Below are 56,399 nucleotides of genomic sequence, written 5' to 3'. Positions count from 1 at the left end.
ACGTCCACGGGACATCGCCCTGGCCGACGTCGAGGTCGGTGGCACCGAGGGCCCGCAGCCGGGCCACCTCCGCCGCTTTGTCGTCACCGGGGTACGGCAGCAGGTCGAGATGGACGCGGTCCGGCACGGTCTTCACACCGGGCGTGCGGAGGAACTCGAGATACGGGCCGACACCCTTGGCGGAGCGCATCACCGCACGTTCGCCGGTCACCTCGTGCAGGGTCCAGTCCATCGCCTCACCCCAGAACCGGGCCATCGCCCGCGGATCCACGCAGTCGACCACCACCGCGGCGATCGGCCCGGTGTCCCGGTAGATCTCCCGGGGCTCCAGCACGCAGAACTCATTGCCCTCCGGGTCGGCGAGGACCGTCCACGGCACATTGCCCTGGCCCACGTCGGCGGGCGTCGCACCGAGCGCCTTCAGGCGCGCGACCAACTCCGCCTGGTGGGCCGCGGAGGTGGTGGCGAGATCGAGGTGCAATCGGTTCTTTGTCGTCGTCTTGGGTTCCGGGACGGGAACGACGTCGATGCAGACGGCGACCGGGTCCGGCCAGACGGGGCCGCCGGCGGGCCCCACGTAGGTGGTCACGCCGGGGCTGTAAGCACTCCAGCCGAGCGCCTGCGCCCAGAACCGGCCGACCGCCGAGCCGTCAACAGCCTTGATGTTCACCTGAACAGGTCGCAGTGCCATGCCGGCGATCCTATGCACCCGCTCTGTACCTCGCGCACGCGATTTTCGAACGTCGCTGGTCGGCGAGCTCATGTCGGTGTCGATGCGGCTCCGCGCGTGTACACCACGGCTGCCGCCGGCCAAGCGCAAGCGCCCCCCACAGGACACACGAGGCACCCCCTTGCCTGAACGCCCAGCCGACCGGCATAGTGAGTTTGAAATTCCAACTCAGCGGGGAGGGGCAGGATGACCGAGCAGGACACCGCCGGGAAAGCGGCAGGCCATACGCTGCCCGCCAAGCTCGCCGCCCACCCGTCCGTGCGGGCCGTGCTGGCCGCTCGGTCGTCCGGTGCCCGGCCCGCGCCGCCACCGGTGATCGACGCGGCGTGGCTGCGCGCGCTGTGCCTGGCGGCCGGCGCGGACGACGCGGCGGCGGTGAGCCTGGACCATCCCGGCCTCGCCGGAGAACGCGAACACGTACTCGCCGCGCTGCCGGGAACGCGCTCGCTGGTCTCGCTGATGGTCCGCATGCACCGCGACAACACGCGCTCACCCGCGCGCAGCGTGGCCAACCAGGAGTTCCACCAGACCGACGAACAGGTCAACGCCGCGGCCCGTAGCGTGGCGCGGGCACTGGAGGACGCCGGCCATCGCGCGCTCAGTCCGTCGGCCGGGTTTCCCCAGGAGATGGAGCGCTTTCCCGGCCGTATCTGGGTGGTGGCCCACAAGACGGTCGCCGTGGCCGCCGGCCTGGGCGTGATGGGCCTCCACCGCAACGTCATCCATCCCCGGTTCGGCAACTTCGTGCTGCTCGCCACGGTGCTCGTGGACGCTCCGGTCAGCGCGTACGGGCAGGAGCTGGACTACAGCCCCTGTGTGGACTGCAAGTTGTGCGTGGCCGCCTGCCCGGTGGGCGCGATCGGCAAGGACGGCTCGTTCGACGCCCTGGCCTGCACGACCCACAACTACCGCGAGTTCATGAGCGGGTTCACCGACTGGGCGCAGACCGTGGCCGACAGCGAGGACGCCGCCGACTTCCGCTCCCGGGTCACCGACCCGGAGAACGCGTCGATGTGGCAGAGCCTCGCCTTCAAGCCCAGCTACAAGTCCGGCTACTGCGTGGCCGTCTGTCCCGCGGGCGAGGACGTGCTCGGCCCGTACCTCGACGACCGCAGAGCCTACCTGGACACAGTCCTGCGCCCCCTGCAGGACAAGACCGAGACCCTGTACGTCCTGCCCGGCTCGCAGGCACAGCGATACGCCGAACGCCGCTTCCCGCACAAACCGACCAAGGAGGTCTCGGGCGGCTGGCGCGCTCCCGGCAAGCAGCACCCGGACCCGCCCGACGGGCACTGAGCGCCGGGGCGCTGCTCTGCCGGCCGTGGCCGCACGGAAGGGGCCGGCCAGGGCGCATCCGGCCGGAGCCGGGACGGGAAACATCCGGCTGGCACGGGGACGGGAAACTTCCGACCGGAGCCGCGGCGAGGCGTTTCGAGCACAGCCGGAGCGGGACGGTGCGCACCGGACCTGAGCCGGGACGAAAGCACGCCGACGCCGCGGAGTCGCGACGGGGGAAGCAACCGACCTGAACCGCTACCGGGGGCGCAACCGCCCTGGGCCCGGATCGGGACGGGCCGGACGCGAGCGGGACGGTGCGCACCGGGCCTGAGCCGGGAGGGAGGGGCGGGGAACGACCCGAGCGCATGGATTTACCGTTCCCCGCCCCGGCGTCGGCCCGCCTCGTCACAACACGGGGCGGACGACTCTGCGACCGGTCGGACGAAGCTTCGACTCGCCGATCTTGTTACCGACCCTCCGATGCCGGCCGCCCACGGGCCAGCGGAGCCGGTCCGGCCGGGTGACGCGCGCACATCGCACACACGGATGCCATGGCCCGCCCCGCCTGAGCACCGGCATCCGCTTCCCCGGCTCGCGCGCCGCCGGCGTCGCTCCCACCGCCGCCGCCTCAGGTCGCCTGGACGTCGACGGCGGCGGAACGGACCGCCCGGGGCCACGGCGGCAGAGCCGCACCGCATTCGCCGGCCCGAGCGGCTCAACCATGCCTGGCGTGAACGGCACTTGCTCCAGAGCCCCGGCATGACCACCGGGCCGGGGATCCGCCCGGGAACCTTGCCGGTGTCGATGTGCACGGCCTGGACGCCGTCCTGTGGCACGCTGCGCTCCTCCGGGCGACCGTCGCGCTTCTCCTGTCAACTACCGGGCACAAGTGGCAAGTACTCGTGGCGAACCGCGCCTTCCCGCACCGCGCCGTCCGGTACGTCGTCGCCGCGGCGGGGCGCGGCAGGTCCTGGACATCGGCACCGGCCTGCCCACCTCGCCGAACGTGCAAGAGGTCGCCCAGAAGACGGCCCCGGACGTCTACGTCGCCCACGTCGACAACGACCCGATCGTCACCGCACACGGCAACGCGCCGCTCGGACTTCTGGGGTGGCGCGGCCCACATGAACACCTGAAGCCGGGTCCACGGCACAGGCGCCCGGTCGGTACCCGCACCCGCCGCCCCCTTGACCGACCCCCCACCGGCGGCTCCATACTGACGGCCAAATCGATGTGGCCAAATCGATTTGGCCGCCGTCCACGGCCGGATCGTCGAGGCCTGAGCCGAGCGAGCCGAACGGAGCCCGCGCGTGTCCAGTCCCGTACATCCCGTCGACGAGTCCCGCCCCCTGGGGCGGATCCTGCTCTTCGGTGTGCAGCACGTCCTCGTCATGGCGGCGACACCGATCTCTGCGATCTTCCTGATGAGCGCCACCCTCCGGCTCAGCCCGGACACCACCGTCGACCTGCTCTCGGCGGCCCTGCTGCTGTCCGGGATCGGCTCGCTGGTGCAGTCCCTGGGCCCCTGGAAGTTCGGGCCACGGCTGCCGTTCGTGATGCTGCCGGGCGGAGCGCCACTGATCCTCTTCCTGTCGATCGCGCAGCAGCACGGGCTGCGCACGGCGACCGGTGCGGTGCTCCTCACCGCCGCGTTCACCTTCCTGGTGCTGCCGCTGTTCGCGCGCCTGCTGAGATTCTTCCCGCCGCTGGTCATCGGCACGATGATCGTGATCGTCGGGGTCAACCTGGTGAAGGTCGGCGCGCTGCTGGTCACCGGGCAGCCCGGCACGCCGGGCTTCGCCGATCCGGCCCGCCTCGGGCTGGCCTTCACCACCATCGGCCTCATCGTCGTCTTCACCCGGCTGCTGCGCGGGGTGCTGCGGCAACTCGCCGTACTGCTCGGCCTCGCGGCCGGCACGGCCCTCGCCTGCGCCCTCGGGCAGGCCCACCCGGGCGCCGCCCTGTCGGGCCAACTGGTGGGCGTGCCCAGGCCGTTGCCGTTCGGTGCACCCGTCTTCGACCTGCTCGCCGCGCTGCCACTGCTGCTCTACAGCCTCGCGTCCATGGCGGAGGCGACCGGGCAGACCGTCATCAACGCGGAGGCGGTCGGCAAGGACATCGACGTGCGGACCGACGTGCCGCGCACGGTCCGCGGGGACGCCCTGACCTCACTGCTCGGCGGCTGTTTCGGGCTGCCGCTGATGGTGACCAGCGGGGAGAACATCGGCATCGTCCGGGTCACCGGCGTGCGCAGCCGGTATGTCACGGCCGCCGCGGGCGTCGTTCTCGTCGTCCTCGGCTTTGTGACCCCCGTCGCGCGGGCGATCAGCGTGATGCCGTCGGCAGTGGTCGGGGGCGCCGCGATGGTCGTCTTCGCGGTGATCACCGTACTGGGTGTGCAGATGCTCGGCCGCGCCCGGCTGGAGGACCACACGGCCACGCTGACCTGCGCGGTCGCGCTCGCCCTGGGGCTGCTGCCGATCCTGGTCCCCGGCGTCTACGCCGGGTTCCCGTCCGACGTGCGGATCCTGCTGGAGAGCGGGGTCGCCGTGGGCGCCCTCGTCGCCGCCGTCCTCAATGCCGTCTTCCACCACCAGGGACGGCACTCCGCGGACACCGCTGCCGCCGCGCCGGCCGAGGCGCCGGGCCCGGCCGCCCGTGTCTGACCTCCCGCACAGCCCTCTCTCCCTCCCCCTCTCCTCTCCCCCCACTCCGCCCTCTCCCCCGTCTCGAACAACGGAGAAGCATGACCGACCTGACCCCCGACCGGCTCCGCCAGGACGCGCTGCTGCTGGTCCCGGACGTGACGCTCACCCCCGACGGCCCGCTGGAACTGCACGCGGTGGTCGTGCGGGACGGCGTGTTCCGCGCCGTCGGCCCGGTCGAGCGGATAGTCCGTACGCACCCGTCGCTGACCCCCGTCCGGCTGCCCGGGCAGGTGCTGATGCCGGGCTTCGTCGACGCCCACCACCACCTGACGCAGAGCTTCGGCGGTGCGCTCGCCTTCGGGGAGCCGTCGGAGATCTTCCGCCGGGTATGGGTGCCGCTGGAGCAGGCCCTGGACGAGGAGTCGGCGTACGTCGCCGCGAAACTGGCCGCGCTGGAGTCCCTGCGGGGCGGTTTCACGACGGTCGCCGAGGCGGGGACCCGGGCCACGGTGGACGTGGAGGTGGTGGCCTCGGCCGCACGCGACGCCGGCATCCGCTGCGTGCTGGGGCTGGTCTGCAACGACGCCTCGGACGGCACTGGCGACGACGCTGATCCACGGGCCGTGCTCGCCGCCGCCGAGCGGCACCTCGCGCGCTACGGCGCCGACGGCCTGGTCCATCCCTCGCTCGCCGTCTCCGTACCGGAGGCCGCGACCGCACGCACACTGGCGGCGACGGCGCGGCTCGCCGCCGACGCTGGGACGGTCGTACAGATCCACGTGAACGAACACCTCGTCGCCGTCGAGCGCTCCCTGGTCCGGCACGGGCTGCGGCCCCTGGAGTATCTGCTCCATGTGGGCGCGCTGGGCCCGCAGTTGCTGGCCGCGCATGCGACGCTGCTCACCCCGGCCGAGGTCTCGCTGCTCGCGGACAGCGGCACGGCGGTGAGCTACAACCCGGTCGCCAGCGCGTGGAAGGGCAATGCCGTCGCCCCCGCCACCACCTTCGCCGAGCGCGGCATCCGGTTCGGCCTGGGCACCGACGGGACACGCGGGGACGGCTTCCGGCTGGCGGACGCGGCGGAGTTCGCTCAGCGGCTCACCTACGGCCTGGCCAGCGGCGATTCCTCCTGCGGCGCCGGCTGGACGTGGTGGGAGCGGGCCACGGCGGGCGGCGCGGACGCGGTCGGACTCGGCGGGCGCACGGGACGCGTCGTGCCCGGTGCCGCCGCGGACTTCCTTCTGGTGGATGTCGGGGGGCCTGAGATGCAGCCGTCCTGGGACCTGCCGTGGGAGCTGGTCCGGCGGGGCAACCGGGACCAGCTCACCGCCGTGTTCGTCGCCGGCCGGCTCCGCCTGTGGCACGGCTGGCCGCCGGACTGGGACGGACCGGCACTGGTCCGACGGGCCGCCGAACTGGGTCCGCTCGTGGTGCGGCGCGCCGGGGTGACACGGGCCCATCCGACATCGGCGACCGCGCGGCAGCGAGCGACGACGCCGGACGGCGCCGCGTCCCCGCACACCACGCTCGCCACCGGGGACACTCCCGCCGTCCCACCGCCCCCTGGGCACCCGTACGGCTCCGTCCTCCCCACACCCTGTCCCGGTGGGCGGCGATGAGCGCCGGCACCCTGGCGGTACTGGCGGTGACCGTCGCGGCGGCGGCGTTCGTGCAGGGGACCAGCGGCCTCGGGTTCGCGCTGATCGTCGCGCCGGTCGCGGGCCTCGTCGATCCGGCACTGCTGCCGGTGTTCGTGCTGACCGCGATGATCCCGCTCAACCTGTACGTCGCCTGGCGCGAGCGGCACAGTCTCGATCTGCGTGGCGCCCGGTGGATCACGGCGGCGCGGCTGACGGCGACACCGGCGGGTCTGGCGCTGCTGTGGGCGATCCCGCAGGACGCGCTCGGAGCCGTCGTCGGCGCGGCCACGGTACTGGCGGCCGTGGTGAGCCTCGTCGTGCCGTCGTTCGTGCCCGGGCGCGGAGCCTATGTGGGCGCCGGCGTCGTCACCGGGCTGACCGAGACGGCGACCGGGGTGGGCGGCCCGCCCCTCGCCCTCGTCTACCAGCACCGGCCGCCGGGCGAGCTGCGGGCGACGGTCGCCGCCTGCTTCCTGGTGGGCGAAGTCGCCTCACTCCTCCTGCTGTTCGTCACCGGGCGGGGAAGGCCGGCGGACATGGGCTGGGCACTCCTGCTGCTGCCGGCCCTCGCCGCGGGGGCCTGGCTGAGCCGGCTCGTGCACCGGCGTGTCGACGCGCAGCGGATGCGGGCCTTCGTCCTCGTCTTCGCCCTGGTGTCGGGGGTGGTACTGATGGCGGGGACGTGACACTCCCCGACCGGTCGGACCGCGTTGTCCCCGCTGCCGGACGGGCCCTGTTCCACGCCCTCGCCGGACGGAGCCCGTTCCACCCCGCCGCCGGATGCGCCCTGTTCCGCTCCGGTGCCGGACGGGCCCCCGGCTACGCCGTCCCCGTGCTCGTCCCGCCGGTCTCGGGTGGTGGGCGGCGCAGCGACGAGGCGCGCAGCACGAGCCGGGGTGCGGCGGTGGGCGGCTCGCCGTCGGTCGCCGCGGGCCCGGCCGTGCCGGTGGCCGGTCGCGCGCCCAGCAGGGCGAGCAGCAGTTCCACCGCGTCCGCGGCGGCCCGGTCCAGCCGCAGGTCGACCGCGGTGAGCGGCGGTTCACAGGTGCGGGCGCGCAGCCCGTCGTACCGGGTGACGACCATGACGTCGTCGGGCACACGGCGTCCCGCCTCCCGCAGCGCCCGTACGGCGCCGACGGCGAAGGCGTCGACCAGCACGCACAGCGCGTCGATGCCGGGGTGCTGCGCGAGCAGCTCGGCGCATCGGTCGTACCCCGCCTGCTCGCCGCCGTCCTCCGGGGCGGTCGCGACGATCGGCGGCCAGCCGTGTGCGGCGGCGGTCCGTTCGTAGGCCGCGCGGGCGTCGACCGAGGAGTGGCGGGTGCCCGCGCCGACGATGAGTGCCGGGCTGCGGGCACCCTGGTCGCGCAGATGGTCCAGGAGCAGGTCGACCACCCTGCCGCCGTGCAGGTCCACGTAGGGGGCGTCGTCGTCGGGCGCGGTGGGCCGGCCCAGGGCGACGTACGGCAGTCCGCGCTCGCGCAGTTGGGCCACGGCCGCGTCGTCCGCCTCGGGCTCGACCACGATCGCGCCGTCGATGTCGACGGAGTACAGCGCGGATGCGGACTGCACCGGCGGGATCAGCACCAGGGCGTAGTCGTGGACGAGGGCCCGCTCGGCCGCTGCGGCGGCCACCTCCATGTAGAAGCCGAGCCGTGAGGGGCCGCCGGCCACCGCGAACGGCATCGAGGACGCCAGCGCGATGGCCTTGGCCTGGCCCCGGCGCAGCCGCTGGGCACGCAGGTTGGGCCGGTACCCCAGCTCGGCGGCGATCTTCTTGATGCGTTCGCGGGTCCGCGGGTCGACCTTGCCGATGCCGTTGAGGGCGTGGGACACCGTGGTCCGCGACACCGACGCCGCGGCGGCGACGTCGGCGATCGTGGGCCGGCGAGCGCCGTGGGACGTGGTCATGGGCCCATCTTCGCAATCTCCGCCGCGCGGAGCCACCACGACCCCGTACCGGCAGCCGGCCGCCTTGAGAACGGCCTCCGCAGGTACGGGCGTTCACACGCCGTCGGAACCAGGGCCGAGTCCCTGTCGGATACCCGCGCCGTCGCCGATGTCATGGTTCTCGGCGTCCGAGCTGCCGGCCACGCTCGCCTTCGCCCGGGCCCGGGAGCTGGGTCTGCTGAGCCCGGACGTCCTCGTGCGGGACCATCTGCCGGAGTCCGCCGGGGGCGGCCGGGACACGATCACCGTACGGCCTCTGTGTGAGATGCGGACGCGGGGGTGACGATCGCCGCCCATATCAACGGCACCGCACCGCTCACCGACCGCATCCGCTGCGACCACTCACTGCGCACGGCCGTGTACCCCGTCGCCGAGCGCGTCGGGGCGGACCAGGGCAGGGGGCTGCCGCGCAGGTGCGGGCCACGCTTGGTGAGGCTCGCGTGATGGTGCGACTCTGGGTGGAGAGGTCTGCGACGAGGGGAATCCTGGAGGGCCGATGGGACGCGACGTCCCGGCGCTCGTCTTCACCCGCGAGGACCGCCGCCGGTACCGGATCAAGATGCACGAGTGTCTCGACGCGCTGGCGCAGATGCTGCGCGAGTCACGGTTCGAGGCCGAGCGGCCGCAGGTCGGCCTGGAGATAGAGCTGAACCTGGTGGGCGAGGACGCCGAGCCGGCGATGCGCAACGCCGATGCGCTGAAGGCGATCTCCGACCCGGCCTGGTCCACCGAGCTGGGCCGGTTCAATCTGGAGATCAACGTCCCACCCCGGCGGCTGACCGCGGGCGGTCCCGACGCCTGGGAGTCGGAGATCCGCGCCGCGCTGAACCACGCCGACGAGCGGGCCGGGTCGATCGGCACCCGGCTGATCATCATCGGGATCCTGCCCACCCTGCGCCAGGAGGACATCGGCGAGGAGACCCTGTCGGAGAATCCGCGCTACCAGCTGCTCAACGACCAGATCTTCGCGGCCCGGGGCGAGGACCTGCGCATCGAGGTGGACGGCGTGGACCGGCTGCGCACCTACGCGGACACCATCACCCCGGAAGCCGCGTGCACGAGCACGCAGTTCCATCTCCAGGTGTCTCCCGAGGAGTTCGCCGGTTACTGGAACGCGGCACAGGCCATCGCCGGGGTCCAGGTGGCGCTGGCGGCGAACTCGCCGTTCCTGTTCGGCAAGGAGCTGTGGCACGAGACCCGCATCCCGCTGTTCGAGCAGGCCACGGACACCCGCCCGGAGGAGATCAAGGTGCAGGGCGTACGGCCCCGGGTGTGGTTCGGGGAACGCTGGATCACCAGCGTCTTCGACCTCTTCGAGGAGAACCTGCGCTACTTCCCGGCGCTCCTCCCGCTGTGCGACGAGCAGGACCCGGTGGAGACGCTGGACCGCGGCGACACCCCCGAACTCGGCGAACTGACCCTGCACAACGGCACGATCTACCGCTGGAACCGCCCGGTGTACGCCGTCTCGCACGACGTACCGCACATCCGGGTGGAGAACCGGGTGCTGCCCGCCGGACCGACCGTCGCCGACACCCTCGCCAACGGTGCCTTCTACTACGGGCTCACCCGGGCGCTGGTGGAGGAGGACCGGCCGGTGTGGTCGCGGATGTCGTTCGCGGCCGCCGAGGACAATCTGCACACCGCCGCCCGGCACGGCATCGACGCCCTGCTGTACTGGCCCGGGATGGGCGAGGTACCGGTGCCGGAACTGGTCCTGCGGCGGCTGCTGCCGCTTGCACACCGGGGCCTGGAGCACTCCGGCATGGACGAGGCGTGGCGGGAGCCGCTGCTCGGCATCATCGAGCAGCGCTGTGTGACGGCGCGCAACGGCGCCGTGTGGCAGAAGGAGATGTTCCACCACCTCGACGCCACCGAGCACGCGGGCCGGCACGAGGCGCTGCGCCGGATGACCCAGCTGTACATCGACTACATGCACCTCAACGCGCCCGTCCACACCTGGCCGGTGGACTGAGCCGGCTCAGCCGCGCCCGCTCAGCGGGTTCACCGCCCGGTCGCAGCCCGAGTCGCGGTTCTCGCAGGCCGGCCCGTGACCCGGTCGCCGTCAAGGATGTACGGTGCAACGACCTGCGTGACGCCTCACGTGCACGCAGGAACACCCGTGAGGAGAGGCACGCGTTGACCGCCAGCTACTTCGAGCGCATCGACCGGCACCGCTACAAGCCCACCCCGCACGCGAGCGGCGCATGGGCCCCCGACGAGCAGCACTTCAGCCCGCTTGCCGGGCTCGTGGTCCACGCGATCGACGGATACCGCGCCGAGCGTCCGCCGAGCGGACTGCTCCTGTCCCGGATCAGCTTCGACATCCTGGGGCGGCTCGCGCTGGACGAGTGCGAGATCCGGGTGGAGTCGATCCGGCCGGGTCGCACCATCGAACTGCTCGAAGCGGTCGTGCTCATCGCGGACCGGCCGGTGGTGCGGGCCCGCGCCTGGCTGCTCACCGAGGTGGACACCAGCGCCGTGGCCGGCGGCGCCGACGCCCGCCTGCCCCTGCCGGACGGCCTCGCCGGCCAGTCCCTGGGCTCCGTCTGGCCCGGCGGCCACTGCGCGTCGGTCGACGTCCGGCCGGTCCATGCCGCGGAGCCGGGCCGCGCCACGGCCTGGATCACCACGGACCTCGGCCTCGTCGCCGGGGAGCCGAGCAGCCCGGTCGCGTCGTACGTCGCACTCGTCGACACCGCCAACGGCATCGCCGTACGCCGGCCGCCGACGGAGTGGATGTTCCCCAACGTCGACCTGACGATCCATCTGCACCGGCAGCCGGAGGGCCGTTGGGTCGGTCTGGACACCAGGGTCGTCTTCGGCCCCACCGGCCTGGGCCTCACCAGCAGCGTCCTGCACGACCTCCACGGCCCGGTCGGACAGGCCGAGCAGACCCTCACGGTGCGCCCGCTGCCCGGCCGGTGACCCCGGTGGCGGCCTCAGGGCTCGATGTTCCACCGCTCGGGCAGGTCGGCGTCGCAGAAGACGCAGACGAAGTGGCCGTCCCGCACGATGTTGTGCTGCCCGCAGACGCCGCAGCGGCGGAAGATCACCTCATGGGTGAAGGAACCTGGGTGCCCGAGCCCGGCCCGGTCGAGCGCCTGGCCCACGGCGGGCCACGAGTCGGTGTCCGGGCAGTAGCCGGTCGACTGGTTGCTCACCTCCTGTGCTGTCCAGCGGCCGGCGTCCTCACGAAAGCTGATCTCGCCCGCGCTCAGCACCGGCTCGCCGCCCGCGCAGGCGACGTGTTCGGACCGGCGCGGGGCCAGCCGCAGCACGCCGTCCGTGCCGATGACGAAGGTGAAGGGCTCGGCCAGTTCCTCACGGGTGCGGGCCGCGGCCCAGACCACGAACTCGCCCGCCGTGCGGATGCCGGTGCCGGTGTCCCCCGGCCGGGCCGCAGCCCTCACGTCCGCGGGGCCGACATACCGGTAGCTCCTACGGCTCCCTCCCGACAGGCTCATGCCGGTCACGGTAGGGCATGGACGGGCCGGGATGACCGGCGCCGCCCGGAAGCGGCAGGCGGGCGAGCCTGACGGGGCAGGCCCGTCCTAACTCTCCCGAGTGGCGGCCTCGGTCCGGGTGGCGGTCGCGGCTTCTTCGTCAGTGGCGCGCACCCCTCCTGCCCGTCCCTCCGCACGCGTCGCCCCCACCGAAGCAAGCCCCACTGCCGCCACCCCCGCCCACTGGGCCGCGGCCAGGTGCTGGCCGAGGAAGAGCAGGCCGATCAGGGCGCCGATCGCCGGTTCCAGGCTGGTCAGGACACCGAAGGCACGCGGCGTGAGGCGGCGCAGGGCTTCCAGTTGGAACGTGTAGGGCACGACGCTGGAGAGGACGGCGACCGCCGCGGCCACGGCGAGCGTGCCCGGGTCCAGCAGGCGGGTGCCCGCCTGCGTGATGCCGTAGGGAAGGCTGAGCAGCGCACCCCAGGTGACGGCGAGCGCCAGGCCGTTGCCGTCGGTGTCGCGTTCGGCCAGCCGGTTGCCGACCAGGATGTATCCGCCCCAGCAGCAGCCGGCCGTGGTGGCGCAGGCGATGCCGACGGCGTCCAGGGTCGTACCGGAGCGGCTGAGCAGGAGGACGCCGGTGGCGGCGAGGCCTGCCCACAGCAGGTCGGGGGCGCGGCGCGAGCCGCACAGGGCGACGGTGAAGGGGCCGAGGAACTCCAGGGTGGTGGCGGCACCCAGCGGCAGTCGGGCGACCGCCTCGTAGTACGCGAGATGGTGCACGGCGAGCAGTGTGCCGGCCATGGCCGCGATACCGAGGCCGGTCCGGTCGCCGCGGATCCGGGGCCGCCCCAGGCCGGTGAGAACGACCGCGGCGATCGCCAGCCGCAGGGTCACCACGCCGGCCGGTCCGACAGCGGGGTAGAGACGGGTGGTCAGCGCGGCTCCGCCCTGCAGGCCGAGGATGCCGCCGAGGACGAGTCCTGGCGCGGGTACGGCGCCGAGTCCCCGGCCGAGAGCGAGTGCGGCGCGTGCGCGAGGGGTGGGCTGGGGGCTGATGGGTACCGGGCTCCTTGTGCGACTGCCCTCGCAGCCTAGGTCGGTGTCCCGCCGGCGATCAACAGTGCAACGGCCCTTGAATCCACCCCTGGACCACGGGGCTCTCCTGCGTGGGCGGCTGTTGATCCGGCCCGTCACCCGGGTCAGTCTGCGTCTCCGGGTTTGTGTGCGGGTCCGTGCCCGGTGTGGTCTCCGTATCGGCTGTTGCGGTGGCGGGTACGCCGCCGCCCTCCCCGCTCGTCACGCCTGGCCCCCTCTTCCGTCCAGTTGTGGGCAGCTGCCAACGTAGCGGGGCACGGTTGGTCTGGCCAGGTCAGGGCGCCGTAGAGCACCAGCAGGAGGGGCACGGCCGGCGAGTCTGTGAGCCGGCCTGCGTACCGTACCGGGAACGGAGGCGCGACTGAGCCCTCGGCGAGTCCGCGAGCTGGTCCGCCTGCCGCACCGGGACCGGGAGCGTGGCCCCGCTCCTCAGGCGAGCACCAGCACGAGGGGCACGCCCCGGCACGGCACCAGGCGCAGGTCGCCGTACGTGCCGGGCCGTGCCGCGCTGAGGAGTTCGGCGAAGTCGGGGCCCCTGGTGAGGGAGCCTGCCAGATGGGCGGGGTCGGCGGAGGCGGCGACCCGGCCCCGGGCGTTGACCAGATGGGCGGGACGGGGCAGGCGCCGCAGGAGGGGGAGGACGGCCGCCTCGAAGTGGCGGAGGTACACGTCTGCGGCGGCCACCCCGGCGAACCGGCCCTGCAGCACGACCGGTTCGGACAGGGTCAGGCTGTACTCGTCGGAGCAGAGGTAGTCGACGTACGGTCCGGCCACCGCCCGGAGCCCGGTGTCGCGGGGCAGCGCGAACCAGTCCCAGTGCGTGTAGTCGGAGTACGCCGACTGACCGGGATCGAGGTCGAGGAGGAGCGGGCGTACGTCACCGTCGGCGCCCGACTGCCACCACTCCAGCCAGGCGGGCACGTCGGACAGCAGGCCGGGGGCCGCGACGAAACCGACGCCGGAGACCAGTTCCTCGCGGGTCAGGTGCAGATGCAGTCCGGGGCGGAGGGCGGCGAGGTCGGCGCTGGCGGGCCGCCGGCCCTGCGCGGCCGCCCGGTGGAGCAGGGCCTCGGTGTCGGCGCGGGTGGCGGCCACGGTCTCGAAGACGGCCTCCAGCGCACCGCCGACCTGCGCGGCCACCCAGGCATCCGTCTCCGTGTCGACGGTGGCGGGCCCGGGGCTCCAGCCCATGGTGTCCTCCAGCGCACGGGAACCGGACGCGGCGCGGTCAGAGGGTGAGACGTACGGCGACGAGCCGCGCCGTCGACTCCCTGACGCACCGCTCGGCCAGCGTGCCGGCCGTTTCGTGGGCCCCATCCTGCACGGCGGAGATGACGGAGCGGTGACGGTCCGCAACTTCTTCACGATATGCGTCGCCGGCGAGGACGAGGCACAGCAGTGCGCCGATCTCGCTCTGCAGGGCGACCTGTTCGCGGGTCAGCCGGGCGGACTGGGCGGCTGCCGCGAGTTCGACGTGGAAGCGGCCGTACAGCCGGCTGCGCGCCGCCGCGTCCTGGGACCGGGTCAACTCCTCGGCTGTCCGGCGGAGTTGGTGGAGGTCCTCGGGTTCGGTGCGCTGCGCGGCGAGGCGGGCGGCGGCACCGGACAGGGCGGCCCAGTGGTCGCCCAGGTCGCGCAGCTCCTCGGTGCTCCAGCCGCGCAGCCGGGCCCTCAGCCGGTCGTCGGCGGGGACTTCGGGGAGAGACACGAAGCTGCCGCCGCCACGGCCCCGGCGGGTGGTGACCAGGCCCTGTTGCCGCAGGGCCATGAGCGCCTCGCGCAGCGTGACGGTGGAGACACCGAGCTGTGCGGCGAGCTCGCTCTCGCCGGGGAGCTGCTCACCGTCGGTGAGGAGGCCCAGTTCTATGGCGTCACCGAGGCGGCGGACGACCGTGTCCACGCGGGCCCTGTTGTCCACCGGGCTGAAGACGGCCTTGCGGGCCGGGCCGTCCATCTCCTGCTGTCTCACGGCCACCACCTTGTGCATTGACTCAAGCTTTACCTTAAGGGGACCTTGAGCTTAGAACTATGACTTCATATGTTTGCGCTCAAGCGGTTCAACGTACAGCGCGCCAGAAAGGTTCCCCCATGGAGGGAATTGCGATCCGGCTGCAGGACCTGCGGAAGTCGTTCGGTGGGACGACCGCCGTGGCCGGGGTCGACCTGGAGATCCGGGACGGGGAGTTCTTCTCGATGCTGGGCCCCTCCGGCTCCGGGAAGACCACGGTCCTCCGGCTCGTCGCCGGGTTCGAGACGCCGGACCGGGGCCGGATCGAGCTCGCCGGCCAGGAGGTCACCGGCCTCGCCCCGTTCGAGCGGGACGTGCACACGGTCTTCCAGGACTACGCCCTGTTCCCGCACATGACGGTCGAGCAGAACGTCGCGTACGGGCTGAAGGTCCGCAGGGTGCCGAAGGCCGAACGTCTCGTACGCGCCCGCAAGGCCCTCGCCGAGGTCCGCCTGGAGGGGTACGGCCAGCGGCGCCCGGCCCAGCTCTCCGGCGGGCAGCGGCAGCGCGTCGCCCTCGCCCGCGCGCTCGTCGGCCGGCCCCGGGTGCTGCTGCTGGACGAGCCCCTCGGCGCCCTCGACCTGAAGCTGCGCGAGCAGATGCAGGTCGAACTGAAGGAGATCCAGCGGGAGGTCGGCATCACCTTCGTCTTCGTCACCCACGACCAGGAGGAGGCCCTGACGATGAGCGACCGCATCGCCGTCTTCGACCAGGGCCGTATCGCCCAGGTCGGCACGCCCGCGGAGATCTACGAGCGCCCGGCGACCCCCTTCGTCGCCTCCTTCGTCGGGACCTCGAACCTCCTCGACGGCGAGGCGGCCCACCGGATCACCGGCTCCCCTGGCACGTACAACATCCGGCCGGAGAAGATCCGCGTCCTGAAGGAGTCCGCCGAGGCGGACGAGCCGGAGCACGCCACCGTGACCGGAACCGTCGCCGAGGTCGTCTACCTCGGTGACGCCACCCGCTTCCTGGTCGACCTCGACGGCGGCGGCCGGCTCACCGCGCTCCAGCAGAACCTGGAGACGTCCTCCGAGGACGTCGCCGCCTACCGCGGCACCCGGGTCCGCCTGACATGGCACCGCCGGCACTCCGTCCGGCTGCCTTCCTGACCTCTCCCCCGCCGCCACGTCCCCTTGGAGAACGCCGTGCGTCCCACCCCTGCCCTGCGCACCGCGGCCTGTGCCGCCGCACTGCTGCTCGCCGCCGCCTGCGACTCCTCCGGCTCGGGCAGCTCGTCCGCCACCGGGCTCAACCCGCCCGACCTCAAGGCCCCGACGAAGCTCGGCAAGACAGAGGGCCAGGTCAATCTGATCGCCTGGGCCGGCTATGTCGAGGACGGCTCCGACAACCCGAAGGTGAACTGGGTCAGCGACTTCGAGCACCAGACCGGCTGCCAGGTCCACTCCAGGGTCGCCGCCAGCTCGGACGAGATGGTCAAGCTGATGAAGACCGGCGAGTACGACGCCGTCTCCGCCTCCGGCGACGCCTCCCTGCGCCTGATCGCCTCCGGCGACGCGGCCCCCGTGAACACCGCTCTCGTCCCCCACTACAAGGACATCTTCGCCGGACTGAAGAACGGCGCCTGGAACTCGGTCAAGGGCCGGATGTACGGCATCCCGCACGGCCGGGGCGCCAACCTCCTGATGTACAACACCGAGAAGGTCAAGCCCGCACCCACCTCCTGGTCCGCCGTCTTCGACGACGCCGCGCGGTACAAGGGGCACGTCACCGCGTACGACTCGCCGATCTACATCGCCGACGCGGCCCTCTATCTCAAGGCCGCCAAGCCGGAGTTGAAGATCAAGGACCCGTACGCGCTCGACCAGAAGCAGTTCGACGCGGCCGTGGCCCTGCTCAAGCAGCAGAACAGGAACGTCGGGGAGTACTGGGGCGACTACCTCAAGGAGGTCTCCGCCTTCAAGAGCGGCGACTCGGTGGTCGGCACCACCTGGCAGGTCATCGCCAACCTCGCCGCCTCCGAGGGCGCGAAGGTCAGGGCACTGGTGCCGAAGGAGGGTTCGACCGGCTGGTCCGACACCTGGATGGTGTACAGCAAGGCCAGGCACCCCAACTGCGCCTACAAGTGGCTGAACTGGATCGTGTCGCCCAAGGTCAACGCCCAGGTCGCCGAGTACTTCGGCGAGGCACCGGCCAACTCCAGGGCCTGCGCCGAGACCAGTGACAAGAACTTCTGCACGGTCTACCACGCGGCCGACGAGAACTACTGGAAGAGGATCGCCTTCTGGAACACGCCCATCGAGCAGTGCCTCGACGGCCGCAAGGACGTGACGTGTGTGCCGTACGCGAAGTGGGTGCAGGCCTGGACCGAGATCAAGGGCTGAGGCATGGCCCTGCTGACCCGGACCGCGGGGGCGCTGCACCGCAGACCCCGGCTGCGGCTGGCCCTGCTGCTCACCGCCCCGCTGCTGTGGCTCGCCGTCCTCTACCTCGGCTCGCTGGCGGTCCTGTTCGTCTCCGCGTTCTGGACCACGAACTCCTTCACCTCGCAGGTGGTGAACGTGTGGTCGACGGACAATTTCCGCGAGCTGTTCACCACGCCCGTCTTCCGCCAGGTCATCCTGCGCAGTGTCGGCGTGGCGCTCGCGGTGACCGTGCTGTGCGCGCTGATCGCCTTCCCGGTGGCCTTCTACACCGCGCGCGTGGCGCGGCCCCGGTGGCGCCCGCTGCTCGTGGTGGCCATCCTCACCCCGCTGTGGGCGAGTTACCTGGTCAAGGTGTACGCCTGGCGGCTCATCCTGTCCCAGGGCGGTCTCGCGGACTGGATGCTCGCGCCGTTCGGGCTGACCGGCCCCGGCTTCGGCCTGCCGGCCACCGTTCTCACCCTGACGTACCTGTGGCTGCCGTACATGATCCTGCCGATCCACACGGCGCTCGAACAACTTCCGGCCAGCCTGCTCGACGCCTCGGCCGACCTCGGGGCGCGGGCCGGGCGGACTTTCCGCTCGGTGGTGCTGCCGATGGTGCTGCCGTCGGTCGCGGCCGGCTCGGTGTTCACCTTCTCGCTCAGCCTCGGCGACTACATCACCGTGCAGATCGTCGGCGGGAAGACGCAGCTGATCGGCAACCTCGTGTACTCCAACATCGAGCTGAACCTGCCCATGGCCGCCGCGCTCGGCACCGTCCCCGTCGCCGTGATCGTCCTGTACCTGCTGGCGATCCGCCGTACGGGCGCCCTCAACAGCCTGTAGGACCCGGAGGAGAGAAGCGCCATGCATCTCAGCCGCACCGCGCGCATCGCCCTGCGCACCGGCGCCGGGCTCGGTTTCACGGTGATCTACGTCCCGCTGCTGCTCGTCCTCGTCAACTCCCTCAACCCGGACCGCAGCGCGAGCTGGCCACCGCCGGGGCTGACCTGGCACTGGTGGTCGGTGGCCGGGCACGACTCCGGTGCCCGGCAGGCGCTGTGGGTCTCGGTGAAGGCAGGTCTCGGGGCCACTTCGATCGCGCTGGTCCTCGGTACGCTCATCGCGTTCGCCGTGGCCCGGCACCGCTTCTTCGGCCGCGACACCGTGTCGTTCATCGTGGTCCTGCCGATCGCGCTGCCCGGCATCGTCACCGGCATCGCCCTCAATTCGGCCTTCAGCACGGTGCTGGAGCCGCTCGGCGTGGGTCTCGGGCTGTTCACGGTGATCGTCGGCCATGCCACGTTCTGCATCGTGGTGGTCTTCAACAACGTGGTCGCGCGGCTGCGCCGCACGGCCTCCTCGTACGAGGAGGCGGCCATGGACCTCGGGGCGACGACCTTCCGTGCCTTCGCCGACGTCACCTTCCCGCTCGTCCGCTCCGCGCTGCTGGCGGGCGCTCTGCTCGCCTTCGCCCTCTCCTTCGACGAGATCGTGGTCACCACGTTCACCGCGGGACCCGGCATCGAGACCCTTCCGATCTGGATCTTCGACAACATGACGCGGCCTCAACAGGCGCCGGTGGTGAACGTCGTGGCCGCCGTACTCGTGCTGCTGTCGGTGATTCCGATCTACGTCGCCCAGCGACTGTCCGCGGACACGGCGACGTCGAGCCGGGTGTGAAACCCCGTACGGCGGACGAACAGGGGGTCGCATGAGTACAGGGAGTCCCGTCGGTCCGGCGCGGGCGGTGCGTGCGGCGTACGAGGCCGCCTCGGCGGTCGTCGCGGGCCTGGGTGACGAGGAGTCGTGGCTGCCGACCGGCTGCACCGGCTGGGCGGTCCGCGACCTCGTCTTCCACTGCGTGACGGACGCCCAGCGCGCACTCGTGGCTCTGCACACGCCGGCGCGCGGGCCGGTGGACCGGGATGCGGTGTCCTATTGGCAGGACTGGCGGCCGGACACTGTCGGAGCGGCGAACGGCCGTCGCTGGGTGCGGGTGAACGCCAGCATGTTCCTGGACTTCCGTCAGCTCCAGGGCCTGTACCGGGAGACTGTGTCGGCGGCCGTACACGCGGCGGAGGCGGCCGACCCCGCCCAGCATGTCGCCACACAGGGGCACGTCCTGACGGCCGGGGACCTGCTGACCACCCTCGCGGTGGAGGCGACCGTCCACCACCTGGACCTGACCGTCCGTCTCCCGGACGCGCCGGGACCGGTCCCGGAGGGCCTGGCGGCGGTGCGCGCCACGCTCGACGGTCTGCTCGGGCGACCGGGCCTGCCGGACTGGACCGACGAGCACTACGCGCGCGTGGGCACCGGGCGGGCCGTGCTCACCGAGGCCGAACGGGCCGCTCTGGGCGCGGCGGCGGACCGGTTCCCGCTGTTCGGCTGAGACCGGGCCGGCGCCCCAGGCGCACGCCCGACGACGGGGACACGCGCCGACGCCGCCCGGGCCGGGCGAGCGGCGTGGACGTGGTCCGGGCAGCCGCGGGCGGCGGCCGGCTCCGGGGAGAGCCCGCGCTGTCCCGAACAGGCCCGGACGGCGCACTGGTCCGTCCGGCGCTGAGCCGCACCGGCCGGCTCCCGGTTTCGGCACGGGCCCCGGGGGCAGTCGGTGCACATGGTCTCGTACGGACCGGAGCAGCGTGTGTACGTCCCCGAGCTCTGTGCCCGATGGGAGACGCAGACGTTCCTGCACTGGGCCTATCCCCCGGAGGAGGTGCAGCGCCTGCTTCCTGACGGGCTCGTCGTGGACACGTACGAGGGGTCGGCGTGGGTGAGTCTCACGCCGTTCGTCATGGCCGGCGTGCGCCCGCCGGGATTCCCGGCCACGCTGCCCGCCTTCGAGGAGACCAATCTGCGGACGTATGTGCGCGGGCCGGACGGACGCGACGGGCTGTGGTTCCTGTCCATCGAGGTGTCCTGCCCGGTCATGCTGGCCGCCCGCGCGATAGGGGCGCCGTACCACCTCGGCCGTCTGGCGCTGTCCCACCGCGAGGACGTCCAGGCGTACACAGGCACCCGGCGGGGCGGTGGTCCCCGGTACCGGGTGGCCGTCCGTCCCGGCGAGCCGATCCGGCCCACCCACCGGGACGTGTGGCTGACCTCCCGCTGGCGGTCCTTCTCGCGGCGGCTCGGGATGCTGTGGGAGACGCCCGTCGAGCACGAGCCCTGGCCGCTGCGCGAGGCGCACCTCATCGACGTCGAGGAGACCCTCGTCCGTGCCGCCGGGCTGCCCCCACCCACCGCGCAGCCGCTGCTGCACTTCTCGGAGGGGGTGCACCGGGTGCGCTTCGGCCTCTCCCGTCCGGTCCGGCCCGCACGCCGGGGAGCGGGCGACGCCCCGGCGGATCCGCCTCGTACCGAAGGGGCCGGGCACGCGTGAAGCCGGTGTGCCCGACCGGGCCCCGGTGGCCGGCCGACCCGGCGGACGACGGGTGGCAGCCGCCGGCGAACCCGCGCCGTCGCGCGCGGGTCACGGGGCGTTCGGCAGGCTCGCCGGACACCACGGCACAGACCGAACGGCGCCCGGCATGCCGGGGCCGGGGCCGGTTCCGCCCTCGCGCGGCCCGGCGCGCATGAACCGGTCCGCGCCAGGTCCCGGTCGATCCGCCAGGCTGCGCTTCGACGGCTGGATCGCCGGTATCGGCACGGCGTCCGGTACCCGCCTGGTCCTCGGTCACTGGCCGCGCTCGCCCTTCGGTCCGTTCAGCGACGTGATGGTCGAGCGCGCCGACGGCCACCGCCTGCTGCTGGCTCCCACCCGGCACACGGCGGAGTTCATCGCCGGAGCATATGCCTTCGACGAGGTGCGGATCGTACCCGTGGGGGTCCGCGTCACCGGTAACGAGTGGGCGGTCACGGCGGATCCGCTGCTCGACCTGCGGCTCACCGTCGGGCGCAGAAGCCTGCCGGGACTCCTGCTCAGGGCGGTTCCGGGTGCGCTGGCCACGCGGACGGGCTGGACCGCGCTGACGGACCCGATCGCCCGCTTGCTGCTCGGCGTGCGGACCCGCGGGAGCGCCGGCGGCGGCCGGCACGAGTGGTACGGCGCCCGCGATGTGCGTCTCATCAGGGCGGCGACCGCGGTGCAGGAGGGACGGGACCTCGGTTCCCTCGCACCCGTGGAGCCCGCCGTGCGCTTCGGCTTCGGCTCCACGCCCCGCCGACCGTGCCTGGTGCGTGTGACGACGACGCTGAGCGTGCCGGGCGCCCCGATGCGCTGACGCTCCGGCCGCTCCAACTCCCTGGGACCGCAGGCCGGTTGACTCCCATGAACGGGCAAAAGGCGGCTCACGCATCTTGACCCCGGTTTGGTCCAGACCAATCATGGCCTAGACCAATAGGCCCGGCCGGCCCGTACAGCGCGCCATCTCCGCTCGACCCGCGCACGCTCACCCGTCGTCCGCCATCCGGGAGTACCGATGACACGTCCGAGACCCGTACGCGCCCTGCTCGCAGGCCTGACCACCCTGGCCGCCTCCGCGGGGCTCGCCCTGGGAGCCCAGGGCACCGCGCACGCGGCGACCCCGCTGCCCGCACATGTCTTCGCGCCCTACTTCGAAACCTACAACGGCGACAGCCCCGCCGCGCTCACCCAGGCCTCCGGGGCCAAGTACCTGACCATGGCCTTCCTGCAGACCGACAAGAAGGGCTCCTGCACCCCGTACTGGAACGGCGACACCTCCACGCCGGTCGGCTCCTCCGTCTTCGGCGCCGACGTCACCACCATCCGCTCGCGCGGCGGCGACGTGATCCCCTCCCTCGGCGGCTACGCGGCCGACAACGGCGGCACCGAGATCGCCGACAGCTGCACCAACACCGACTCCATCGCCGCCGCCTACGAGAAGATCATCACCACCTACGACGTCTCCCGGCTCGACATGGACGTCGAGGACAACTCCCTGACGAACACCGCCGGCGTCGACCGCCGCAACCAGGCCATCAAGAAGGTCCAGGACTGGGCCGCCGCGAACGGCCGGTCGGTGCAGTTCTCCTACACCCTGCCGACCACGACGACCGGACTCGCCGACAGCGGCCTCGCCGTACTGCGCAGCGCGAAGAGCGCGGGTGCCAGGATCGACGTCGTCAACATCATGACGTTCGACTACTACGACGGCGCCACCCACCACATGGCCACCGACACCGAGACGGCCGCCAGCGGCCTGCACGACCAACTGGCCGGGCTGTACCCGAATCTGTCCGACAGTCAGCTCTGGAACATGGTCGGCGTCACCGAGATGCCCGGGGTGGACGACTACGGCCCGGCGGAGACCTTCACCACGGCCGACGCCCCCACGGTGTACGACTGGGCGGTCGCCAAGGGCGTCAGCACCCTCTCCTTCTGGGCCCTCCAGCGTGACAATGGCGGCTGCCCCGGCTCCGGCGCCTCCGACACCTGCTCCGGCATCTCCCAGGACACCTGGTACTTCACCCACACCTTCGCGCCCTTCACCGGCGGCACGACGACCCCGCCGGCGAACGACTTCTCCGTCGCCCTCTCCCCCGCCACCGCCTCGGTCGACCCCGGCGGAACCGCGACGGCGACGGTGCGGACCTCAGTGACCTCGGGCAGCGCACAGCCCGTCGACCTGGCCGTGAGCGGTGCGCCGAGCGGGGCGACCGCCTCCCTGAGCCCGTCCTCGGTCACCGCCGGCGGCAGCTCCACCCTCACGGTGAAGACCGGTGCCGCCACGACACCCGGCACCTACACCCTGACCGTCACCGGCACGGCGGGCCCGGCCCGGCACAGCTCCACGCTCACCCTGACGGTCAAGGGCGCCGGCGGCACGGCCGTGCTCGGCAACGGGGACTTCGAGAGCGGCTCGCTCACACCCTGGGCGTGTGACACCGGGGCCACCGTGGTCTCCTCCCCGGTGCACGGCGGCTCCCACGCCCTGAAGACCGCGCCCTCGGCCTCCCGGACCGGCCAGTGCGCGCAGACCCTCACCCTGAAGCCCGACACGGCTTACACCCTGAGTGGCTGGGTGCAGGGTCCGTACGCCTATCTCGGCGTCAGCGGTGGCGCGACGGCCGGCACCTGGGCCTCGTCCTCGTCGTGGTCGAAGCTCACGGTCCCGTTCACGACCGGCGCCTCCGGAACGGTCACGGTGTACGTCCACGGCTGGTACGGCCAGGGCGCGGTCTACGCCGACGACCTGACCCTGGGCTGACGTACGCCCCGTGGGGGAGCCGCCGACCTCACCCGCTCCGGTCGAGCGCCGGACGCCGTCTTCATAGGCTGAAGGGACCCTGAAGCTCCTCCGGGAGGCCTCGCGACGGCAGGAGACGGTCGTGATCGAACTGGCCGCGGCGTTCGCCGTCGCGGGAGCCGCGAGCAACGCCGTGGGCACCGCCTTCCAGCGCAAGGCGGCGTCCGCGAGCAGCCGTGGCGGGCTGCGGCTGCTCGCGGAGCTGGTGCGCCGGCCCTTCTGGGTGATCGGCATGTGCGGGGTGGTGTGCGCCGCCCTGTTCCAGAGCCTGGCCCTGGTCAACGGCCCACTCGCGCTGGTCCAGCCGCTCTTCGTCCTGGAGCTGCCCTTCGCGCTGCTCGTCGCCGCCCCGCTGATGCACAAGCGGCTGCCCCGCTCCGGCTGGTGGGGGGTGGGCGGCTGCGTGCTGGGCCTCGCCGTCCTGCTCGTCGCCGCCGCCCCGCACGGCGCCATCGACCACGCGCCGCTCACCCGCTGGAGCCCGGCCCTGGGCCTGTGCCTCGGCGGAATGGCCGCGGCCGTTCTGCTCTCCCGCCGCGGTCACTCGCCGGCCCGCCGCGCCGCGCTCCTCGCGATGGCCTCCGCCACGGGCAACGCGCTGACCGCCGCCCTGCTGAAGTCGGCCGCCGGCACCTTCGCCGACCATGGCTTCGCGGCGTTCCTGAAGTCCTGGCAGACGTACGGCTTCGCGCTCACCGGTGCCGCCGCCGTGATCCTGCTGGAGAACGCGCTCCAGGCCGGGCCGCTGGCGGCGGCGCAGCCCGCGCTGACCATCGGCGACGCGGTGATCAGCCTGACGCTCGGCATGACCCTGTTCGGCGAGCGGATCCGCACGGGCTGGTGGCTCGTAGCGGCAGCGTGCGGCGCCGTGCTGATCGTCGTGGGCGTGGTGGTGCTCAGCCGGGCCGTCCAGCACATCACCGTGGTGCCCGTCACGGCCGGACGACGGCACCCGGCGGCATGAGCCGGGAAAGGTGAGCCGGGCGGTCGCGCCGCCCCGTGGCTTCCGCCGTCCTACCGGCCCGCGATCCCGTCGATCCAGGCCTGGAGCCGTTCACCCTGGGCGGCCATCAGACCGGGGTCGCGCAAGGTGTGGGTGAGGACGGACAGGCCCTGGTGGGCGGCGACGAGTTCGACGGCGAGGGCGGCGGCATCGGCGCGGCCGAGCTGGGTGAACTGGGACTCCACCCAGTCGAGCTGGGCCCGCATGACCTTCGCGGCGACCTGGTCCAGGCCGTCGTCGCGCTTGACGAGCTCGGTGGCGAGGGTGCCGAACGGGCAGCCGAAGCGGGCCGCTGTCGCGCGCTGATCGACCCAGCCGGCGACGAGCTCCCTCAGCCGGGCGGCCGGGTCCGGGAGGGCGTCCAGGCGGGCGGTGAGCGCGTCGAGGTGCGCGCAGTGGGCGTCCACCGCGGCTTCGACCAGCAGGTCCTTGGTCTTGAAGTAGTAGTAGACGTTGCCGAGCGGCACCTCGGCCGTGCGGGCGATGTCGCCGAGGGTGGTCTTCTCCATGCCCTGCTCATGGAAGACCTGGACGGCCGCCCGCACCAGGCGCTCACGCTTGCCGCCCCGGCCGGAACGGCTCGACCGGGCGGCCTGGGCCGTGGCGGCGGATTCCGAGTCAGTCACCTGACTGAGGATAGACGGGTTCCTGCCGGTGGCGGGCGAGGATCGGGCGCCCGCGGGTGGGCCGGTCTGATCCTGCGCGAGTGGCCCCCGTCCTGGTCGTACGGTGTTCGTCGCCGTGGGGCCGGCCGGGTGAGGCGAGGGATGCCGGGCCGGCCCTTTGCACGCCACGCCGTATGCAATTAGCAGGTTTATCCACTTATCAGCTCTATGGTGCGATCTGTCGGAGGTGTCGGCTGAGGTGGCGCGCAAGGCGTCGCGGCGCGGCGCGGGTTGGGATGGCGATGAGTGGAATCAGCCGCCGGAGTGTGGCTCGCCTCGGTCTCGGCGCCGGTATCGGTGTGGCTGCCGCCTCGTTGGCCAGGTGCGGAGGCGGCTCGGACGAGGACACGGCGCCCCTGCAGGGGCCGCCCCGGCTGATCGGGGACGGCTCCACGTCGTACACCGGACGGCAACCCCACCAGCCGGCCCCGCCCGAGCCCCTCGAACCCGGCCAGACCCCGCCGCAGTTCGTGGTGTTCTCCTGGGACGGCGCCGGCGAGCTCGGCACCGGACTGTTCCCGCGCTTCCTGGAGCTGGCCCGCACCCACGGTGCGCACATGACGTTCTTCCTGTCCGGCCTCTACCTCCTGCCGGAGGAGAGGAAACGGCTCTACGATCCGCCGAACAACCCGGTCGGCGCCTCCGACATCGGCTACCTCACCGGCGAACACCTCAAGGCGACGCTGAAGTACGTCCGCCAGGCCTGGCTCGACGGCCACGAGATCGGTACCCACTTCAACGGTCACTTCTGTGTCGGCCCGGGGTCGGTGGCCAACTGGACTCCGGAACAGTGGCGTTCGGAAGTGGAGCAGGCTCGGACCTTCGTCAAGTGCTGGCGGTCGCACACCGGCTGGCACGACGATCCGCCGCTCCCCTTCGACTACGACAAGGAACTCGTGGGCGGCCGCACCCCGTGCCTGCTCGGACAGAGGAACCTGCTGCCGGTCGTGCGGGAACTGGGCTGGCGCTACGACGCCTCCTCGCCCGGCGGGCTGCAGTGCTGGCCGAGGAAGCGGGGCGGCGTGTGGGACCTGCCGCTGCAGAGCATCCCGTTTCCCGGGCACAGGTTCGAGGTGCTGTCCATGGACTACAACATGATGGCGAACCAGTCGAAGAACTCGACGCGGGCGCCCTCCTACAACTACCCCTACTGGCGGGCCCAGGCCGCACAGGCGTATGTGGCCGGGTTTCAGCGGGCGTACGAGACGAACCGGGCGCCGCTGTTCATCGGCAACCACTTCGAACAGTGGAACGGCGGCATCTACATGGACGCGGCCGAGGAGGCCCTCAGGCAGATCGCCGGCTGGAACGACGTGCGCCTGGTCTCCTTCCGGCAGTTCGTCGACTGGCTCGACGCCCAGGACCCCCGGATCCTCGCCAAACTGCGCACCCTCGAGGTCGGCCAGAAACCGCACGGCGGCTGGTCCGCCTTCCTGCGCCCCGGGACATGAACGCCCCCGAAAAGAAGGCCAGTTTCCATCGATTGGACTTTGCCGAAGCGTATTGGCCTTCCTAGCGTGGGGTCATGGCATCACACGGAACGACCGGTCGCGGAGCGGCCGGGGATGTCGTCGTCGGGGTGAGCGACTCGCTCGCCGGCCTGGCCGCGTTGCGCCGCGGCATTCTGGAGGCCCGCAGAACCGGCCGCACACTGGTGGCCGTCCGGGCCTGGGAGCCGCCGGAGGGCGATGCCGTCTTCCGGCGCTGGCCCGAGCCGTCGTGGGGCCGGCTGTGGTCCGACAGGGCGTGGCAGCTGCTGGACCGGGCCTTCGAGCTGGCGGCCGGCGGGCCTCCGGGCGACCTGCGGATCGTACGGCGAGTGGTCAGGGGCCCGGCGGGGCCGGCGCTGTGCTCGATCGCGTCGTCCCCGGACGACCTGCTGGTCATAGGTAAGGCCAGGCCCCGGGGTCCGCTGGCCCGGCTGCACCACAGACCGGTGCACCGGCACATCCCGGCCCGGGCCGAGTGCGAGGTCCTGGTCGTGGCCGGCCCGCGGCTGCTGCCCCGCGAGGCACGGATCCTGCGACGCGGCGACACGGTGGAGCGGCGGAGCCGGGCGGCGGGCCTGGCGCCGTGACCCCGCACACGCCGCGCCGGGATCATCGGAGGTCAGCTTGCGCCGCGGCGGGCGTACACCTCGATCTCGATCTTCATGCGAGGGTCGGCGAGGCCGCACACCAGCATGGTGGCGGCCGGCCGGACCTCACCGAAGCAGCGGCGCAGCACCGGCCAGCAGGGCTCGAAGTCCGCGCGGTCCGGGAGCAGATAGCGCACCCGCACCACGTCGGCGAAGCCGCACCCGGCCTCCGAGAGGGCGGCCTCGATGTTGCGCAGGCACTGCTCGGCCTGTTCCACGACGTCGTCCGAGATCGTCATGGTGGTGTAGTCGAACCCGGTGGTCCCGGACACATGGATCCAGTCGCCGTCGACCACGGCACGGGCGTAGCCGATCTGCTCCTCGAAGGTCGAGCCGCTGAGGATCACACGTCGCTCTGTCATGCGCGGAAAGCTAGGTGACCGGCGCCGATACGTCCAACGCGGGCTTCGCCAGGGCAGGAGGCGCAGCACCGGCGCCCGTCCGGCCGTGCCGCGACCGCCTGGCGACATCTCTCACATCTCTCTTATGTTCGGTCGCCAGAGTCCCCGGCTGTGAAGGCGAGGAAGCTCAAGAAGACAAAGACACAGACGAAGATCATCGCGGTGGGCGGTGCGCTCCTGATGGTCGGTGTGATCGGTACGGCCGCCGCGTTCGGCACCGCCACGCATCAGGCCCGGAGCATCGAAGCGCACGGCAACCAGCTCTCCGTACCGGTCGACGGTGGCCGCGCCACGGTGGACATCAGGTCTCTGGCGGTGCGGGCCCGAGCGGACGACGGCCGCACCTGGCAGCTGTCCGCACCGGCGCCCGGTGATCTGGGCGCGCCCGGAAAGGTCACCGTCCGCGGCGGACAGGCCAGTTGGCGCTACGGCGACAGAGGGCTGACCGTCACCGCGTCCGCGCGGGACGGGCGCCTGGCCATCACCGTGCACTCGGCACGGCGGTCCCGTCTGACCTGGCCGGTCTCCGGCACGGACCGAACCACAGAGGAGTTGCAGGTCCCGCGGGGTGAGGGCTTGGCCGTGCCGGTCACCGACCGGTGGTGGAACTCCCCCTCGGCAGGCCTGGCGGGCACCGAGGCCGATATGGCCGGCGGCCTGACCATGCCGTTCTGGGGCACCAGTCAGTCCGGACGGCACGGCGCGAGCTACATCGTCGAGTCAGACATCGGCACGACGCTCAGGTTCGTGTCCGCCGGCGGCCGGCTGCACACCGAGGCCGAGCACGCCTTCTCGGCGCAACAGGCCACGGGGACGTACGCGGTGACGTTCGCACTCACCGACGGGTCGCCGGTAGCGGCGGCGCGCGACTACCGCGCCTGGCTCCAGGGCCACGGCGGCATCACGACGCTGCGACAGAAGATCGCGCGCAACCCCGAAGTGGCCAAGCTGGTGGGCGCGTTCCACGCGTACACCTGGGGCCGGGCACGTACCGCCGAGGGCGTCCGCCGGCTGCGGGAGCTGGGGATCGACCGGATGTGGCTGGGGTACGACGCCGACGGCACCCCCATGGACGGGAAGGCCACGCGCCTTGCCCGGCAGGCCGGTTACCTCGTCGGGCCCTACGACTCCTGGGCCAACGCACAGGACCCGGCGTCGGCCGACACCCCCGTGTCCGACTGGCCCGCCCCGGTGTGGCAGGACGCCTGTGTGCGCAAGGCGGACGGCACGCTCGTCACCGGTTTCGGCGGCCGCGGCTGCTATGTGAGCTCCGAAGCGCTCCGCCGCGCCGAGCCCACCCGGCACTACCTGGCCGACCGCGCCAGGAAGATGACCGCGGACGGCGCCACCAGCTACTTCCTGGACGTCGACGCCGCAGGTGAACTGTTCGCCGATCACTCTCCGGCGCATCCGATGACCAAGGCCCAGGACCGCAGGAACCGGCTCGCGCGCATGGCGTGGCTGTCCGGCGACCGCCGCCTGGTGCTCGGTTCGGAGGCTGCGGGCTCCTGGGCGAACGGAGTGCTGTCCTTCAGCCATGGCTCGGGCACACCGGTCGACGACCGGCTGTGGAAGCTGGAGCGGGACCGCCCGACCTGGGGCCGTTACGCCCCCGCCAGTGCGCCGGGGGTCTTCTTCAAGCCCGTCCATCTGCCGGCCGACCTCGCGAAGGCGATGTACGACCCGAGGTACCGGGTGCCGCTCTACCAGACGGTCCTGCACGACTCGGTGATCAGTACCGAGCGCTGGGAGCTGTCGTGGTCGAAACTCCCGGACCAGAGCCGCACCCGCGCGCTGCTCGCGATGCTGTACAACGTGCCCCTCAACCTGGTCCTGGACCAGTCCGAACTGGACCGCCACGGCGAGCGGATCGCCCAGGTGCAACGGTACTTCGAGCCCCTGCACAAGGCGGCGGCCACACAGCCGATGACCGACTTCCGCCGGCTGGCGGACGACGGTCTCGTGCAGCGCACCACGTTCGGCAGCGGGGTGCTGACCATGACGGCCAACTTCTCCACCACGTCCCATGACGGGCTGCCCGCCGGATGCGTCGACGCGGTGCTCAAGGGTGGTGAGAAGCAGCGGTTGTGCCCCGCGGGTCTGTGAGACACGGCCTGGGTGGCTAACAGGAGGAAGACGCGAAGCGCGCCAGCTGGTCCTTGATCCACGGGTCGTACACTGCCAGGCGATGCCGAGCGCCGGGGACGAACCACGCCAGCTGGCCGGCGACCCACGGATCGATCCGCTGGTCGGGGCCGCGCCGGCAGGGCGTGCGCTGGCCGGCGTGCACCGCCGCGGTACCGGCGGCGTGTCCCTCCGGCCCCGGGGTGGCCGCCGCCGCGGAGCCGCCGGTGGCGAGGAGAGCACCTGCGACCACCGCGGTGACGACGCCGGCCGCGCCCGCTTTCCGTATCAGCTTCTTCATGGCCTTCTCCTTCTGGTGGGGCCCATGACCGTGCGTGTGCGGTCCATGGCTGACGGTTCCGTCCCACCTGTGGTGGCGGACCGCGGAACCGCCTCCCATGGCTGGTAGGGGCGTCTACCCAGGGAGTCGCGTCCCACTCGTCGCGGGCCGCGCCCGAGACGGGACCGGGTCGGGCACCCCCGCCGCGCCCCACGACCTGAGCGAACGCACAGGGCTGCGGGAGCGCCTGCTGCCGCCGTTCACGAATGGCGGCAGCAGGCGCTGTGCTGCCCGCTGCCGCGGCCTTATGGTGGGCCGTCAATTGCGTCCGCTCCGAGGGGAATTCATGAGACCCGGGACCAGGATCGTGCGATACGCCGCCGTCGGTGCGGCCGCCCTGCTGCTCTGTGCCGGCCTCACCGCCACGGCATCCGCCGACGGGGCCACCGCCGCCCGGAATCCGCTCGCCGACCGGCTCGACGCCTACTGGACCCCGGCCCGTATGGCGGCCGCGCTGCCGGCCGACACCGTGAAGGGGAGCAAGCCGGGCGCGACGGCCGCCGGTGCGTCCCCCGCGGTGGACGGGCCCCGGCCGGGCGAGTACATCCCGCCGAGCCGGAGCTTCGACGGCATCCCCCAGGCCGGTACCTTCTTCTGGACGGACGCCGGAGGCACCGGCCGCACCTGCAGTGGCTCGGTCGTCCGCAGCCCCGGCCACGACCTGGTGATCAGCGCCGGCCACTGTCTGAAGGGCTATGCCGGCACCTCGCCCGAGCGTCATCTGGCCTTCGTCCCGCAGTACCACGACACCCGCAAACCCTTCGGGATCTTCCCGGTGCGCACCGACGGCGTCTACGTCCCCCAGCAGTACTACGACCTGGGCGAACACGCCGGAGCCGCCTACGACTTCGCCTTCGCGGCCACCGAACCCAACCAGGACGGCACACGCCTGGAGGACGCGGTGGGCGGGGTGCGGCTGCTCACCGGGACGGGCTACTACCACGCCCCGGTACGGATGATCGGCTACCCGGCGGGCGCGGAGAAGCCGCTGGAGTGCTGGAGCTGGACCACCAGGTGGGACAGTGACGACCCGGCCGACCCCGGTACGTTCCCGCGCATCGCCTGCGACGCCTTCGTGGGCGGCACCAGCGGCGGTCCGATGCTCGTACCGTGGCCCGGCGGCTGGGCGGTCATCGGTGTGATCGGCGGCTACCACACCGGCGGCAACACACCGCAGATCTCCTACAGCGCCTACTTCGGCACCGCCACCGAGGCCCTGTACGGGGCAGCGGTCACCGGAGCCCCGCCGGCCGGCCCCCACCTCACCGCCGGCTGACAGGAAAGTCGTCCCTGCACATGTCCGGGAAGTCGTGCCTGCACGTCCACTGCCAAGACAACGGCCCCGTGGCACGATAGGGGTGAACATCACCCTACCGAAGGGGTGTGGGCCATGGCCGTGTCAGAGGCTGCACCCGGTCCGAACACCCACAAGCCCGGGCTCCGGCGTGAGATCGGATTCATCGGACTCATCTGGGCCTCGGAGGGTTCGATCATCGGGTCCGGGTGGCTCTTCGGCGCGCAGGGTGCGCTCGCGGCCGCCGGTCCGGCGGCGATCATCTCCTGGGCCATCGGCGGCCTGGCGATCCTGATCCTGGCGCTGGTGCACGCGGAACTGGGCGGTATGTACCCTGTCTCGGGCGGCACCGCCCGCTTCCCGCACTACGCCTTCGGCGGCGCGGCCGGCGCGTCGTTCGGCTGGTTCTCCTGGCTGCAGGCGGCCACCGTGGCGCCCATCGAGGTGCTGGCGATGATCACGTACGGCCAGCACTACTCCTGGGCGAGCGGCTGGGAGAAGGTCCAGGGCGGCGAGCACGTCCTGACCCCGCCGGGCATCGCCGTCGCGGTCGGCCTGATGGCGGTCATCACAGCCGTCAACTTCCTCAGCATCCGGCTGCTGGCCCGCACCAACAGCGCGGCGACCTGGTGGAAGGTCGGCATTCCGCTGCTGACGATCTTCGTGTTCGCCATCGCCCAGTTCCGCACCGGCAACTTCACCGCGGCCGACGGATTCAACCCGTACGGGGCCAAGGGCATCCTGTCCGCCGTGTCCACCAGCGGCATCATCTTCGCGCTGCTGGGCTTCGAGCAGGCCGACCAGCTGGCCGGTGAGAGCGCCAACCCCAAGCGGGACATCCCGCGAGCGGTCATCGGGTCGATCATCCTGGGCATTCTGATCTACATTCTCCTGCAGGTCACCTTCCTCGCCGCACTGCCGGCCTCCCAGATCGGCGGCCACTGGGCCGGCTCCGCCTTCACCGCGCTGAGCGGGCCCTTCGCCCAGGTGGCCACGCTGATCAGCCTGGGCTGGCTCGCCACGGTCCTCTATCTCGACGCCGTGGTCTCCCCCGCCGGCACCGGCCTCATCTACATCACCGGCTCCTCCCGGGTCTCCTACGGCCTCAGCCGCAACGGCTATGTGCCCTCCGTCTTCGAGACCACCAACCGGCGCGGTGTTCCCTGGGTCGGCCTCATCACCGCGTTCGTGATCGGCTGCATCTGCTTCCTGCCGTTCCCCAGCTGGCGTTCCCTGGTCGGCCTGATCACCAGCGCCAGCGTGCTGATGTACGCGGGCGCCCCGCTGTCCTTCGGGGTGTTCCGCAACCGGCTGCCCGAGGCCCACCGTCCCTACCGGCTGCCCGGCGGCGGCTGGATGTCACCGCTCGCCTTCATCGTCGCCAACCTGCTGATCCTGTGGTCGGGTTGGACCACCGACTGGAAGCTCGGCGTCGCCATCCTGCTCGGCTACGTCATCCTGGTCGCCAACCGGGTGTTCAAGATGAACCCCATCACCCCCCAGCTCGACCTGCGGGCCGCGCAATGGCTGCCGGTCTACCTCGTGGGCATGGGGCTCATCGTCTACCTCAGCGACTTCGGGCCGCTCAAGCACCCCTGGTTCCCGCTGTGGTGGGACATCGGGGTCGTGGCCGTGTTCAGCCTCGTCATCTACTACTGGGCCATGGCGGTCGCCCTGCCCAGCGAACGCATCCAGCGCCTGATCGACCAGGTCGTCGTTCCGGAGGAGGAGGACATCCTCTGAGCCGCGGCCTCAGCGTCGCGCGTGGCGGATCTTCAACCGCCCGTACTCCATGGTTCCGGAGATCCGGATCCTCGGCCCGCCGGGGCGGGGGTGCCGCCGGGTGCGGTGGCGAGGCTGCTTCCACACGGTGCGCAGCTCCTCGATCTCGACGATCGCGTCACGCGGCACGGTGATCTTGGCACCGCCGGTGCCGAGGTGCAGCTCGATGTCGACCACCGGGTGCTCGATCACCGCGTGGGACAGGTCCAGGTGCACCCCGCCGAACGCGGACTCGACCCTGAGGACCCGAGGCACCCGCCATGCGCCGCGCCGCCGGATCCGTCCGCGGGCGGCGGCGATCGTGGACGGGGTGCCCGCGTGCTCCTCCGGGAGCGAGGCCAACGCCGGCACGAGGTCGTGGTGCGTCCTGGCGGTGAGGATCCGGTGGAGGCGTTCGTCCATCTCCTCGTGCGAGACACGCCCTTCGGCGTACGCCTCCCGCAGGCGCTGCACGGCCATGTCGCGGTCCGCGTCGCTGACCAGCAGCGGCGGGCCTTCCGGCTCGCGGCCGGCGCTGCTCATGAGCCTCGTTCCCCCTTCTCCTTCTGCGGTCGGTCGCCCTGACGTGCGGTCACGGGGCACTGTGAGCATGCCCCGCGTTCCCACACCTGTCACCGGCTCGCGGTCAGACGTCCCAGGTGACCGGGAGGCTTTTCACCCCGTAGATGTCCGCGGTCTCCGGACGCAGGGCGACCTCTTCGGCCGGTACGGCCAGGCGCAGCGTGGGGAAGCGGTGGAACAGCGCGGGGAACGCGACCCGCATCTCGACGCGGGCCAGCTGCTGGCCCAGGCACTGGTGGATGCCGTGGCTGAAGGCCAGGTGCCCGCCCCCGTCCTGCCTCCGGAGGTCGAGCATGTGGGGGGCTGCGAAGCGCTCGGGGTCGCGGTTGGCGGTGTTGTACGACAGGACGACCGTCGTCCCGGCCTTGATGGTCTGCCCGCCCAGCTCGACGTCCTCCAGCGCCGTCCTCATGAACGTCTTGGCGACGCTCAGGTACCGCAGCAGCTCCTCCACCGCGCCGTCGGTGAGCGCGGGGTCGGCGCGCAGCGCGGCCAGTTGCTCCGGGTGCTGCAGCAGTGCGAAGGTGCCGAGGGACAGCATGTTCGCGGTGGTGTCGAAGCCGGCCGCCAGCAGAATGAGGCTGATCCCCTTCAGTTCCTCATCGGTCAGATCGCTGCCGGTGAGTTCGCTGAGCACGTCGTCGGTGGGGTGCGCGCGCTTGGCGGCCACCAGCTCCGCGAGGTACTCCTGGGTGGCGGTGTAGGCCGCTATCAGCTCCTCTTCGCTCGTCTCCCCGCCCATGAACGCGTCGATCTGCTCCTGGAAGGAGCCCCGGTCCTCGTAGGGCACCCCCAGCAACTCGCAGATGACGAGGGTGGGGATGGGCTTGGCGAACGCGGTCACCAGGTCCGCCGGCGGCCCGGCCTTCTCCATGGCGTCCAGGCAGTCGGCGGTGATCTGCTCGACGCGTTCGGTGAGCAGCCGCATCCGCCGTACGGTGAACTTGCCGGCCAGCGGCTGACGGTAGCGCCGGTGCTGTGGGTCGTCCATGAGGAGGAACTCGCCGGGCGGCGCCGGAGGAACCTCGAAGTCGCCCACGTTCAGGAGTTCCTTGCGCGAGCTGAACCGCGAGTCGGCCAGGACCGACCTCACCAGGTCGTACCCGGTGATCAGCCAGCCGGGCTTTCCGCCGGGGTGGGTGTAGTGGCTGATGGGGCCGTGCCGGCGGGCGTCGGTCAGCTCCGCCGGCGGGTCGAAGGGGCAGCCGGCCTGACGCTCTGTCGGCAGCGCCGTGAGGGTGTGGAGGGCTTCGCTCATGACCGTTCCCCGTTTCGCGATATTACGTGTTTGGTGTAGTCCGAAAGCTACGTTGCATTCATCATCTCGTCAACCAACAAAAGGGCATTGGCCCAGGTGAACATCGAGAAATTGATGCAATGACGATGAGCTCAAACGCAATGGTGCGTTGCAATGAACGAACGGTCTAAGAGGCTGTTAAGAACGCGGTTTGGCAGGCTGGTCCCATGAACGACGCAGCTGAGGTCGTGTCCCCCGCCGGTGCCGCGCGTGTGCTGGTGGTGGATGACGATCCCGAGGTACGCGCCGCCCTGGAGGACGGGCTCGCCCTGGAGGGCTTCACCGTCCGCGGTGCGGCGGACGGACACGCGGCTCTGGCGGCCGTGGCGGACTGGGAGCCGGACGCACTGGTGCTCGACGTGATGATGCCGGTGGTGGACGGGCTCGCGGTGTGCCGGCAGTTGCGGGCGCTGGGCGACCGTACGCCGATCCTGGTGCTGACCGCGCTGGACGCGGTCAGCAACCGGGTGGACGGCCTGGACGCGGGAGCGGACGACTACCTGGCCAAGCCGTTCGCGCTGGACGAGCTGGCGGCCCGGCTGCGCGCCCTGCTGCGCCGCGCCGGCCCCGCCGAGCCGGCCCCGTCCGCGCAGCTGCGCTTCGCCGATCTGGTCGTGGACCCGCACACCCGCACGGGGCAGCGGGGCGGGCGGCGGCTGGAGTTCACCCGCACCGAGTGGAGCCTGCTGGATCTGCTGCTGCGCCACCCCGGGCAGGTACTGGAACGGGAGACGATCATGCGCTGGGTGTGGGGCCGGGATCTCGGGCCCGACTCCAATTCGCTGGCCGTCTACATCGGATATCTGCGCCGGAAACTGGAGGCCGACGGCGCCTCGCGGCTCGTGCACACCGTGCACGGCGTCGGCTACCGGCTGGACGAACAGTGACGCGGCCCCGCCGGCACCGGCGCCCTCCGCTGCGCCGCCGGCTCGCCCTGACCGCGTCGGCCGCGGTGGCGGGCGTGGCGCTGGCGGTATGTGCGGGCGCGTACGCCGTCACCGTCTACACCCTGCACCGGCAGTTCGACCTGCAGCTGACGCAGGCGGCCACGCTGGCCATCCAACAGCACCAGCAGGAGGGTCCCGGGGTGCAGGCCGGCGAGTGCCGGTACCTGGCCGCGCCCGCCTGCGCCCAACTGGTGCCCGAGTCCCCCGCGCACGACCCGCGCCGGCCCTATCTGCTGCCCGTCACCCACGCGGTGCGCGAGGTCGCCGGCCGCCGTCGGGCGCCGTACTACAGCACGGCGTCGGTGGACGGCCGACCGGTGCGGGTGCTGACCACGCCGGCCCGTCGGGGCCTGGCCATGCAGGTGGCGCTGCGCTCCGACGGGGTACGGCATGCCGAGCGGCAGGCCGCCGGACTGCTCGCCGCGATCGGCGGGGCGGGTGTGCCGGTCGCGGCCCTGCTGGGCTACTGGGTGTCCCGCTCGGGTCTGGCCCCGGTGACCCGGCTGACGTCGACCGCGGAGCGGATCACGGCCACGCGTGACGCGGGACTCCGGATCGAGCTGCCGCCCGGGCAACACGGCAGCCAGGACGAGATCACCCGGCTCGCCGTCAGCTTCAACACCATGCTCGACGCCCTGGAGGAGTCGCTCGCCGCGCAACGGCGCCTGGTCGCCGACGCCTCGCACGAACTGCGCACGCCGCTGACGGCGTTGCGCGCCAACGCCGAGATCCTGCTGCGCGCCGAACGGCTGACCCCGCACCAGCGGGAGCGGGCGACCGGCGCTCTCACCCGTCAGTTGCGGGAGGTGACCACGCTGGTCAACGACCTGATCGACCTGGCCCGCGACGAAGAACCGCAGCAGGCGCTGGAGTCGGTGCAGCCGACCGCGCTGCTGGAACACGCGGTGGCGGCCGCCCGCGATCACTGGCCGCACGTCCCCTTCGTCCTGGACACCGACACCGCGGCGGCGTCCGCGCTGACGGCCGCGGTGCCGAGCCGGCTGACCAGGCTGTTCTCCAACCTGCTGGACAACGCCGCGAAGTTCTCCCCGCCCGGCGGACGGGTCGAGGTGGCGGCGCGCCGGTCGGCGGACGGCGACGGGCTGGAGATCACCGTCCGCGACCACGGTCCCGGCATCGACTCGGCCGACCTTCCTCATGTGTTCGACCGGTTCTACCGGGCCCGCGCCGCTCGGGCCCTTCCCGGCTCGGGCCTCGGCCTGGCCATGGCCCGTCAGATCGCCCACACCCACCACGCCGAGCTCACCGCCCACCAGGCCCCGGGAGGGGGCGCCCTGTTCCGCCTGAGGCTGCCGTCCGTGCCGATGACGTCGGTCGGGTAGCCGGAGACCAGCACGCCCGGCAAGCGCCGCGTTGCCGGGATATGACGTCACGTCAGACGAACGGCTGGTTCTGTGCCGCGTGCCCTTGACAGCAGGGGCCTGAGGGGCCACTTTGCGGGACAACGTTGTCGAAGGGACATGGTCACGATGGTGTCGTTCCGCCTTCTGTCCGTGCTCGCCGCCGGTGCCCTGACCGTGGGTGCCGCCTACGCCCCCGCCCAAGCCGATCCCGTCCCGCCCGCGCCGGTCTCCGACCCGGCCTCACTCGTGAACCCCTTCATCGGGACCACACACGCCGCCGACGACTTCCCGGGGGCCGACACGCCGTTCGGGATGGTCCAGTGGAGCCCCGACACCAGCCCGCACCGCCCGGACGGCGGCGGCTACGAGTACGGCGACTCCGCCATCACCGGATTCGGTCTGACGCATATAGCGGGTCCGGGCTGCCGGGCCGCCGGTGACATCCCCGTACTGCCGACCGTCGGCACGGTGGACACGGGCGCCACGGTCGGCTTCTCGCACGCGAACGAGTCCGCCACGCCCGGCTCGTACACGGTCTCCCTGGACAACGGCGTGACGACGGAACTGACCGCCACCACCCGCAGCGGGATGGCCCGGTTCACCTTCCCGGCCACCACCCAGGCGAACCTCCTGTTCAAGCTGACGGGCAGCGCGAACGGCGACACGGCCGCGCAGTTCGACGTGGTCAACGACAGAGAAGTGCGGGGAAAGGTCACCAGCGGCAACTTCTGCGGCGAGGGCAACTCCTACACGGTCTACTACGACATGGTCTTCGACCAGCCGTTCCGCCACAGCGGCACCGCGCTGGCCGCCGCCACGCCCACCACGCCCAGAACCGTGGCCTCCCCCAGCGCCCCCGAGGCACCGAACAAGCCGGTGCTGCACGGCTCCGTGCCCCGTCCGCCCCGAGCTTTCGCTCCCGAGGCGAGCGGCTCCGACGGCTATGTCACGTTCGACACCACCACCCACCGGGCGGTTCAGGCCAAGGTCGGCATCTCCTACGTGTCGTCCGCCGGCGCGGCGGGCAACCACCAGGCGGAGAACCCGGGTTGGGACCTGGCCAAGGTCCGCGGCGCGGCGCACAACGCCTGGCAGTCCCTCCTCGGCCGGGTGCGGATCGCCGGCGGGACGCCCGCTCAGCAGACCGTCTTCTACACGGCGCTGTACCACGCGCTGCTGCATCCGAACGTGATCAGTGACACCGACCGGCGCTATCCCGGCTTCGACGGCAGGCCCCACACCGTCGACCCGGGCCATGGCGCCGCCTACGCCAACTACTCGGGCTGGGACGTCTACCGCTCGCAGGCCCAGCTCGAGGCGCTCGTCGCGCCCCGGATCGCCTCCGACACCGCCCAGTCGATGGTCGACGACTACCGTCAGACCGGCCTGTTCCCCAAGTGGTCGGAGAACAACGGAGAGACCCACGTCATGGTGGGTGATCCGGCGGACGAGATCATCGCCGACTACTACGCCTTCGGGGCCCGCGGCTTCGACACGGCCACCGCGCTCAAGGGCATGATCGCGGATGCCACCGTCCCCAACGACAACCGGCCCGGCCTCACGTATCTGGAGCAGCTGGGCTGGCTGCCCAGCAACGGCAAGTACGGCTGCTGCAACTTCTACGGCGCGGCAGCCACCACCCTTGAGTACGACTCGGCGGACTTCGCCGTCTCGGCCCTCGCCGGCGCCCTCGGGCACGCCGCCGATCAGCAGCGGTTCGCGGACCGGGCGCAGGACTGGCAGAACCTGTTCCACCACGGAAGCGGTTTCATCCAGCCACGCGACGCCTCGGGCACATGGACGGCAGGCTTCTCGCCGACCTCGGGCAGGAACTTCGTCGAGGGCGACTCCTGGCAGTACACGCCGATGGTGCCGTTCAACCTGCACGGACTGGCGACCGCCCTGGGCGGTGACGCGGCCATGGCCACGTACCTGGACACGGACCTGTCCTCGCTGACCGGCGCCGGCGGATACACCGATCTGGGCAACGAGCCGAGCCTGAACATTCCCTGGGAGTACGACTACATCGGCCGCCCGTACCAGACGCAGAAGGTCGTCCGGCAGATCCAGGACCAGATCTGGACCGCCGGCCCGGCCGGACTCGCGGGCAACGACGACCTCGGCGAGATGAGCTCGTGGTACGTGTGGTCCGCCCTCGGCATGTATCCCGAGACCCCCGGCACCGCCGACCTGGCCCTGGGCAGCCCGCTCTTCCCGCAGGCGGTGATCACCCTCCCGTCCGGACACACCCTCACGATCAACGGCAACGGTGCGGCGGACGACGCCCCGTACGTCCAGTCGGCCACCTGGAAGGGCACGCCCTGGAGCGCGGCACACGCACCCGACGGCGCCCTGACCGGCGGCGGCACCCTCACCTACGTACTCGGCACCTCGCCCAACACGTCCTGGGCGTCGGACGCCTCCGCCGCCCCGCGTTCCTACCCGGGCGCGGCCGGCTACAGCGACGTCGGGACGTCCGGCGACACCGCCGCGGCCTCGGCGAACTTCGACGGCGCGGGCTACAGCTACTCCGCGCACGCCCTGGCCGGGGCGGGCGTCACCCCCGGCTCGAAGGTCACGGTCAACGGGGTCACGTTCACCTGGCCCGACGTGGCGCCCGGCGCGCCGGACAACTACGAGGCGAACGGGCAGACGGTACGGACGTCGGGCTCGGGCAGCATCTCCTTCCTGGGTGCCGCCAACAACGGCCCGGCTTCCGGCACGGCGACCGTCACCTACACGGACGGCACGACCCAGTCGGTCACGGTCGGCCTCTCCGACTGGACGCTGAGCGGGGGCGCCACCTCACCGCTCGCCGACAACACCGTCGCGGTGACCCTGCCGTACCGCAACCGCGCGGGCACCGCGTCCGACAGCACCCGGACGTATGTGTTCGCCACGGCGCCCGTGGCGCTGAGTCCGGGCAAGACGGTCAGCAGTGTGCGCCTGCCGTCCGATGTCGCCGCCGGAGGTCTGCACGTCTTCGCGACCGGCTTCGGCAGCGGCTGACCCTGCATGGGGCCGGTGCCGGAACATGCCGCTGAGTGGAGCAATCCCGGGGTACGGGGGCACCGCGCACCAGGCTGGTCGGGTGACGCACGAACGGACCGGCCGGGAGCCGGAGGACGGCTCGATGCCCCGGCCCCGGCTGCCGGCGCCACCGGCGTGGCTGCGCTGGCTCCCGCTCCTGTACGTCGCGGCCGTGCTGCTGCTGGAGCCCGCCACGCCCGTGGACTGGCCGGTGAGCTTCGTGCTGATCGCCGTGCCCCTGGTGACCGCGTTCGCGCACGGCCCCGCGATCGTCGGCGCCGCCACGGTGTTCGCCATCGGCCTCGAAGCGGTGCTGGCCGGCACCCCGTGCTGTGCGGGCCGGTCCGTCGGCTATCTGTGGGACCGTCACTACGTCGCGTCCTACATCTGTACGGCCCTCGTGGGCGGCCTCGGCGCGATTCTGGCCGCCCACCGGATCCGGCGCGAACGCACCCTGGCCGATGTGCGGTTCGTGGCCGAGATCGCGCAGCGCGTCCTGCTGCGGCCCGTGCCGCACCGGATCGGCCACCTCCGCCTGGAGAGCCTCTACCTCTCCGCGGCCGCGGAGGCCCGCATCGGCGGCGACCTGTACGAGGCCGTGCCCACCCGGTTCGGGGTCCGCCTGGTCATCGGCGACGTCCGTGGCAAGGGACTGCTCGCCGTCGAGACCGCCGCCGCCCTGCTCGGGGCGTTCCGCGAGGCGGCGTACGACGAACCGGAGCTGCCCGCTCTGGCCTGCCGGGTGGACACGAGCATGAGCCGCAGGGCGACGCAGCTCGGCGGAACGGAGACGAGCGAACGGTTCGTCACCGCGGTCTTCGCCGAGATCCCCGTCGACGGGCGGCTCGTCCGCATCGTCAACTGCGGCCACCCGCCGCCCATCTCGCTCAGGGCCGGCGAGGTGTGCGAACTGGAGAGCGGGCGGCCGGCCCCGCCCCTGAACCTCGGCATGCTGGTCGAGGACCCGTTCCGTCTGGAGGTGTACCCCTTCCGGCCCGGCGATCAGCTGCTGCTGTACACGGACGGCGTCACGGAGACACGGGACGCGGCCGGCACCTTCTATCCGCTGCTGCAGCGCCTGCGCTCCTGGGGCCCCCTCCCGCCGAAGGAGCTGCTCGCACGGCTCCACGACGACCTGCTGGCCTACAGCCACAACGGGCTGAAGGACGACACGGCGGCTCTCGCGGTCTGCCTGCTTCCGGAGGAGCCGCCGGCCGGGTCACCGGCCGAGTGAACCCGGCCGGTGTCAGAAGGCGGTGTGGGCGAACCAGTTGTCCAGGACCGCGGTCTGTCCCGAGAGCTCGAAGGCGGAGTCCTGATACGACCGCCGTCCGTAGAGCAGGAGCAGCAGATCCGCCGCCTGCCCGCGCACCGCCGCCGTGACCGGACCGGTCTCCCCTGCCGCGTGGTCCGTACGCGGCAGCAGGCGAAAGCCGTCCGGGTCCAGCCGCACCCGCCACTCCTCGTCCGGTCCCGCGCCGAGGTCCGTGCACCGGAACGCGAGGGTCTCGCCCTCGCCGCGCAGCTTCGTGACGCCGGGAGCGAAGAGACCCGCGTAGGGCAGGTTGACGAGGAACTCGTCCACGCCGTCCGCCGCGAGCACGGGGTCGAGGCCGGAGTCCAGGCCGACGGCACGCTCCGCGTCCACCCGGTGGACCAGGGTCTCGAAGAGCATCCGCCGGGCCCAGAACCGCGCGTGCCGGTCCTCGCCCCAGACCCACATCGGCGCCTCGGGATCCGTGTCCCGCAGGACGGCCGCCACCGCGGGCACCCCGGCCGCCACCCAGTCGGCATGGTCCCGCGGGTTCTCCGGCAGCCCCAGCTCGACGTCGCGGCTGCGGGGAGGCTCCTGCACCAGCCGGGTCAGCAGGGTGCAGAACCAGCGCTGCAGCGCTCCGACGTGCTGGGTGAGGTCGGCCAGGGTCCAGTCGGGGCAGCAGGGCACGGCGGCTGCCGGGTCGGCGCCCCTGACCACCTCGGCGAAGCGCAGGGTCTCGCGGGCGATGGCCTCACGGTAGGTGTCGTACGGCAGAGGATGCTCCGCCCTGTCGGTCGCTGCCATCGGCTGCCGCCGTCCTGTTCTGTCCTCGGCGTGATTCGGTCACCGACAGTCTGGATGCTGGAGTGCACTCGAAGGCAAGTCGGGGGGGCAGGGGATCTCCTGTTCGGCCCAGATGACCTTTCCGGCGCCGGTGTAGCGGGCGCCCCAGCGCTGGGTGAGCTGGGCCACCAGGAAGAGCCCGCGACCGCCTTCGTCCGTGATCCGGGCGTGCCGCAGCCGGGGGGCCGTACTGCTGGCGTCGGCGACCTCGCAGGTGAGGCGGGTGTCCCGGAGGAGCCGTAGCCGGATGGGCGGGGTGGCGTAGCGGAGGGCGTTGGTGACGAGTTCGCTCACCACGAGTTCCGTCGTGATGGCCAGTTCGCCGAGGCCCCAGTCCTCGACCTGGCGGGTGGCCTGGGCGCGCAGGACACCGACGGCGGCCGGGTCGTCGGGTACGTCCCAGGAGGCGACCCGGTCGGCGCCGAGGCTGTGGGTGCGTGTCAGGAGCAGGGCGATGTCGTCGGGCTGGGGCACGGGCACGAGCTGCCGCACGGCGGACGTGCACAGCGTGTCCAGGTCCTCCCCGGCGTGCGCGAGTACCTCCCCGAGCCGCGCCATGCCGCGCTCCACGTCGCGGTCGCAGCCCGCGATCAGACCGTTGGTGTACAGGCCGAAGAGGCTGTTCTCGGCCAGTTCGATCTCGGTGGCCTCGAAGGCCATGCCGCCCAGTCCGAGCGGGGGTCCGGCGGGGATCTCGGCGAAGCAGGCGGGTCCGCCGGGTGCCACGACGACGGGCGGCGGGTGGCCGGCCCGGGCCATCGTGCACTGCCTGCTGACCGGGTCGTACACGGCGTAGACGCAGGTCGCGCCGATGAAGGTGCTCCGGGCGGCCGTGCCGGCGGCGGTCTCCTCGTCGCTCAGCCGGAGCACGAGGTCGTCGAGATGGGCGAGCAGTTCGTCGGGAGGCATCTCCATGGCGGCGAGGGTCTGCACCGCCGTGCGCAGCCGGCCCATGCTCGCCGCGGCGGTGATGCCGTGACCCACCACGTCGCCGATGACGAGGCCCACCCGGGCGCCGGACAGCGGGATCACGTCGAACCAGTCGCCGCCGACACCGCCCGAGGAGTCGGCGGGCAGATAGGAGGAGGCCACCTCCAGCGCGGTGCCGCCGGTCAGGGCGGGTGGCAGCAGACTGCGCTGCAGGGTGAGCGCCGCCGTGTGCTCCCTGGTGTAGCGGCGGGCGTTGTCGACGCACACCGCCGCGCGGGCCACCAGCTCCCGGGCCAGCAGGACGTCGTCGGTACCGAAGGAGACGGGGTTGAGCGACCGGGCGAACGTGGTGAGGCCGAGGACGGTGTTCCGCGCCCGCATCGGCACGGCGATGAGCGAGTGCAGGCCGTATTCGCGGATGCGTTCCGTGCGCGCGGGCTCCCGGGTGAGCCACAGCTCGTCGGACGGGTCGAGGACCGGGATGAGCAGCGGCTCGCCCTCGGTGAGCAGGCTCCCGTCGTGGGGCGGCGGGAGGAAGTGGACCCGGTCGCCGACCCGTGCAACGGCCTCGGGGCAGCCCTCGCGCACCGAGCGCAGTGCGGCGCGACGCATCGCGGGCCGGGCGGGTGCGGGTCCCGCGTCGGTCAGCCATGCTCCGTGGCCCTCGGTGCTGAGCACGGCTTCGAGCAGGTCGACGATGACGAAGTCCGCGAAGCGGGGGACGGCGAAGTCGGCGAGTTCCTGGGCGGTCCGCAGCACGTCGAGCGTCGTGCCGATGCTGGTGCCGGCTTCGTTGACCAGGGTCAGCAGCTGCCGGGCGTTCCACCGCTCGGTGACGTCCTGGACCATGTAGCAGACCCCGGTGATGGTGTCGTCGGCGTCCACCAGGGGGAAGAACGAGGTCGAGTAGGCGTGCCGGCGGTGCGGGTCGGCCCAGCTCCAGCCCAGGTACTCGTAGTCGGTCACCGGCAGGCCCGTCGCGAGGACCTTGCGCATGAGGCTCTCCAGGGCCTCCGCCTGCAGCCCGGGCAGCAGCTCGCTCAGCCGCCGCCCGAGCCGCTCGTCCCGGGGGACCCCGCCGAACCGCTCCAGGGTGTCGTTCAGCCAGACGTACCGCAGTTCGGTGTCCATGACGGCCATGCCGACCGGTGAGCGGGTCAGGAACCCGTCCAGGACCGACAGGCCCATGGTCCACCGCTGCCGCTCTTCACGGGCCGACACCAGGAAGCACTCGGTGTCGCCCAGGGGGAAGGACGCCGAGACCCGCAGCCGGAGTTCGAGACGGCGGCCGTCCCGGTGCCGTACGGCGGTCTGCCCGCTCCAGCCGTTTCCGGCGCGGCACCGCTCCACCACGCCGGCGAGCCGTACGGGGTCCTCGGGCATGTCCAGCAGCCGCGCGGCGCGGATACCCAGGACGTCGGGAGCCGCGTAGCCGAGGAGTGCTTCGGCGCTGCGGGTCCAGCCCACCACCACGCCGTACTCCGAGATCACCGCGGTCGCGTCGGTCGACGCGTCGAAGAGATCACCCGGTTCCCCGGGTGTGGCCGCGGAGACGCCCTTTCGCACAGGTTCCATCAGTGACACCCATACACCACTATGAGCCTGTTTGTCCGATGATGTGCAGGGGCCGGACAGACCACTCTTCGCCGTGCGGTTGGGCCGGGCCGGGAGGGACCATGGGAGTACCGGGGCCGGGAGGGACCATGGGAGTACCGGTCGTCAGCGCCTGCGTGTGCCCGCCCGGCCGGTGGAGGTGAAGCAGGCATGGCAGTGGAATCCTTCGGAGCCGGCCACGACGAGCATCGCAGCGGGCTGCCCCGGCCGACCGGACTGCTGGACGTGCTGAGCGTGGCCGCGGTGGCGCTGGACACCCGCGGCCGGATCGTCTTCTGGACCCCGCAGGCCGAGGAACTGTTCGGTTACTCGTCGGAGGAGGCCCTCGGCAAGCACGCGGCGCGCCTGCTCATCCATCCGGAACACCTGCAGGCCGTGGTGGGCCTGTTCACGGAGGTGCTGGAGACCGGCCGGGGCTGGGCCGGCACCTTTCCCGTGCGGCACAAGGACGGCGGCAGCCGGCTGACGGAGTTCCGGACCATGCGGCTGCTGGACGACCTCGGGGACGTCTACGCCTTGGGCATCGCGGCCGACCACACCCTGCTCCAGCGCGTCGAGACGGATCTGGCGCTGTGCGAGCAGCTGATCAACCAGTCCCCGATCGGTCTGGCGCTCCTCGACCCCGATCTGAAGTACCTCCTGGTCAATCCGGCGCTGGAGCGGATCGACGGCATTCCCGCCGAGGACCACATCGGCCGCCATCTGCGCGAGACCCTGCCCTTCCCGGACGTCGACACCGTCGAGTCCGCGCTGCGCCAGGTGCTCACGACCGGTACGCCCTTGCTGGACCAGTACCACGTCGGCCGTCCCTCGGCCGATCCCGGCCGCGAGCACGCCTGGTCGCTGTCCTTCTACCGGCTGGAGGATCCCGGCGGGCGGGTGCTGGGCGCGGCCGCCTCGGTCGTCGACGTCACCGAGCGGCATCGCGCGGCGGCCGAGGCCGACCGGGCGCGGCGGCGCCTCGCGCTCATCGCGGACGCCTCCGCCCGGGTCGGCACCGCGCTGGACGTGGAGCAGACGGCCCGTGAACTGGCCGAGATCGCCGCGCCGGCCCTGGCCGACGTGGTCGCGGTGGACATCCTCGACTCCGCCCTGTCCTGCCGTCGTATGCGCAGACGGGACAACGGTCCGGAGATCTTCCGGGCCGTGGCCCTGAAAGCGGCGCATCCCACGGTCGCGCTGCGCGCCGCCGACTCTCCGGGCGACCTCGCCGCATACGAGGGTGACCGGCTGGTCACCTTGTGCGTCCACACCGGGCGGCCGGTGATGGTCCGCCACGTCGGGCCGCGGGATCTGCCGCGTATCGCCCGGGACGTCGAGGCCGGTGCCCTGCTGGCGCGGGCCGGTGTCCACTCGTATCTCGCGGTGCCGCTGATCGCCCACGGCGAGGTGCTCGGCGCCCTCGATCTCAAGCGGACCCGCAATCCGGCGCCGTTCGACGAGGACGACGTCGTCCTGGCCGTGGAACTCGCCGGCCGGGCCGCCGTCGCCATCGACAACGCCCGCTGGTTCCAGAGCGTCCGCAACACCGCCCTCACCCTTCAGCGCAGTCTGCTGCCCGAGCACTCGGCGCACCACACGGGCCTGGAGCTCGCCTCCCGCTACCAGCCGGCGCAGGCCACCAGCGAGGTCGGCGGCGACTGGTACGACGTCATCCCGCTGGCCGGTGACAAGACCGCCCTGGTGGTGGGCGACGTCATGGGCAACGGCATCGACGCGGCCGCCACCATGGGTCGGTTGCGCACCGCGACCTGCGCCTATGCCGACCTCGATCTCGACCCGGGCGCGGTGCTGCAGCACCTGGACAAGATCACCTGCGATCTGGAGCACTACATCGTCACGTGCCTGTACGCGGTGTACGACCCCCGCACCGGGCGGTGCAGCATCGCCAACGCCGGACACATGCCGCCCGCGCTCACGCGTCCCGGCGCCGCACCCAGGCTCCTGGACCTGCCGGCCGCGGCGCCGCTCGGCGTCGGCGGCGTACGGTTCGAGACGACCACCGTCGCGCTGCGCCCCGGCGATGTGCTGGTCCTCTACACCGACGGCCTCGTGGAGACCCGCCAGCACCCCATCGACGACCGGCTGAACGCCCTGCTGGACCTCCTCGACGATCCGCACAGGCCGCTGGAGGAGACCTGCGACATCCTGCTGCACGGGCTGCGCCACCCCGACGACCACGACGACGTGGCCCTGCTCGTCGCCCGCGCCCTGTAGACCGGGGCGGGACGTCCAGGCACCCAAGCCGCGGTGCCCACAGGGCGGTTTCCTACTGTGCTGCCGGCTGCCCCGAACCGGCCGCGAACGGCCGGTCGGCGGTCCCGCGGACGAGCAGCAGGAGGGCGTCGACCAGGTCGTCGGCGGGGCTGCCCGTGGCCAGACGCCGCAGTTGCAGGCCCATCACGAGGGCGACCGTCGTGGCGGCGAGACGTTCCGCGTCCGGGACGCCGAGCGCGCTGAGGATCCGGGCGGCGAGCAGGTCGTAGGCCCGGAACGCCTCGGCCGCCGCCTCCCGCAGACGCTCGTCGCGTCCGGCGTGCAGATACAGCTCGAAGGGGGCGAGATGGGCGCTGTCCAGGGCCGAGCCGCAGGCGACCTGGCCGGCCAGGGACGCCGCGCCGGCGACGTCCAGGCCGTCCGTCTGGCACTGCTCGGCGAGCTCGGTGAAGTGCCGGGCCTCCTCGCGCACGAAGTGCAGCAGGCTCTCGCGCAGCAGCTCGTGCTGGGTTTCGAAGTGGTAGGTGACCGAACCCAGGGACACCCCCGCTTCCTTGGCGATCCGCCGGTTCGTGACCGCCGCGACTCCGTCCTCGCCGATGATCCGCAGGACGGCGGTGATGATGCGCTGGCGCGTCGGCGCGGAGGGGGCGGCATGCGGCATGGCGTGCATTCTCCCATCTCCCGTGGACATGGCTGTGGACACGGCCGCCCGGGATCCCTACTGTTCGTTCGAACGAACAAGAAGACGGAGGGTAGTCGTGCACATTGCCGGGTCAACCGTTCTGCTCACCGGCGTCACCGGCGGCATCGGGGGCGCGCTCGCCGCCGAGTTGTCCGCTCGCGGCGCCCGCCTCGTCCTCACCGGCCGGCGGCCCGACGCGCTCAAACCCCTCGCCGAGCGCTACGGCGCCCGGACGGTCCAGGCCGATCTGGCCGACCCGGACGATGTACGGCGGCTGGCCGAGCAGGCCGCCGGTACGGACATCCTGATCGCCAACGCGGCCCTGCCCTCCAGCGGCGACGTCCTCGACTACAGCCCGGAGCAGATCGACCGGGCCCTCGCGGTGAACCTGCGCGCCCCCGCGGTGCTCGCCCGGCTGCTCGCGCCCGGCATGGTGGCCGCCGGACGCGGTCACATCTGCTTCGTCGGGTCGCTGGCCGGCATGGCGGCCACCAAGTCCTCGTCCCTGTACAACGCGACGAAGTTCGGGCTGCGCGGCTTCTCGCTGGCCTTCCGGCAGGATCTGCACGGCACGGGCGTCGGCGTCTCGATCGTCCAGCCGGGATTCGTGCGCGACCTGGGCATGTTCGCGAAGACGGGTTCGGCCACGCCCGGCGGCGTCCGCACCGTCTCCCCGGAGCGGGTCTGCAAGGGGGTGGCGCGGGCGATCGAACGTGATGTCGCCGAGATCAACGTGGCGCCCGTCGAACTGCGGTTCCTCACCAAGGTCGCGTCGCAGTTCCCGGGGTTCGCGGAGCGCGTGCAGCGGCTGGCGGGGGCGGAGCCGACGATGAACGCGATCGTGGCCGCGCAGCGAGCAAGCCGCTGAGGATCAGCGCTGGCTCGCGGGGCCGGCCGGCAGCGGTGACCGGCCGCCCCGGCAGGAGTAGACGATCTCCACGGCGCGGCTCGCACCGCCCGGCTGGCACCCTCGACGACGTCGTCACCGACAGCGACCCGGTGCGGCTGCGGATGCCGTGGCTCTCGCCGGACACGAAAGCGGGGTCGGCCGTCAGCGCCGGCCAGCCGGTCGGGGTGGTCACATAGCCGTCGGCGCTCATGCTCATGCGGGCGCGGATCTTCATGTCGCCTCCGTACTTTGCCAGTTGGCACCTTGTCAGTCGGCGCCTTGTCAGTCGGCCGGGAGGGCCGTTGTCATGTCCGCCCGTGCTGTGGCAAGATCCTTCCCGTTCGACGGCGCATGCCACCACTCCTCACGAAGGACTGAAGTCCATGGTTCCGGCGTCCCCCAGCGGCCGCCGCCGATACTGAGCCGTCTGCCCCGAGGCAGCGTTCTCCGGTATCTCCCGCACCCCCTCACGGCGGTCCGACGACGCGGTGCCCAGCACACCGCCCGCCTCCTCGCAGAGGCCGTTCCCGTATGCCCGGCCACGCCCCGGCCCACAGCAGCCCGTGGCCGCCTTCACCGTGAGGTCTTCACCATGCGCACCGATGTCCAGCGCTTTGCCGTCGCCCACCTGTTGCGCCGCCCGGCGGCGCGTGAAGTCGGCGGCTTCGTCGTGGGGTTCGATCCCTCGACGACCAGCCCTTACATCAACTACGCCACCCCCTTGCCCGGCGCCGAGCCCACCCACCGGGACGTCGCCGACCTGATCGCCGCGTTCCGCGAGCGCGGACTGCGGCCCCGTCTGGAGTTCGCCCCGGACGCCGCGCCCGCCGTCGAACCCGCGCTGCGCCGGGCCGGTTTCGGCACGGAGGCGGTGCACGAGTACCTGGTCTGCACACCGGCCACACTGGCCGTGCCCCGCTCCGGACACGGCTCGGCGGACCCGGTCCAGGTGGAGGCCCCGGCCACGGAGGCCGACTACACCGGGCTCGACATCGCGCTCTCCGAGGCCTTCGGCGGCGAGTGGGAGCCCTCCCCGGAAGGCGCGGCCCGGTTGCGGCGCACCGAGGAGGGCGGTGGAGCCGTCCGGTTCGTCCGCACGCCCGACGGCGGCTGCGCCGGCGGCGCCCTGTGCTCGGCGCCCGCCGAGGGCACCGCCGAACTCGCCGGCGTGGGCACCCTTCCCGCGTACCGGGGCCGTGGCATCGCCGCCGCGGTCACCTCGACCCTGGCCGAGACGATGTTCGGCCGCGGAGCGCGGTCGGTGTGGCTGGAGTACTCCGGCGAGGGTTCCCGCCGCGTGTACGGGAGGGTCGGCTTCCGGTCCGGCGGCACGCGACTGTACGTCTCGCTCGAAGGGTGACGTCCTGGCCGGCGGGGACGGGTGCCGTCCTCGCCGGCTCTCCCTGTCACCCGTTCCCGGGCAGCGGGTGGTCCTTGACGAACCGGCGGATCTCCTCCGTGAGGGCGGCCGGATTGTCCAGCTGGACCAGGGTGCGGGCGTCGGGGATCTCCACATAGCGGGCGTTCGGCAGCAGCCCGGCCAGGCGACGGCCCGTGGCGTGCGGCATCATGCGGTCCTCGGCGCCCCAGGCGACCAGCGCCGGGCGGGTGAACCCCGGGAGGTTGCGGGCCGCTTCCAGGTAGCAGTCCTTCCGGGTCGCACGGCAGAACTTCCGGAAGTCACGGCGGATGTGGCGGCTCGTCATCAGCGGGCCGTACCAGCGGGCGATGAGTTCCTTCGGCAGCCGCTTCTTCGCCATGCCGCCGAGCGAGATCCGCATGCGGGCCAGGAAAGGGAAGCGGAAGGACTGCACGAGGAGGTAGAGACCGCCGGGGACCGTGCAGGCCACGGACAGGATCCGGCCCTGGATGCCGGGCGGGTAGTTGTCCAGGGCCTCGCACGAGGTCAGCACGAGCCGGGCGATGCGCTCGTCGTGTACGCCGACGAGGAGCTGAGCCGTTCCGGCGTCGTTCTGGACGAGGGTGACGTCCCGCAGGTCAAGACGGTCCATGAACTCGGCGAGCAGGCGGGCGATGCCGTGCGCGGACAGGTCCGCGTCCGGCCGCATCGGGCGCCGGTGGCTGCCCAGGGGCAGCACGGGGACCAGCACACGGAAGTCGGGGCGCAGGGCGGAGACGACGTCGGCCCAGACCGAGTCGTCGAAGCCGAGGCCGTGGGCGAGGAGCACGGCGGGGCCGTCGCCTCCGGTGTCCTGGTAGTCGATGGTGCCCGCACTCAGCTCGATCTCCGGCATGCCCGTGCCTCCGCCCGTCGGCTGTTACGATGACTGCGCTTCTTGATAGATCGTTCTAGTGACACAATAGACGCCGACCGCCCTTTGGCAACAGCGGCCGCCCCGGAGGTGCCCCCCATGAGCGACGGCAAGGCGATCAGCACCCACGAGACCCGGCAGCGGATCCTGAACGCCGGCACCGAGCTGTTCCGGCGCTCGGGCTACACCGGCACGGGGATGAAACAGATCGCCGAGGCCGCCGGTGCGCCCTTCGGCTCGATCTACCACTTCTTCCCCGGCGGGAAGGCCCAGTTGGGCGAGGAGGTGATCCGCACCTCGGGCGCCGTCTACCTGGGGCTCGTCACCGCGCTGATGACGCCGTACGAGGACCGGGTCGCGGCCACCGCCGACGCCTTCGCCGCCGCGGCCGGTACGCTCGCCGAGCTCGACTTCGCCGACCCGTGCCCCATCGCGACGGTCGCGATGGAGGTCGCGAGCACCAACGAGGCGCTACGGCAGGCCACTTCGGAGGTCTTCGACAGCTGGATCGAGTATCTGGCCGCGTACTACGCCGAGGGCGGGATTCCCGGGCCCGCCGCCCGGGAGACGGCGAGCTCGGTCGTCGCCCTGCTGGAGGGCGCCTTCATGCTGGGCCGGGCCGCGCGCAGCACCGAACCGGTACGGGCCGCGGGCACGGCGGCCGCGGCGATCGTACGAGCCGCACTGGGCGCGGAGCGAACCGGCCCCGGCCGTCAGGACGGCCGGCCCGCTCGGTAGAGGTCGCGGAGCAGGGCGATCTCGGCTCCGTGGTGCAGCACTTCCTGGTTGACCCACCACACGATGTCGAGGAAGGGTTCCTCCGCGTCACTGCCGTACGGGTAGGCGCAGTACCCGACCGTGTCCAGCGCCGCGTCGTCGACGCCCAGCAGGGCCCGCCGCCAGGCGGCGGTGCCGGTCTCGAAGGCCTCGACCGCGCCGGCGGCGTCCCCGCTGACGGGATGGTTCTCCCGGGTCGCCGAGCGGCTTCCGGCGGTGTGGTCGGCGCGCAGGGACAGCATCTCGGAGAGGTGGCTCAGCCGCCATGCGAGGGTGGTGACGGGCGGTGGCCAGGGGTGCGGGTACGGCGCGGCGTCCCGTCCCCAGGGGCCGGCGCCGTCCAGGAGGGCCGCCCGCGGTCCCGGTCCGTCCGCGCGTCGTCTGACCGTCCAGCAGCCCGGGACCGGTTCCCAGAAGTACTCGTCGTCGGTCAGCGGCTCCACCTTGGTCTCCGCGCCGTCGCCGCTGTCCATGACGGGCCCGGCCAGCCGGTGCAGCAGGCGCTCGCAGGCGAAGTCGAACTGGTCCAGCAGCGGACGGAGCCGGGGCGGTGGTGTCGTCATCGAATGCTCCTGACCGAAGGAACTGCAGAACTGCCCCCTGCCGGGCCGGCCGGCCCGCCGGAGTTCTCACAGCCGGCCAGCCTGCCACAGCCGCCCCGCCCCCGCGCGCCCTTTTCCCTCTGCCCGCCGCCCCCTTCAACGCCCCGCGTCTTCGGGCCGGTCGGAGCCCTCGCCGAGGCTGCCCCGGACGAGGGTGCCGGGGACGCCCTTGAGCAGGTGTGCGTCACGCAGGACCACGCCTTCGTCGTTGCCGTCGCCGAGGGCTCGCATACGGGGTGGACCGAGCCCCGCTGGTCGAGCAGGACGATCCGGTAGGCGGCCGGGTCGAACAGCCGCCGTGAGCAGGGGGCGCACCCCGATCCCGGGCCGCCGTGCAGGACGACGGCGGGCTTGCCGTCAGGGTTGCCACAGGTCTCGCTGTCGTCACATTCCCGCCTGCTGGCGGCACCGCCGGCCGCCGATGCGTGAGACCGCCGCTCACAGTTGCCGTCGTACGCCGGCCTCCCGCTCCGTCTGCTCCAGCTGGTGGCCGAGGTCGCCCTGCAGGGACGTACGGGCGCGGCCCCGGCGGCCCAGCGGGAGGATCGTGCGCTGGGCCGTGTCCTCCAGCAGCAGGGCGAAGCCGCCGTACAGGGCGAAGGCCGCGAGGGCCACGCCGGTCCAGCCGGCGGCGGTGCGCAGCACGGCCGCTCCGCCGGCCTCGTGGATGCCGGTCAGGACGAACCGGCAGGCTCCGATCAGCAGCAGCGCGGAGAACAGCGGCTTGCCGGGGATCGCGGCGGCGCCGAGGAGGAGCATGAGCGGGGCGATGCTCAGCAGGAACACGGCCAGCCCGGGGCTGGGCTGTCCCGGCGGTCCGGACAGGGTGACCAGCGCGCTGCCCGCCCAGGCGCAGCCCAGCACGGACAGGCCGCAGGCGGCACCGCTGTCGCGGGCGAGGAAGGCGAAGATCCCGGAGAGCAGTTCCAGGGGCACGACGAACACCAGGATCAGCAGCATCAGCGGCCGGCTCTGGGCCAGGGGCACCCATGACAACTGCACGGCGGTGAGCAGAACGCTTCCGGTGCCGAAGGCGAAGAAGCCGAGGGGCAGGCTGCTGGCCAGCGGCCTGAGCATGATCCGCGTCAGGGCCTCGGGCCGCGGCGGCCCACTGGTCGTGTCGTACGTCCGCGCTGCTGGTGACGGCATCCGGATCACCCTGTCCCTCGGGCCTGGGCCGTAGTACTGCGGTGGTCGTACGACACGGGGTACCCCGATTGTGCGCGCGGTCCTCCGCCTCGGCCCGCTCGGGCCACGGAACGGAGCGTTCTGTCGCGGAACCGCCCCGGGATTGTCCGTGATCTGTAACAGCCGGATCCCGTGCTCAACCCCGGCCGTCCTGACAGGTGCACAGAGACCAGGTGCACAACAACACAGGGATTCGGCAGGAACGGGGCGGGGCATGGCGCGGCATGGCGGACGGGGATGGCACGGCCGGGTGATCGCGGCGGCGGTCGGGGTCACGGCGGCGGCGGTCGCCGCGTCGGTGTGGACCGCACAGGCCGGACAGCCGGGCGGCGGTTCGCCGCGGGCGGGCGTCTCGTCCGGGCACACCGCGCCCAAGGCCGCGGCCGTGTCCGCCGACATCGCCCACGCCTCGGACGGGGGCGCGCACGCGGTCAACATCACCATCGACGACGGCCCGAACCCGGTGTGGACCCCGCAGGTGCTGCAACTGCTGCGCGCCAACGGTGTGAAGGCGACGTTCTGCATGATCGGCCCGCAGGCCCAGGCGCATCCGGAGCTGGTCCGGCAGGTGGTGGCGGCCGGGCACCGGCTGTGCGACCACACGGTGTCGCACGACACGACGATGGACAAGAAGTCCGAGGCATATCAGTCGCAGCAGGTCCTGGAGGCCGAGCAGCAGATCACCAAGGCGTCCGGCGGCGTACAGCCCATGTACTACCGGGCTCCGGGCGGTGCCTTCACCCCGTACAGCCGGCATCTGGCGGCCTCGCACGGGATGCGGCCGCTGGGCTGGAACGTGGACTCCAAGGACTTCGAGCGACCCGGTACCGAGGCCATCATCGCCACCGTCAAGCGCGAGCTGTCCAACGGGCCGACGATCCTCTTCCACGACGCGGGCGGCGACCGCTCGCAGACCGTGGCCGCGCTGCGCGTCCTGCTGCCGTGGCTGAAGCAGCAGGGTTACTCCTTCGGTTTCCCGGTCCGCTGAACGGGCCGTTCCCGCAGGTGACTTCAGCCGACCCGATGGCAGCGGCTCTCCAAGTGCCCACCGGCATGCCGAGCCGCTTCCCGCCGTCGGCGGCGATGTCCAGGGCGTAGACGCCGTCCAGCCGGAACAGGCCGCGGGCGACGCCGGGGGAGCCGTCGGCCCGGCAGTCCACGAGGGCCGACCCCGAGGCGTCGACGTCGGCGAACGCGCCGGAGGCCGTGTCGGTCACGCGGACGACGAGCCTGCCCCGGCAGGCCGCACGACAGGGCCGAGGGCGCGGGCGACCGGCACGAGGGTCGTGGCGAGCAGGGCGGGACGGTGCATCGCTCCTCCGGCACAGCCGAGCCGGCTCGGGCCGTGCCGGCTCATGGTGCGCGGCGGAACCCGCCGGGGGCAACGGTGCCGCGGGAAGCGGCGGCCGTGCGGGGCGGACGTCGGCGTGCAGCCGCCCACGCCCGCACCACCTGCGCCAGCCGATGCACAGGTTGCACGCCGGTGTCCGGCCACCCAACGGTGAACCCCGGGGAAATTCTCGGCCATCGACGCCTTGGGACAGCTGTTCGGATCCGGAGGGGTGTCTACCATGAGCCCTCTGCGTACGTCGTCCCGGAAAGGCTCGCCATGCCGTTGCCTCGCCTCGGCACGCGGTCCGTCCGGCTCCGGACGGCCCCCGCCGTGTTCGTCGTCCTCGCCGTGGTCCTCGCGGGCACGCTGCTCGCGGTCTCGCCGGGCGGCCCGCGGCACGGCCGGGCCGGCGGTGCCCCGCCGGGACACATCGTCATCGACGTGTCGGAGAGCCGCTGCGGCCGGGGCTGGACCCGGCCCGAGCCCGGGGTGCGCACCTTCGACCTGCACAACTCCTCCGACGGCGCCGCCGAGGTGTACCTGGAGGACCCGGGCAGCCAGGTGGTGTACGGCGAGGTGGAGGGCGTCGGCCCCGGTACCACCCGGCAGTTGACCGTCCGGCTGGGCAAGGGGACGTACGCCTTCAAGTGCGTGCCCGACGACGCCGACGCCGTCACCGGACCCAGTGTGCACATCACCGCCGGGCAGCGCGGTCCGGGCGCCGCTCCCGTCACGCAGCACGACCTGATCCCGCCCTCCCTCGCCTACCAGAAGTGGGTCGGCGGCGGCCTCGACGACGCCGTCCGGCTCACGACGAGGCTCAGGGACGCGATCGGCCGGGGCGACCTCGCGGGCGCCCGGTCGGCCTGGCTGCCGGCGCATCTGGAGTACGAGCGGCTGGGGGCGGCGTACGACGCCTTCGGGGACGCGGACACAGAGATCAACGGCACCGACGCGGGCCTGCCCGGCGGGGTGCACGACAAGGACTTCGCCGGGTTCCACCGCGTCGAGTACGGGCTGTGGCACGGTGAGCCGGCCGCCGGGCTGCGTGCCCCGGCGGCGGCGCTGATGAAGGCGCTGACCGGGCTGCGGGACAGCTGGTCGCAGACCCGTATGGACCCCGCCCAGCTGGGTCTGCGCGCGCACGAGATCCTGGAGAACACCGTGCAGTTCGAGCTGACCGGCCGCACCGACTACGGCAGCGGCAGCAACCTCGCCACCGCCCGCGCCAACCTCGACGGCACGCGCGAGGTGCTGTCCCGGCTGCGCCCGCTGCTGTCCACCCGGTACGCGGATCTGCCGGGACTGGACAAGGACCTGGAGCGGGCCCGGCACACCCTCGACGGCTTCCGGCACGGCGACCGCTGGACCCCGCTCGACGGTCTGAGCCGCGCCCGGCGGGAGCGGATCGACGCGGTCCTCGGTGACCTGGTGGAGCGGCTGGCGTCGGTGGCCACCCTGTG

Annotated in this window: 50 protein-coding genes and 2 pseudogenes (2 of these 52 cut by a window edge); 33 read left to right on the top strand and 19 right to left on the bottom strand. The window is 72.3% G+C overall.

Annotated elements, in window-relative coordinates:
* On the bottom strand, nt 1–691 hold the 5' portion of the coding sequence (locus ABZ624_RS02520) for a VOC family protein (RefSeq protein ID WP_360081722.1). Its footprint begins 50 nt before the window's first position; the window shows 691 of its 741 coding nt (coding positions 1–691); its start codon is at nt 689–691; its stop codon lies off the left edge, out of view.
* Between the two features lie 225 nt (nt 692–916).
* On the opposite strand from ABZ624_RS02520, the gene ABZ624_RS02515 reads away from it, so the two are divergent.
* The 5 genes and pseudogenes from ABZ624_RS02515 to ABZ624_RS02495 all read left to right on the top strand — a co-directional run bounded on the left by ABZ624_RS02515 (nt 917) and on the right by ABZ624_RS02495 (nt 6,982).
* Nucleotides 917–2,026, top strand: a complete 1,110-nt coding sequence (locus ABZ624_RS02515) for a 4Fe-4S binding protein (RefSeq protein ID WP_360081721.1) — start codon at nt 917–919, stop codon at nt 2,024–2,026.
* Between the two features lie 811 nt (nt 2,027–2,837).
* Nucleotides 2,838–3,089 (top strand): annotated as a pseudogene (locus ABZ624_RS02510) (SAM-dependent methyltransferase); the annotation flags it as partial.
* Nucleotides 3,090–3,318: 229 nt separating this feature from the next.
* Complete coding sequence (locus ABZ624_RS02505) at nt 3,319–4,674, top strand: solute carrier family 23 protein (RefSeq protein ID WP_360081720.1); 1,356 nt, start codon at nt 3,319–3,321, stop codon at nt 4,672–4,674.
* 80 nt (nt 4,675–4,754) lie between these two features.
* Complete coding sequence (locus tag ABZ624_RS02500) at nt 4,755–6,275, top strand: amidohydrolase family protein (protein WP_360082165.1); 1,521 nt, start codon at nt 4,755–4,757, stop codon at nt 6,273–6,275.
* The gene (locus tag ABZ624_RS02495) at nt 6,272–6,982 is read left to right on the top strand and encodes a sulfite exporter TauE/SafE family protein (protein ID WP_360081719.1); all 711 of its coding nucleotides are present in this window, start codon (nt 6,272–6,274) and stop codon (nt 6,980–6,982) included. Before ABZ624_RS02500 ends, ABZ624_RS02495 begins: the two co-directional genes overlap by 4 nt.
* A gap of 133 nt (nt 6,983–7,115) precedes the next feature.
* Here the strand turns inward: ABZ624_RS02495 and ABZ624_RS02490 are convergent, their stop codons facing one another.
* Nucleotides 7,116–8,207 (bottom strand): substrate-binding domain-containing protein, encoded by a 1,092-nt coding sequence (locus ABZ624_RS02490; RefSeq protein WP_360081718.1) that lies wholly within the window; start codon nt 8,205–8,207, stop codon nt 7,116–7,118.
* A 148-nt stretch (nt 8,208–8,355) separates the two neighbouring features.
* On the opposite strand from ABZ624_RS02490, the gene ABZ624_RS02485 reads away from it, so the two are divergent.
* The 4 genes from ABZ624_RS02485 (at nt 8,356) to ABZ624_RS02470 (ending at nt 11,174) form a co-directional block, all read left to right on the top strand.
* The gene (locus tag ABZ624_RS02485; protein ID WP_360081717.1) at nt 8,356–8,529 is read left to right on the top strand and encodes a hypothetical protein; all 174 of its coding nucleotides are present in this window, start codon (nt 8,356–8,358) and stop codon (nt 8,527–8,529) included.
* Complete coding sequence (locus tag ABZ624_RS02480; RefSeq protein ID WP_360081716.1) at nt 8,526–8,690, top strand: hypothetical protein; 165 nt, start codon at nt 8,526–8,528, stop codon at nt 8,688–8,690. The genes ABZ624_RS02485 and ABZ624_RS02480 overlap by 4 nt, the downstream gene beginning before the upstream one ends.
* 52 nt (nt 8,691–8,742) lie before the next feature.
* Nucleotides 8,743–10,221, top strand: a complete 1,479-nt coding sequence (locus tag ABZ624_RS02475; protein ID WP_360081715.1) for a glutamate-cysteine ligase family protein — start codon at nt 8,743–8,745, stop codon at nt 10,219–10,221.
* A gap of 164 nt (nt 10,222–10,385) precedes the next feature.
* Nucleotides 10,386–11,174, top strand: a complete 789-nt coding sequence (locus ABZ624_RS02470) for a thioesterase family protein (protein WP_360081714.1) — start codon at nt 10,386–10,388, stop codon at nt 11,172–11,174.
* A gap of 14 nt (nt 11,175–11,188) precedes the next feature.
* On the opposite strand, the gene ABZ624_RS02465 is transcribed toward ABZ624_RS02470, so the two are convergent.
* From ABZ624_RS02465 to ABZ624_RS02450, 4 genes are all read right to left on the bottom strand, one after another.
* Nucleotides 11,189–11,713: a hypothetical protein gene (locus ABZ624_RS02465; protein WP_360081713.1), complete on the bottom strand. Its 525-nt coding sequence runs from the start codon at nt 11,711–11,713 to the stop codon at nt 11,189–11,191.
* An 87-nt stretch (nt 11,714–11,800) separates the two neighbouring features.
* Complete coding sequence (locus ABZ624_RS02460) at nt 11,801–12,595, bottom strand: EamA family transporter (protein WP_360081712.1); 795 nt, start codon at nt 12,593–12,595, stop codon at nt 11,801–11,803.
* 627 nt (nt 12,596–13,222) lie between these two features.
* Nucleotides 13,223–13,984, bottom strand: coding sequence for a cache domain-containing protein (locus ABZ624_RS02455; RefSeq protein WP_360081711.1), 762 nt, complete (start codon nt 13,982–13,984; stop codon nt 13,223–13,225).
* 37 nt (nt 13,985–14,021) lie between these two features.
* Nucleotides 14,022–14,762: a GntR family transcriptional regulator gene (locus ABZ624_RS02450; protein WP_360081710.1), complete on the bottom strand. Its 741-nt coding sequence runs from the start codon at nt 14,760–14,762 to the stop codon at nt 14,022–14,024.
* Nucleotides 14,763–14,881: 119 nt separating this feature from the next.
* Here ABZ624_RS02450 and ABZ624_RS02445 point away from each other — a divergent pair, with 119 nt between their 5' ends.
* The 9 genes from ABZ624_RS02445 to ABZ624_RS02405 all read left to right on the top strand — a co-directional run bounded on the left by ABZ624_RS02445 (nt 14,882) and on the right by ABZ624_RS02405 (nt 24,346).
* Entirely contained in the window at nt 14,882–15,913 is a 1,032-nt protein-coding gene (locus ABZ624_RS02445) for an ABC transporter ATP-binding protein (protein WP_360081709.1), read from the top strand.
* Between the two features lie 36 nt (nt 15,914–15,949).
* Entirely contained in the window at nt 15,950–17,146 is a 1,197-nt protein-coding gene (locus tag ABZ624_RS02440; protein WP_360081708.1) for an ABC transporter substrate-binding protein, read from the top strand.
* A 3-nt stretch (nt 17,147–17,149) separates the two neighbouring features.
* Nucleotides 17,150–18,013, top strand: a complete 864-nt coding sequence (locus ABZ624_RS02435) for an ABC transporter permease (protein WP_360081707.1) — start codon at nt 17,150–17,152, stop codon at nt 18,011–18,013.
* A 21-nt stretch (nt 18,014–18,034) separates the two neighbouring features.
* Nucleotides 18,035–18,850, top strand: a complete 816-nt coding sequence (locus ABZ624_RS02430; protein WP_360081706.1) for an ABC transporter permease — start codon at nt 18,035–18,037, stop codon at nt 18,848–18,850.
* A 31-nt stretch (nt 18,851–18,881) separates the two neighbouring features.
* Complete coding sequence (locus ABZ624_RS02425) at nt 18,882–19,562, top strand: maleylpyruvate isomerase N-terminal domain-containing protein (protein ID WP_360081705.1); 681 nt, start codon at nt 18,882–18,884, stop codon at nt 19,560–19,562.
* Nucleotides 19,563–19,790: 228 nt separating this feature from the next.
* Nucleotides 19,791–20,555, top strand: a complete 765-nt coding sequence (locus ABZ624_RS02420) for a DUF2071 domain-containing protein (protein WP_360081704.1) — start codon at nt 19,791–19,793, stop codon at nt 20,553–20,555.
* Between the two features lie 193 nt (nt 20,556–20,748).
* Entirely contained in the window at nt 20,749–21,396 is a 648-nt protein-coding gene (locus ABZ624_RS02415) for a hypothetical protein (protein ID WP_360081703.1), read from the top strand.
* 198 nt (nt 21,397–21,594) lie between these two features.
* Nucleotides 21,595–23,343 (top strand): carbohydrate binding domain-containing protein, encoded by a 1,749-nt coding sequence (locus tag ABZ624_RS02410; RefSeq protein WP_360081702.1) that lies wholly within the window; start codon nt 21,595–21,597, stop codon nt 23,341–23,343.
* A 121-nt stretch (nt 23,344–23,464) separates the two neighbouring features.
* A complete protein-coding gene (locus tag ABZ624_RS02405) occupies nt 23,465–24,346 on the top strand; it encodes a DMT family transporter (RefSeq protein ID WP_360081701.1) in 882 nt (293 codons plus the stop codon).
* 50 nt (nt 24,347–24,396) lie between these two features.
* Here the strand turns inward: ABZ624_RS02405 and ABZ624_RS02400 are convergent, their stop codons facing one another.
* Nucleotides 24,397–25,011, bottom strand: a complete 615-nt coding sequence (locus tag ABZ624_RS02400; RefSeq protein WP_360081700.1) for a TetR/AcrR family transcriptional regulator — start codon at nt 25,009–25,011, stop codon at nt 24,397–24,399.
* 281 nt (nt 25,012–25,292) lie between these two features.
* Between ABZ624_RS02400 and ABZ624_RS02395 the strand changes: the two genes are divergently transcribed.
* Together ABZ624_RS02395 and ABZ624_RS02390 are read left to right on the top strand one after the other, a co-directional pair.
* Complete coding sequence (locus ABZ624_RS02395; protein ID WP_360081699.1) at nt 25,293–26,501, top strand: hypothetical protein; 1,209 nt, start codon at nt 25,293–25,295, stop codon at nt 26,499–26,501.
* A 74-nt stretch (nt 26,502–26,575) separates the two neighbouring features.
* Nucleotides 26,576–27,127, top strand: a complete 552-nt coding sequence (locus tag ABZ624_RS02390; RefSeq protein WP_360081698.1) for a universal stress protein — start codon at nt 26,576–26,578, stop codon at nt 27,125–27,127.
* Nucleotides 27,128–27,159: 32 nt separating this feature from the next.
* Here the strand turns inward: ABZ624_RS02390 and ABZ624_RS02385 are convergent, their stop codons facing one another.
* A complete protein-coding gene (locus ABZ624_RS02385; protein WP_360081697.1) occupies nt 27,160–27,549 on the bottom strand; it encodes a RidA family protein in 390 nt (129 codons plus the stop codon).
* Between the two features lie 150 nt (nt 27,550–27,699).
* On the opposite strand from ABZ624_RS02385, the gene ABZ624_RS02380 reads away from it, so the two are divergent.
* Nucleotides 27,700–29,694: a glycoside hydrolase gene (locus tag ABZ624_RS02380; protein ID WP_360081696.1), complete on the top strand. Its 1,995-nt coding sequence runs from the start codon at nt 27,700–27,702 to the stop codon at nt 29,692–29,694.
* A gap of 16 nt (nt 29,695–29,710) precedes the next feature.
* On the opposite strand, the gene ABZ624_RS02375 is transcribed toward ABZ624_RS02380, so the two are convergent.
* Nucleotides 29,711–30,013 (bottom strand): hypothetical protein, encoded by a 303-nt coding sequence (locus tag ABZ624_RS02375; protein WP_360081695.1) that lies wholly within the window; start codon nt 30,011–30,013, stop codon nt 29,711–29,713.
* A gap of 325 nt (nt 30,014–30,338) precedes the next feature.
* On the opposite strand from ABZ624_RS02375, the gene ABZ624_RS02370 reads away from it, so the two are divergent.
* Both ABZ624_RS02370 and ABZ624_RS02365 read left to right on the top strand, forming a co-directional pair.
* Nucleotides 30,339–31,328 (top strand): hypothetical protein, encoded by a 990-nt coding sequence (locus ABZ624_RS02370; protein ID WP_360081694.1) that lies wholly within the window; start codon nt 30,339–30,341, stop codon nt 31,326–31,328.
* Between the two features lie 114 nt (nt 31,329–31,442).
* The gene (locus tag ABZ624_RS02365; RefSeq protein WP_360081693.1) at nt 31,443–33,089 is read left to right on the top strand and encodes an APC family permease; all 1,647 of its coding nucleotides are present in this window, start codon (nt 31,443–31,445) and stop codon (nt 33,087–33,089) included.
* A gap of 9 nt (nt 33,090–33,098) precedes the next feature.
* Here the strand turns inward: ABZ624_RS02365 and ABZ624_RS02360 are convergent, their stop codons facing one another.
* Both ABZ624_RS02360 and ABZ624_RS02355 read right to left on the bottom strand, forming a co-directional pair.
* On the bottom strand, nt 33,099–33,650 hold the full coding sequence (locus tag ABZ624_RS02360; protein WP_360081692.1) for a DUF1707 domain-containing protein: 552 nt from the start codon (nt 33,648–33,650) through the stop codon (nt 33,099–33,101).
* Between the two features lie 103 nt (nt 33,651–33,753).
* The gene (locus tag ABZ624_RS02355; RefSeq protein ID WP_360081691.1) at nt 33,754–34,947 is read right to left on the bottom strand and encodes a cytochrome P450; all 1,194 of its coding nucleotides are present in this window, start codon (nt 34,945–34,947) and stop codon (nt 33,754–33,756) included.
* A gap of 206 nt (nt 34,948–35,153) precedes the next feature.
* Here ABZ624_RS02355 and ABZ624_RS02350 point away from each other — a divergent pair, with 206 nt between their 5' ends.
* The 4 genes from ABZ624_RS02350 to ABZ624_RS02335 all read left to right on the top strand — a co-directional run bounded on the left by ABZ624_RS02350 (nt 35,154) and on the right by ABZ624_RS02335 (nt 41,561).
* Complete coding sequence (locus tag ABZ624_RS02350; RefSeq protein ID WP_360081690.1) at nt 35,154–35,873, top strand: response regulator transcription factor; 720 nt, start codon at nt 35,154–35,156, stop codon at nt 35,871–35,873.
* On the top strand, nt 35,870–37,276 hold the full coding sequence (locus tag ABZ624_RS02345; RefSeq protein WP_360081689.1) for a HAMP domain-containing sensor histidine kinase: 1,407 nt from the start codon (nt 35,870–35,872) through the stop codon (nt 37,274–37,276). The genes ABZ624_RS02350 and ABZ624_RS02345 overlap by 4 nt, the downstream gene beginning before the upstream one ends.
* A 147-nt stretch (nt 37,277–37,423) precedes the next feature.
* Entirely contained in the window at nt 37,424–40,306 is a 2,883-nt protein-coding gene (locus tag ABZ624_RS02340; RefSeq protein WP_360081688.1) for a lectin, read from the top strand.
* 82 nt (nt 40,307–40,388) lie between these two features.
* Nucleotides 40,389–41,561, top strand: coding sequence for a PP2C family protein-serine/threonine phosphatase (locus ABZ624_RS02335; RefSeq protein ID WP_360081687.1), 1,173 nt, complete (start codon nt 40,389–40,391; stop codon nt 41,559–41,561).
* Between the two features lie 12 nt (nt 41,562–41,573).
* On the opposite strand, the gene ABZ624_RS02330 is transcribed toward ABZ624_RS02335, so the two are convergent.
* Together ABZ624_RS02330 and ABZ624_RS02325 are read right to left on the bottom strand one after the other, a co-directional pair.
* Complete coding sequence (locus ABZ624_RS02330) at nt 41,574–42,389, bottom strand: maleylpyruvate isomerase family mycothiol-dependent enzyme (RefSeq protein ID WP_360081686.1); 816 nt, start codon at nt 42,387–42,389, stop codon at nt 41,574–41,576.
* A 39-nt stretch (nt 42,390–42,428) separates the two neighbouring features.
* Entirely contained in the window at nt 42,429–44,933 is a 2,505-nt protein-coding gene (locus tag ABZ624_RS02325; protein WP_360081685.1) for a SpoIIE family protein phosphatase, read from the bottom strand.
* Nucleotides 44,934–45,122: 189 nt separating this feature from the next.
* Here ABZ624_RS02325 and ABZ624_RS02320 point away from each other — a divergent pair, with 189 nt between their 5' ends.
* Nucleotides 45,123–47,189 (top strand): SpoIIE family protein phosphatase, encoded by a 2,067-nt coding sequence (locus tag ABZ624_RS02320; RefSeq protein ID WP_360081684.1) that lies wholly within the window; start codon nt 45,123–45,125, stop codon nt 47,187–47,189.
* Nucleotides 47,190–47,241: 52 nt separating this feature from the next.
* On the opposite strand, the gene ABZ624_RS02315 is transcribed toward ABZ624_RS02320, so the two are convergent.
* Nucleotides 47,242–47,853: a TetR family transcriptional regulator gene (locus ABZ624_RS02315; RefSeq protein ID WP_360081683.1), complete on the bottom strand. Its 612-nt coding sequence runs from the start codon at nt 47,851–47,853 to the stop codon at nt 47,242–47,244.
* Between the two features lie 97 nt (nt 47,854–47,950).
* Here ABZ624_RS02315 and ABZ624_RS02310 point away from each other — a divergent pair, with 97 nt between their 5' ends.
* Both ABZ624_RS02310 and ABZ624_RS02305 read left to right on the top strand, forming a co-directional pair.
* Nucleotides 47,951–48,742 carry an SDR family NAD(P)-dependent oxidoreductase gene (locus tag ABZ624_RS02310; protein ID WP_360081682.1) on the top strand — a complete coding sequence of 264 codons (792 nt, stop codon included), beginning with the start codon at nt 47,951–47,953 and terminating at the stop codon, nt 48,740–48,742.
* Nucleotides 48,743–49,355: 613 nt separating this feature from the next.
* Complete coding sequence (locus ABZ624_RS02305) at nt 49,356–50,123, top strand: GNAT family N-acetyltransferase (protein WP_360081681.1); 768 nt, start codon at nt 49,356–49,358, stop codon at nt 50,121–50,123.
* A gap of 46 nt (nt 50,124–50,169) precedes the next feature.
* Here ABZ624_RS02305 and ABZ624_RS02300 read toward each other — a convergent pair whose 3' ends face one another.
* Nucleotides 50,170–51,018: an alpha/beta hydrolase gene (locus tag ABZ624_RS02300; RefSeq protein ID WP_360081680.1), complete on the bottom strand. Its 849-nt coding sequence runs from the start codon at nt 51,016–51,018 to the stop codon at nt 50,170–50,172.
* A gap of 117 nt (nt 51,019–51,135) precedes the next feature.
* Here ABZ624_RS02300 and ABZ624_RS02295 point away from each other — a divergent pair, with 117 nt between their 5' ends.
* Nucleotides 51,136–51,774, top strand: a complete 639-nt coding sequence (locus ABZ624_RS02295) for a TetR/AcrR family transcriptional regulator (RefSeq protein ID WP_360081679.1) — start codon at nt 51,136–51,138, stop codon at nt 51,772–51,774.
* Here the strand turns inward: ABZ624_RS02295 and ABZ624_RS02290 are convergent.
* The 4 genes and pseudogenes from ABZ624_RS02290 to ABZ624_RS02275 all read right to left on the bottom strand — a co-directional run bounded on the left by ABZ624_RS02290 (nt 51,750) and on the right by ABZ624_RS02275 (nt 53,564).
* Nucleotides 51,750–52,376: a DinB family protein gene (locus ABZ624_RS02290; protein WP_360081678.1), complete on the bottom strand. Its 627-nt coding sequence runs from the start codon at nt 52,374–52,376 to the stop codon at nt 51,750–51,752. The two genes, ABZ624_RS02295 and ABZ624_RS02290, sit on opposite strands and share 25 nt — an antisense overlap.
* 135 nt (nt 52,377–52,511) lie before the next feature.
* On the bottom strand, nt 52,512–52,646 hold the full coding sequence (locus tag ABZ624_RS02285) for a hypothetical protein (RefSeq protein WP_360081677.1): 135 nt from the start codon (nt 52,644–52,646) through the stop codon (nt 52,512–52,514).
* An 11-nt stretch (nt 52,647–52,657) separates the two neighbouring features.
* Nucleotides 52,658–52,792, bottom strand: a pseudogene (locus ABZ624_RS02280) (prolyl aminopeptidase); the annotation flags it as partial.
* 61 nt (nt 52,793–52,853) lie between these two features.
* Entirely contained in the window at nt 52,854–53,564 is a 711-nt protein-coding gene (locus tag ABZ624_RS02275) for a GPR1/FUN34/YaaH family transporter (protein WP_360081676.1), read from the bottom strand.
* Between the two features lie 253 nt (nt 53,565–53,817).
* On the opposite strand from ABZ624_RS02275, the gene ABZ624_RS02270 reads away from it, so the two are divergent.
* Together ABZ624_RS02270 and ABZ624_RS02265 are read left to right on the top strand one after the other, a co-directional pair.
* Nucleotides 53,818–54,591, top strand: coding sequence for a polysaccharide deacetylase family protein (locus tag ABZ624_RS02270; protein ID WP_360081675.1), 774 nt, complete (start codon nt 53,818–53,820; stop codon nt 54,589–54,591).
* Between the two features lie 621 nt (nt 54,592–55,212).
* Nucleotides 55,213–56,399 carry the 5' portion of an EfeM/EfeO family lipoprotein gene (locus ABZ624_RS02265; RefSeq protein WP_360081674.1) on the top strand. The gene runs 22 nt beyond the window's last position, so 1,187 of the gene's 1,209 nt are visible here — the first part of the coding sequence; the start codon lies at nt 55,213–55,215; its stop codon lies off the right edge, out of view.

The sequence above is a fragment of the Streptomyces sp. NPDC007205 genome (genome assembly GCF_040634095.1).
In the GTDB taxonomy this organism is placed as follows: domain Bacteria; phylum Actinomycetota; class Actinomycetes; order Streptomycetales; family Streptomycetaceae; genus Streptomyces.
This window is presented reverse-complemented; position numbering and strand designations above follow the sequence as displayed.

What these genes read in the sequence shown, in the direction of transcription:
- ABZ624_RS02515 (WP_360081721.1), top strand. Translation starts at nt 917, where the DNA reads ATGACCGAGCAGGACACCGCCGGGAAAGCGGCAGGCCATACGCTGCCC.
- ABZ624_RS02500 (WP_360082165.1), top strand. Translation starts at nt 4,755, where the DNA reads ATGACCGACCTGACCCCCGACCGGCTCCGCCAGGACGCGCTGCTGCTG.
- ABZ624_RS02495 (WP_360081719.1), top strand. Translation starts at nt 6,272, where the DNA reads ATGAGCGCCGGCACCCTGGCGGTACTGGCGGTGACCGTCGCGGCGGCG.
- ABZ624_RS02490 (WP_360081718.1), bottom strand. Translation starts at nt 8,207, where the DNA reads ATGACCACGTCCCACGGCGCTCGCCGGCCCACGATCGCCGACGTCGCC.
- ABZ624_RS02485 (WP_360081717.1), top strand. Translation starts at nt 8,356, where the DNA reads ATGTCATGGTTCTCGGCGTCCGAGCTGCCGGCCACGCTCGCCTTCGCC.
- ABZ624_RS02475 (WP_360081715.1), top strand. Translation starts at nt 8,743, where the DNA reads ATGGGACGCGACGTCCCGGCGCTCGTCTTCACCCGCGAGGACCGCCGC.
- ABZ624_RS02465 (WP_360081713.1), bottom strand. Translation starts at nt 11,713, where the DNA reads ATGAGCCTGTCGGGAGGGAGCCGTAGGAGCTACCGGTATGTCGGCCCC.
- ABZ624_RS02455 (WP_360081711.1), bottom strand. Translation starts at nt 13,984, where the DNA reads ATGGGCTGGAGCCCCGGGCCCGCCACCGTCGACACGGAGACGGATGCC.
- ABZ624_RS02445 (WP_360081709.1), top strand. Translation starts at nt 14,882, where the DNA reads ATGGAGGGAATTGCGATCCGGCTGCAGGACCTGCGGAAGTCGTTCGGT.
- ABZ624_RS02435 (WP_360081707.1), top strand. Translation starts at nt 17,150, where the DNA reads ATGGCCCTGCTGACCCGGACCGCGGGGGCGCTGCACCGCAGACCCCGG.
- ABZ624_RS02430 (WP_360081706.1), top strand. Translation starts at nt 18,035, where the DNA reads ATGCATCTCAGCCGCACCGCGCGCATCGCCCTGCGCACCGGCGCCGGG.
- ABZ624_RS02425 (WP_360081705.1), top strand. Translation starts at nt 18,882, where the DNA reads ATGAGTACAGGGAGTCCCGTCGGTCCGGCGCGGGCGGTGCGTGCGGCG.
- ABZ624_RS02420 (WP_360081704.1), top strand. Translation starts at nt 19,791, where the DNA reads ATGGTCTCGTACGGACCGGAGCAGCGTGTGTACGTCCCCGAGCTCTGT.
- ABZ624_RS02415 (WP_360081703.1), top strand. Translation starts at nt 20,749, where the DNA reads ATGAACCGGTCCGCGCCAGGTCCCGGTCGATCCGCCAGGCTGCGCTTC.
- ABZ624_RS02410 (WP_360081702.1), top strand. Translation starts at nt 21,595, where the DNA reads ATGACACGTCCGAGACCCGTACGCGCCCTGCTCGCAGGCCTGACCACC.
- ABZ624_RS02395 (WP_360081699.1), top strand. Translation starts at nt 25,293, where the DNA reads ATGAGTGGAATCAGCCGCCGGAGTGTGGCTCGCCTCGGTCTCGGCGCC.
- ABZ624_RS02390 (WP_360081698.1), top strand. Translation starts at nt 26,576, where the DNA reads ATGGCATCACACGGAACGACCGGTCGCGGAGCGGCCGGGGATGTCGTC.
- ABZ624_RS02385 (WP_360081697.1), bottom strand. Translation starts at nt 27,549, where the DNA reads ATGACAGAGCGACGTGTGATCCTCAGCGGCTCGACCTTCGAGGAGCAG.
- ABZ624_RS02375 (WP_360081695.1), bottom strand. Translation starts at nt 30,013, where the DNA reads ATGAAGAAGCTGATACGGAAAGCGGGCGCGGCCGGCGTCGTCACCGCG.
- ABZ624_RS02370 (WP_360081694.1), top strand. Translation starts at nt 30,339, where the DNA reads ATGAGACCCGGGACCAGGATCGTGCGATACGCCGCCGTCGGTGCGGCC.
- ABZ624_RS02365 (WP_360081693.1), top strand. Translation starts at nt 31,443, where the DNA reads ATGGCCGTGTCAGAGGCTGCACCCGGTCCGAACACCCACAAGCCCGGG.
- ABZ624_RS02360 (WP_360081692.1), bottom strand. Translation starts at nt 33,650, where the DNA reads ATGAGCAGCGCCGGCCGCGAGCCGGAAGGCCCGCCGCTGCTGGTCAGC.
- ABZ624_RS02355 (WP_360081691.1), bottom strand. Translation starts at nt 34,947, where the DNA reads ATGAGCGAAGCCCTCCACACCCTCACGGCGCTGCCGACAGAGCGTCAG.
- ABZ624_RS02350 (WP_360081690.1), top strand. Translation starts at nt 35,154, where the DNA reads ATGAACGACGCAGCTGAGGTCGTGTCCCCCGCCGGTGCCGCGCGTGTG.
- ABZ624_RS02340 (WP_360081688.1), top strand. Translation starts at nt 37,424, where the DNA reads ATGGTGTCGTTCCGCCTTCTGTCCGTGCTCGCCGCCGGTGCCCTGACC.
- ABZ624_RS02330 (WP_360081686.1), bottom strand. Translation starts at nt 42,389, where the DNA reads ATGGCAGCGACCGACAGGGCGGAGCATCCTCTGCCGTACGACACCTAC.
- ABZ624_RS02325 (WP_360081685.1), bottom strand. Translation starts at nt 44,933, where the DNA reads ATGGAACCTGTGCGAAAGGGCGTCTCCGCGGCCACACCCGGGGAACCG.
- ABZ624_RS02320 (WP_360081684.1), top strand. Translation starts at nt 45,123, where the DNA reads ATGGCAGTGGAATCCTTCGGAGCCGGCCACGACGAGCATCGCAGCGGG.
- ABZ624_RS02315 (WP_360081683.1), bottom strand. Translation starts at nt 47,853, where the DNA reads ATGCCGCATGCCGCCCCCTCCGCGCCGACGCGCCAGCGCATCATCACC.
- ABZ624_RS02305 (WP_360081681.1), top strand. Translation starts at nt 49,356, where the DNA reads ATGCGCACCGATGTCCAGCGCTTTGCCGTCGCCCACCTGTTGCGCCGC.
- ABZ624_RS02300 (WP_360081680.1), bottom strand. Translation starts at nt 51,018, where the DNA reads ATGCCGGAGATCGAGCTGAGTGCGGGCACCATCGACTACCAGGACACC.
- ABZ624_RS02295 (WP_360081679.1), top strand. Translation starts at nt 51,136, where the DNA reads ATGAGCGACGGCAAGGCGATCAGCACCCACGAGACCCGGCAGCGGATC.
- ABZ624_RS02290 (WP_360081678.1), bottom strand. Translation starts at nt 52,376, where the DNA reads ATGACGACACCACCGCCCCGGCTCCGTCCGCTGCTGGACCAGTTCGAC.
- ABZ624_RS02285 (WP_360081677.1), bottom strand. Translation starts at nt 52,646, where the DNA reads ATGCGAGCCCTCGGCGACGGCAACGACGAAGGCGTGGTCCTGCGTGAC.
- ABZ624_RS02275 (WP_360081676.1), bottom strand. Translation starts at nt 53,564, where the DNA reads ATGCCGTCACCAGCAGCGCGGACGTACGACACGACCAGTGGGCCGCCG.
- ABZ624_RS02270 (WP_360081675.1), top strand. Translation starts at nt 53,818, where the DNA reads ATGGCGCGGCATGGCGGACGGGGATGGCACGGCCGGGTGATCGCGGCG.